Origin of the sequence: Acinetobacter sp. 8I-beige (assembly GCF_902505955.1) — a bacterium.
GTDB classification, from domain to species: domain Bacteria; phylum Pseudomonadota; class Gammaproteobacteria; order Pseudomonadales; family Moraxellaceae; genus Acinetobacter; species Acinetobacter johnsonii.
The window spans coordinates 492,752-550,422 of sequence record NZ_LR732792.1 but is presented as its reverse complement, the minus strand read 5'-3'; the positions used below and the strand labels follow the sequence as shown (position 1 = coordinate 550,422).

Sequence of the window (57,671 nt, the reverse complement as noted above, 5' to 3'; positions counted from 1 at the left end):
CGTGTTTGCGGCACCATACGTGTCAGTTTAAGCATGTTTTTAAACAGGCTCATGTCTGAGTCAATGGCTTCAGCAACGCCTGGATATTGAATTTTCAATACCATCTCTAAACCATCAGACTTACGCGTTGCACGGTGGACTTGTGCCAGTGATGCAGTGCCCAGTGGCTCATGATCGATTGTTAAATCATCTAGTTTAGAACCCAACTGGCTGTACAGTTGCTGTTTTATCGCAGGCCACGCTAAAGCGACTGTTTGGTTATTTAAAGTATTTAAGGCTTGTGTGATTTCTTCAGGTAGAAAGTGTTCACCATAAAGTGCCATCATTTGGCCAATTTTGACGATAGAACCTTTAAGTTTGCCTATTTCAGAAACAAGATAATCGGCCTGTTCTTTCATTGCTTTTTTGCGTTTCTTTTCTTTTTCTTCTTCGCTAGAAAACATAGTTGTCGCATTAGAAGCAGCCCAACGTGTTCCAGCAAGCAACGAAGCTTTGGCAATCGATAAACGACGATCCATAGAGGAGGTTTTCAGTTGTTTAAGCTTATCGTTGTGATCTGACATAATTCAGTAAAATCCTTTCATCAGCAAGGGCAGCATTTTAGATTGTAACGGATAATATCGTGTATTCACGTATTAAAAAAGTTCAACTTGCTGAATCTCGAGTTAAAAAAGGCCATAAGTGTTAAGCAACCATCTAAATAATGCCTAATCGGGATTGTTACATGCGAAATTTTACTTTAAGGGTATTTTTCTGAATCAATTCATCTTTATGCATTTGTATGTGTTGGAGGATCATTTCTTGTACCGGTTGGTGCATAAATCCATGTGCATAACCTTTAACAATGATGATGCTCGGTAGGCTAAAAAAGAAGTATCGAGCATCTTCAAGGGTTGCACATTCATAGATCCCTTGCTGTTGCAACAGCTTCTGGAAATAGGCTTTTTCAGTGTCGACATGATTGTTTTCGGTGTCATTCCAATAGCGTTCACGCATCGCCATTAAATTGTTGTGTTTATAACTCATAAGTTTGGGGAATATTGGCAGAAGAACTCACTTTATAATAAGGCTGTTTGATCAGGTTTCAATGCAAAGCCTGTGAGTTCATGTAAAAAGCTGTGCAGTGGAAATTTTATAGGGGGCTAGTATGTTCATACAAAATAGGATGTTATATTAAAGCGCTACAGCACGTAGATGTTGTGAATGACTAGATTAAAAAATGAATGAAGAAAATTTGCTTTGGGGAAAGGAATTGAAACAAATATTTAGTGCGTTGCTTGTTGTGGGATTGTTCAGTGGTTCAGCCTATGCAATGGGCCCAACTAAAAAATATGAAGCATGCATGAAGCAAACTGGCAATGTGTTGAGTGAAATTGATGCATGTATGAGTAAAGAATATAAAGCACAAAAGAAACGCTTAAAGAAAGTATTTAAGCCGTATTTAGCGAAGGCTCCTGCAGAAGAGCAAGGACTGGTTAAACAGTCTCATCAGCAATGGCTGGCGCAGCGTGATCAGATTTGTAATAACAAACCTATCGTGAAAAATGAAAAGACTGAATTACAGCGTATTTCGTGTCTGATGCAAATGACGCAAACCCGTGCAGATATGTATGAAGCACGTACAGGCCGTATAAGCAAATAAGAGCAAAGCGTATGAAAATGTGTTTGCTGTGCATCAAAACATTATAAATCATAGAAAAACAGGGTATCATAAGGCGTTTTTATTATGACCTTGGAGACGCCTTTAGTGGATCGCCCGACTATTAGCCCTGAACATATACAGGAAGCCGCTGAAAACTTAAGCACAATTCGTGATTTTATCCGTTTTGGAGTGACAGCATTACGTCAATACGATGCACATTTAGGTCAAGGTACAGAAGACTATTTTGCTGAAAGCTCAGCTTTGGTTTTACAAACTTTATCTTTAGATTGGAATGCGGATGCTGAAATCTTAGAGTCGAAGCTACTACCAAGTGAAAAAGCAGAAGTTTTAAGCTTATTAGAACGTCGTATTAATGAAAAAGTACCGACTTCATATTTGCTTAATTTGGCATATTTTGATGGCAAGCCATATTATGTCGACGAACGAGTACTGATTCCACGTTCACCGATTGCAGAATTGATTCAAAACCGTTTTGCGCCTTATTGCTTAGGTGAAAATGGCCAAATGGGTGAGGCAGTCAATAACTTGCCAGAAAACCCAAATCCCAAAATGCCACAACGTATTTTAGATATGTGCACGGGCTCAGGTTGTATCGCGATTGCTTTGGCTTATGCCTACCCAGATGCCGAAGTAGATGCAACGGATATTTCTAAAGAAGCATTAGAAGTGGCTCAAATTAACTCAGAACACCACGACAAACATTATCAAGTGGCTTTACTTGAGTCCGACTTGTTCTCCAAAATTCCTGCTGAAAATCAATATGATCTTATCGTGTCTAATCCACCTTATGTGGATGCTGAAGACATGGCAGATTTACCTGAAGAATTCCATCATGAACCAGAATTGGCTCTGGCAGCAGGTCAAGATGGCTTAGATTTGGTTCGTAAAATGTTAGCTCAAGCGCCAGATTACTTAACTGAAGATGGTCTCATCGTGATTGAAGTGGGTAATTCTGAATGGGCAATGCGCCAAAACTTTAATACCGTTGATTTTTACTGGTTACAGTTCCAAAAAGGCGGTACAGGAATCTTTGCATTGACTGCGGCTCAATGCCGTCAATTCCGTGATTTATTCATTCAATCTGTTCAAGCATAAAAGGAGTCGTTAGACATGGCAGGTAATAGTATAGGGCAACTCTTCCGTGTAACGACTTGTGGTGAATCTCATGGTGTAGGCTTAATGGCGATTGTGGATGGTGTTCCACCGGGTCTTGAGCTTACAGCAGACGATTTGCAAAAAGATTTAGACCGTCGTAAGCCGGGCACATCTAAATTTGCGACGCAGCGCAAAGAACCTGATGAAGTTGAAATCATTTCAGGTGTGTTTGAAGGTAAAACAACAGGCACACCAATTGGTTTATTGATCCGTAACACCGATCAAAAATCCAAAGATTACGGCAATATTGCACAAAGCTTTCGTCCGGGACATGCAGATTATACTTATACACAAAAGTATGGTTTCCGTGATTACCGTGGCGGTGGTCGTTCAAGTGCGCGTGAAACGGCTATGCGTGTGGCTGCGGGTGCAATTGCGAAAAAATACTTGGCTGAAAAGTTTGGTATTTTCATTCGTGGTCATGTGACCCAAATTGGGACTGAAATTGCGGAAAAATTGGATTGGAATGAAGTACCTAATAATCCATTTTTCTGTGGCGATGTCGATGCCGTACCGCGTTTTGAAGCACTTGTGACTTCATTGCGTGAACAAGGTACCAGTTGCGGTGCAAAGCTTGAAATTTTGGCTGAAAAAGTGCCTGTAGGTTGGGGTGAGCCTGTTTTTGACCGTCTAGATGCTGACATTGCCCATGCCATGATGTCTATTAACGCGGTCAAAGGGGTTGAGATTGGTGATGGTTTTGCCGTTGCTGGTCAGTTTGGACATGAGAGCCGTGATGAGTTAACCACTGATGGCTTCCTTGCGAACCATGCAGGGGGTATCTTGGGTGGTATTTCGAGTGGTCAAACTATTCGTGTTGCAATTGCGCTGAAACCGACGGCGTCTATTACCACGCCGGGTAAAACGATCAATATTAATCGTGAAGATACTGATGTATTAACCAAAGGTCGTCATGACCCTTGTGTGGGTGTGCGTGCGGCTCCGATTGCAGAAGCAATGCTTGCGATTGTTTTAATGGATCACTTTCTGCGTCATCGTGCTCAAAATGCAGACGTCGTTGCACCATTTGCACCGATTGAATACTAGAAAATTCTCTTTATATTTAAGAGAGTACACATTAAAGTCAGACTTCGGTCTGACTTTTTTTATTTGCGTATGAAAGCTAATCTTATTAGATACCAATGTAGGACAACCGTTGATGAATCTTCATTTGGTCCTAATGATTAAGCAAATTTACAATTCGAGTCTTTCCCGTTTCTGAAAGAAATCATCAATAACACAGAATAATTGGGTATGGGCCATAATGGTACAAGGAACATAAGGGTTAGAGTCGTAAGTTTAGTGTGGTCACACAGCGAATGGCTTTAGTTCCTCTCTTTTTCAAGTCAATTTCTTATCCGTGATTCGGGTTAAGTCATTTAGAGAGTTAATTTTTAAAAGAAAAAAGGAAGGGGGATATGAATAAAAAAATAAGCACAGTAAGACGAGGCACCATTTTATTTTTATCATTACTTACAGTTTTGGTTATTTCATTGTTGATATACGGCTATGACAGTATGCATGACCCTGAAAAAGTTAAAGCGCGCTTATATGCTTGTGGTAAATTTGGTGATCAGCATATGCTTATTAATAAGCAGTATTTACTTTTTGGCAGAGTGACTTATCAAGGTGTGAATTATTGGGGGAAAAATATTAAAAAAGAACACGAGGCTAAAGGTTGTGATGATCAAATTCAACATATTGCTTTGAAAGTGAGATGGCCTGAAATGACAACGTCGAGTGAAGGCTTTAGACTAGGTTCTGAGTATAAAAATGATATCAAAATAGCATTAAGCCAACGTTCCGTTTGGAAAGAGGAGTGGGGAAGTAAAGACTTTTTTGATGAGTTTTTGATTTTAAAACAATACTTAAGGAAAGGAATGTCTTCTGGTGGAGAAGAGGTGAGTGAAGTATGGATAGATGAAACAAAAACATTTAATTCAGATTTGGGACTCTACGAAATAGAGGTAAAAAGTGATGATGGTGTTGGAAAAAAGGTGTATTGGCAGGAGCGTAAAGGTAAAGGGGTAAGCCTAACTATTGTATGTCTTTATTTTAAGGATGGTGCAACAAGTTGTGAATTTAATACACATCAGCCCAATTATGGGTTTAATACGAGTTATATCACTATAAAATTTCATAGTGAGTTACTGCCGCATTGGCAAGAAATTTATCAAAATGCAGAACAACTCATTCATTCTTTTAATACAGGAGAGAAACAGAATGAAGCATCTTAAGATGTATAAATCATCACTATTAAAAATGTTTAGATGACCTCAGCATAGCTCAGATGTGCGCGATAGATATGTCCTATTTTAAAGCAGTAACAGCGCAATTTTGATCAGTATAGTGCAACGTTTGTCCTAAGCTGAGGTTGTGCTTTATAAAAATAAACGAAAGATAATACTTTAAGAGCAGTTTCCAATCGGATGATTACATGGTATATAAATTGCTCATAGAATAATAAGCATTATTGCAGGAGAGAAATGTTCTGCATTCGCCGAAGGAGCAACGACCCCGGAAACTCTCAGGCAAAAGGACTGTAATAATGAAAAAACTCTGGAGAGAAGTGTTCAATCACTCACCGAAGGGGATGGTTTAAAACGTCATGGGATGTTTTAGATCGAAGCTCTCAGGTACACATGACAGATGGGGTTGACATCAAACAATAAAAAGGAGGTGTCTATGTGTCATGTCGTTGTCATTGGTGCTGGAATTACAGGCGTCACAACTGCATATGAATTAAGCTTACTTGGTTATCAAGTGACCGTTGTTGATCGTCATTTATTTCCTGCGATGGAAACTTCTTTTGCAAATGGTGGACAACTGTCTGCATGTAATGCGGAAGTTTGGAACCAAAAATCGACAGTGCTGAAAGGCATGAAATGGATGTCTCAAAAATCTGCCCCTTTATTGCTCAATCCTGCATTTAGTGTGCATAAATATGCATGGCTAATGGAATTTCTGGGTAATATTAAACATTATGAGGCCAATACCCATGAAACAGTACGATTGGCTTTATTGGCTCGTCAACGCTTGTTCGAAATTGCGGATAAAGAGTCAATCGACTTCAATTTAGAAAAACGTGGTATTTTGCATTTTTATCATAATAAACAAGATTATGACGTTGCCATTCGAGTCAATGATTTACTCAATAAAGGTGGACTTGAACGTTGCGGCGTAAGCAATGAAGAAATTAAGCAAATTGAGCCGACATTGACCGGCGACTATTATGCTGGATTTTATTGTGAAGGCGATGCGACCGGTGATATTCATAAATACACCACAGGTTTGGCTGAAGTCACCAAAAAGTTAGGTGTGAAGTATCGTTTTGGTATGGATGTGACAGATATTCAGCATTTAGCCTCAGGCGTTGAAGTGAAGTTACAACCTAGTTCTGAGAATGTAGAGCTTGCACCAGCGGAAGTTGAAATGCTCGCTGCCGATGCTGTTGTGGTGTGTGCAGGGGTGGGTAGCTATCAACTGGCCGAATTGGTTCAAGAGCGCGTCAATGTTTATCCTGTAAAGGGATATTCGATTACTGTCATGCTGAATGATGAAGAGAGTCAGCAAAATGCGCCGTGGGTGAGTTTGCTGGATGAAAGTGCGAAAATTGTAACTTCACGTTTAGGTAAAGATCGTTTCCGTGTTGCGGGCACTGCTGAGTTTAATGGCTATAACCGTGATATCCGTGCAGATCGGATTCAACCTCTGGTTGACTGGACCAATCGCAACTTTAAAGTTTCGACAGAGCATGCGGTCCCTTGGGCAGGTCTTCGCCCTATGATGCCGAATATGATGCCTGTAGTTCGCCGTGGAAAGCTAGAACGTGTGTTCTTTAATACAGGGCATGGGCACTTAGGTTGGACGCTATCTGCGGCAACCGCAGCAATGATTAGTCAGGAAGTCGCGACAGCCTATCCTGTTTAATTCGAGTGCATCCTTGGAGGGATAAAAACAAGTTTGCTTCGAGCTTGTTTTATCATTTTTGTGCAATGATGTTATAATTCTGCCTTAATTTCAAAAGATTGCTCACAAACGAATACTTTAAACTTGAGCAAAAATAAGTAGTATTGTTTCAAGCAATTGATGACTAATGTGAAGGTGAATAATGATTAACATGAAAATGGCTTTGGTGGTTTTAGCTTCTGCAGCGATGTTGTCGCTTGCTGCGTGTAGTGACAAAAAACAAGAGACTGAACAAACGCCAGTGGAAAGTTCAGCAACTGATACACCAGTGACCAATATTGAAGTTAGTCCAGAGATGATTGATGCTGCACCTTTAGAGTCTGAAGAAGCAGGTGCATCAGCACCCGCGGCAGCTTCTGAAGTGAAATAAGTCCAAAGATGATAAAAGCCTCCCAATGTGGAGGCTTTTTTTATGGGTGAGAGTGATATCAGCGTTTAATCGTAAATATCTAGATTCAGGATATAAATCAAAAAATCATATTGAAACCATAACGAACAATCGATAGAGTTTATTTAGTAAATATTGTCAATCTGTGATGGTTTTCATCAATGCATCCTTTGCAAGCAAATGGACAGTAGAAAACATGATGTTTAATCATAACTCATGTAAAAATGAGGGAATATTTTGTACGCAGTTAAGCTCACAGAAGTATCGTTGAATTTTAAACAGCATGGCCGAGCATTTTTGATTGTTGCTGCGGTGATTTTTGTCTGCTGCTTGCTTGGGATATTCACTCGACCGATTGCATATTTCGCTTATTTTTGGCCTGCTAATGCAGTACTGATCGGCTTATTTTTAAGGTTTAAGCCACTCAGAAATGTTGGTGGTTGGTTGGGTGCATTTATTGGTTATATGTCGGCAGATTTAGTCACTGGGAATCATCTTGAACTGACTTTAGCTTTAACGATCGCCAATTTTATGACGGTAGGCGTGTCTTTATTCTTTATCCATTATTTACAAATTGACTATCGTGCATATAACAAAGGCTTAAATTTTCTTTATCTTTTCTTGGTTTGTGTTTTTCTTGGGTGTTTTTCCAGCGCGATATTTGCCGTTGCGGTCGTTCCGTATATGCCACACACTTTTATGAGCACGCAAGACCTTTGGGCTGAGTTTTATATTTGGTGGACGGGGGAAGTTCTCAATTGTATTTCACTTTTACCCCTCATGTTGACCTTTCCTGCAGCGAAGAAATTAAAGTATCTTTGGACTAACCGTAGACAGTGCGAAACCCAGTTTGTCGATGTTTTACCCTTACTGTCAGTTTTAATTTCTGTGGCGTGTACTCATCTTTTCTTTGGTCCAGGCGCCTTACTTTTCCCTCTAGCAGGGCTCATTTGGGCGGCTTTAAGTTACAACTTATTTTATGTGAGTATCATTAACAGTTTGGTTTGTTTTGTGACGTATCATAGTTTAACGACCTATTATATTTCACGTACAGCAGATAACTTCTTGGCCACTTCTATTTCGGTGCGTATAGGGCTGTGCATGTTGATGATTGCACCTTTGCTTTTATGTATTGTGAGTCGTAATCGTCATGATCTGTATAAAGAAGTACTTTATCTGGCCAACCATGATCCCTTAACTCATGTGGGAAATCGCCGTTTTTTCTTTACTCAAACTGAAAACTTATTGAAGGAAAATTTGGTTAAATCGATGAGTATCATTGTGCTAGATATTGATCACTTTAAGAAAATGAACGATCAATATGGTCATTATATTGGTGATGTATTGCTACAAAGCTTTGCCACGACGGTGAAAAGTAATTTGCGTGAACAGGATTTATTTGCGCGTATGGGCGGTGAAGAATTTGTGGTGGTGCTAAATAATACCACTGAAATTGAATCACAAATCATTGCAGAACGTATCTGCCGTGCTGTTGCTACTTCAAAAACCCAAGTGGCGCATGCTGTTTTGAGCATGACGGTGAGTCTTGGTGTGGTGCATCAAGTTTTACCAACGCAAAATAGTCTACAGAGCTTGTTAAATCGTGCTGATCGGGCGTTATATCAAGCCAAAACTTTAGGACGTAATCAAGTACAACTTGCCTCATAGGTTAAAATTTAGTAAAAGTATAAAACAATAAAAACTATAGATACTTGGATAAAAATGAATTTTTCTGAATACCTTCGTTATGATGGGCTGGGTTTGGCTGAGTTGGTTGCACAAAAACAAATCCATCCCGCCGAATTATTACAAATTGCAATTGATCGTAGTCAGCAAACCAATCCTGCTTTAAATGCGATTATTATTCCGATGCATGATTATGCCAAGAACAGAGCGCAAAATGCATTGTCTGGCCCATTTGCTGGGGTGCCTTTTTTAGTAAAGGATTTATTTCAAGAATATGCAGGTTATCCAACCTCTTATGGATGCCAAGCATTTAAACGCACGGGTCATATTGCAGAACATAATGCAGAAATTGTAAACCGTTGGGAAAACACAGGCATTTTAACCTTTGGGCGTACCAATACCCCTGAGTTTGGTATCAAGGGCATTACGGAATCAGATGCTTGGGGAGCCTGTCATAATCCTTGGAATTTAAAACATAACAGTGGTGGCTCATCGGGTGGCTCTGCTTCTGCAGTGGCCGCTGGGATTGTTCCTATTGCGGGTGCGGGTGACGGCGGCGGGTCGATTCGAATTCCTGCATCGTATTGCGGTTTATTTGGTTTAAAGCCAAGTCGTGGACGTACGCCGTGGGGCCCAGATATGAGTGAGGCAATGCATGGGGCTGCGATACAGCATGTATTGAGTAAAAGTGTAAGAGACAGTGCAGCGATGTTAGATGCAACGCAGGGTGCAGAGCATAGTTCATTGTTTAAAATTGAACTACCTAGCCAAAGCTATTTGGCCTGTCTACAGCAGCCTGTAAAAAAACTTAAAATTGCATTTAGTACTCAATCACCTATCGGAACCCCAGTGTCTAAAGATGCAATTGATGCTGTGCAGCATACTGCACGTTTGTTGGAGTCTTTAGGGCATACAGTGGTCGAAGCACAACCTGAGATAGATGGTATGTCTTTGGCCAGAGACTTTATCACGACGTGGTTTAGTCAATTTTCTTATATGTTAGAGCAGATCAAGCAACACGTTCCGACCACAGCAGGAGATTTTGAGCTGGATTCTTTAGCTTTGGCTGCCTTTGGTGCGAAAACGACTGCGTTAGAATATATTCATAATCTGAATAATTGGGGGGTGTATGTCACCCAAATGAACCAATTCTTTGATCATTATGATCTTTATCTGACTCCTGCTACAGCTTCAGTCGCACCCAAAAATGGGCAAATTTCTACTCCATCATGGCAAAAACCAATTTTAAAAAGTTTATTAAAAGTCGGCAAAGCGCATCTACTGGCACAAGGAAAACTGGTCGATAAAATTGTGAAAGATAATTTACGTTGGGTGCCTTTCACTCAGTTAGCCAACATCACAGGTTTACCCGCGATGTCTGTACCTTTGTATTGGAATGCTGACAATCTTCCGCTTGGTTCACAGTTCATTGCGCCTTTTGCCCGTGAAGATCGGCTCTTACAGTTGGCTAGTCAGCTTGAACAGGCCCAGCCATGGTTTCATAAATATAGTGAAATCAAAGTTTAGAAAGCTGATTAATTAAACTGCTGCAATTTATGACCACAGATCATAAGAGAGCTTTTAAGCTTGCACCTCTTTGGGTAAGTACCGAACCAAACCCAAACCGAGTAGAACCGCACAGCCTGCCAAAATAAAAATAAGTTCGCCTGACAGGCTGTGCCAATAATGTCCTGCAAGAATACTTCCAGACGCTACACCCAGTCCCCACATGGTGCTATATAAGGCTTGACCACGTCCTTGTTGTCCTAAACTAAAGTTTTGGAAAATGATACGCATGGCGATGAGATGAAATAAACCAAAGCTAAAAGCATGAATGGTTTGTGCGAAGAACTGGATCGCAAAGATTTGTGGAAAAGAACCGACCATAAACCAGCGTAGCGCTGTGAGGATCAGACAAATAGACACCATGAGTCGCCATGAAAAACGTTTGAAAAAAACGTGAGCAATGGCAAACATAATAATTTCGGCCATGACACCGATAGCCCACAAAAAACCAATTTCTGTGGTTGAGTAACCGGCTTGTTTTAAGAAGTTACTATAAAAACTATAAAACGGTGCATGCGAAAAAAGCAGAATAAACTCGATACCGAAAAATGCCGCTACAACGGGTTTTTTTAAAATAGGTAACAATGGCTCGAGATGCCCTTGTGAATTAGGGGCAGTGGTTGGTTCTTTGATGCTAAATGACCAAATAAAGGCCAAAAAAGAAATGCACAGCAATAAAACTGGCAGCATAGAGATGGGCAAAATTTCTAATAAGGCTCCGATACCAAAAACTCCGACAATAAAACCGACCGAGCCCCATTTTCGAACTTTTCCATATAAAGCACTGCGTTGTTCCGCGAGCCAAAATAGAGTTACGCCTTCAAACTGAGCCAGAATGGCGTTTTGGAAGAAGCTAAAGATCAGCATGAGCAGGGCGATCGCCTGAAAGGAGTTTGGAATGATAAAAGTCATGAACCAAATACAGGCTTCCATCCACGTTGCGACTCTGACCAAGAGCATCCGTTTCCCTGATTTATCAGCAATCCAGCCCCAAATAAAAGGAGCAAAAAAACGGGTAATGATCGCAATTGAGGAAAGGATACCGATTTCACTGTAGTTAAAGCCTTGATCTTCGAGATACAGGCTCCAAAACGGCATGAACGTGCCCACAATGGAATAATAAAAGAAGTAAAAACCAGCCAGTCGGTGCCGAATGGGAAAAGAAAGCATCGTACTGTATTCCTTGCTAGGGTGAGCAGATTCTGAAGAAGACTTGAACCTAAAACAAAGCTTCAAGTCGATGAAGCTTCGAGAATTTTAAAAATGGATTGTTTAATCATGCTTACTTAAAGTGTAAGGATTAAAGCCAATTAGCCTTTGACTAAACCACCATCTACAATCAAGTTTTGACCTGTCACAGCACAAGAATATGGCGATAAGAACATTAAAATGGCTGAAGCAAATTCCTCAGGCGTAACTACACGACGTAGTGGTGTTGCACTTGCGATGTAATCAAAAACTTCATTGGGCGTGCTTTTGCTAGCATCAGTGGTTTGCAGTAAACCGCCAGAAAGCATATTGATATTAATGCCATATTGGCCAAGTTCATGCGCTGAGGTACGGGTAAATGCCAACAGTGCTGCCTTCGCCGTGGTGTAGTCATGATAAGGCACCACAGGATTCTGCACCAGATTGGTTCCGATGTTTACAATGCGGCCAAACTGGTTTTGTTTCATACCTTCAAGCGCTGCTTGGGTTGTATTCAAAGCGGCTTTAACTGCACCTTCAAATTGTTGTTGCATGGTTTCCCAGCGTAGCTCATGAACTTTTGGACGGGCCTCAACATTAAACTCGAATTGAATGAGCGCATTATTAATCACGGCGTTGATATGCTGTCCAAAATGCTGAAAGCTTGCGTCAAACATACTTTTGACTTGAGCATTGTCTGTAACATCAGCTTGGTAGATAAAAACCTGCTTTGGATACTGCTGGACTAAGGTTTGCGCTGCTGCTTGGCTGTTCAAATAGTTCACGACTACTCGAGCACCTTCATTGATTAAGGCGTGTGTAATTGCAAGACCTAAACCACGTGCGCCACCTGTGACCAGTACAACTTGATTTTTAATGTGCATGATGTTTCCGAGCAGATAAATGCATATATTCTTAGATAAAACAAGTATATCAAAACCTTTCCGGACCTGAGGTTTTACAACTGCTACTTTTCAAGTTTTCGATGCTCATTTAGCTGGGTTAGAGTATTCGGATAAAAATCTCTAAGCACAGTAGAACAGTTTTAGTACTGTTGATCATTGAGCCTGAGTTTGCTCAAGGTGTAGCCTCAAAATACGACGCAATTCTAATAATGTTTCTGCTTCCTCATGCACCGAATGGTTGCCTTTAATGATTTTTTCAGAGACAGCCTGTTCTAAATGTGAACTGGAATAGGGCACAATACCATCGCTTATGTCATTGGTCTGACGGTGATTACCAATAATAGAATGATAAGGAACTGTGGATACCGGCATGATGTTACTGGTCAAAGCCATAAAGCGTGACTTTGGACTTAAGTCATCTGGGCCAGATTGCACCATGCCTTTGGTGCTAGAGCTACCATTGAGTTGTATATCCACTTGGTTAAAGAAAGTGATCGGTAACTTGACCATTTTCTTCACCAATTCTATGTACCAGCGGTCAGATAGTTCACTGCCACGGTGAGGCGCGGCAATAAAAATTGCACGTCCAATGGGTAAATCAGAATGAAATTGAAAACGTTCTTTGATTACAGGATATTGTTGTAATCGGGTGTATTGCTCATAGTTTAATAGTGGAATCACTTGTTCAGAAATATCGTGCTCACTAATCAGTAAGCGACTAATGACGCCCCCCATACTATGTCCAATCAGCACGGCGTCACTGGCTGAGCGAGAGTTAGGTTGAACTTGTGCAAAGGCTTGTTTAAGTAGTGCATGAATCTGATAGCTGCTTTCAACAATCGGCATATTGGTTGAATAAAACACCTGCCATACCTGAAAGTTTTCTCGTAAAACTTTATCCCCCAAAATGTTATTGGTCAGATTGACCCAGGTTTCAGGGCTACTGGCGAGACCATGAATAAGTACAATCACTTTTTTATTTGGTTGGTAGGGTTCAAGCATATAGACATGTGGCATACGCAATCGCTCAGTTTTATCGAGCAAGGTTAAGTAGCCTGTAGAGCCCAGTTTATTTTCTGCCAGCCAGTAGGCAAAAGGCACAGAATAATTCGCCGTGAGAATGTATTTTTGTTGATGTATGTCTACATACTTTTGCGTATAAGGATTAAACAGCTCAATCTCAAAAACAGCTTTGCCATTAAGCACATCTTCAATAGTGCTTTCCGGGTCTAATGGCTGCGCCGCTGCGGTTACGGACAAATAGCGTGCAGGATGGATATTGGGATTGGTTTGATTTTGATAAAACGATATCGGGTCAAGAATAAAATCATTTTTATGAATAGGGTCCGCTTCAGTCACAACCACAAACTCTGCGCCCAAACCATCTTGACGATTGACTTGATAAAAACCTGAAAAATTTAAGTTATAGCTGGATTGAACTCGGTTAATGGTTTTACTTTTCAGTTCAGGATAGTGTTCTAAATTTACAATATATTGACGTTGTTGGACGTTGAGTTGCGTGGGAACTTGATAAAAAGGTTGTGTACGGTACGCCGTGGTAATTAAACGTGACAAAGCGACATTGTAAAAAGTGCGGACATGCATTTGTCTTTGATCAAAAACACGGGTACTTGGGCTTTCTTGCATTTTAAATAAATACACATAGCTATAACGTAAACTCTGGTCGAAGGCCCCAAGGCTCTGTTCTAAGCAGTGATTATTTTTACTGTGAGGCTGTTCTTGGACACAGTTGCGTTGTTTTGAAAACTCGAAAGCTTGAGCCAAATACAGTTCACTTAAGGCGGCATAGCGCTCATCTGCTGCAATATCCGTCTGTGTGTTTAAGCGTTGCAAACATGTTTCAAATTCAGCGGTACATTGTTGTGGCGTCAGGCTGAGTAACTTGAGTAAACTGGTGGTTTCCGCACTCAATTGGTCGTGGGTTAAGATATTTTCAGACTTGCTACGAATAGCTTGATGGATATTATTTTCTTTGACTTTGACCAACTGGCAGGCCGGCAGTAAAACAATCGTTAGCCCTAAAATGATTGGTCGCGTGAAAGCATGATGTTTCGTTAAAAGCATATTTTTTAGCACGGACGTTATCTATATAGGCTCAAGATGTCTTTCATTTTAAGATAATTTTTACCGAGTTACATCCAGATTTGGTCCAATCTTTGGTGTCCCTAGACATAACTTAAGAACGCTTATATTCAGCTCAAGCGATTTGGCGAGCAAAGGCTTTGCCCAAAACATGTTTATGTATAAATCTTAATTTATCGAGGACTGGTCCTGATAGTGTAAAGGGATAAGCATCTTCTAAACCCATACTGCGATTTAACGCATTTAAGTTAAAAGTCAGTGTCATCCACTGTTTGAGTAGTACATCAAAATCTTGAGCGCCAATTGGATTTTCATAAAAGGTTAAGTCATGCGTATCTTTTCGATTATTGCGCACAATTAATCCTGCATAGTACGCGGTTTCCAACGTGTCCATCATGTGTAAATAGTGTGCCCATGTTTCTGCCCAGTCTTCCCAAGGATGTGTGCTGGCATAAGAGCTGACATAAAACTTGTCCCAGTTTTGTGGCGCGCCATCTTCGTAGTGGCGTTGTAGTGCTGCGTTATAATCTTGACGCTCATCTCCAAAATACTGACGGAACTCGTCGACCAGCTCAGGATGTAGCGATTTAATGAGGTCAAAATAATAATGCCCACTTTCATGACGGAAATGCCCCAAAAGCGTACGGTAGTTTTCACCCATTTTAATACGGGTTGTTTCTCTATAGATGACATCTGCTTCACTGGCATTGAGTGTGATGACGCCGTTAGCATGTCCTGTCAGCACAGGGTGCTCTGGTTCAGGCATGAGAAAATTAAAACGGAGTCCGTAGCGATCGTCGTCGTTATATTTGGGCCTTGGCATAATATTCAGGCGTTGCATTAAATACAGAAAGCGCCGTTTAGCATGTTCGAGCCGTGACCAATAGACGATATGATCAGGGTTGTCGAGAGTAGGAATGGTATATGTGAGTACACAAGACTCACAGTAGATGTGGTTACTCTCTGCGGGAATAACCCAATTACAGACTTGATGATGCTGATAGTTATAAGAAGGTTTATAGCGCTTCGTCTGGTATTTTTCATTTAGCGCTAACCAAAGAACAGGGCTATGCTGTTCAAAGCTCCCCATATCTTTTTCTGATGCAATATAACCGAGTGTAGTTTGGCAGCTCACACATTGTGAGTTGGCAAAAAAGACTTGGTTTTGACAGGATGCGCAACTAAAGAATTTCATCGGCGGTTATGTCTTTGGTGAGCTTTTAGAACCAGTATAAAGGATGTTGATTCCCTTCGTCATGTTCTGTCATCTGTTTTGATAGGCTTGCAAAGTTAAGTATTCATTGAGAGCATATTAGAAAGAATACATGTGCTTGGTTAGTAGCGAGCTTTTCAGCAGGTTCTTTTCTTTCATATTTGTATAAAGAGATATAAATTTTAAAATTTATAACGTGAATGAACGAAAAAGCTTGATTTAGGTGCAGATTCGTCAAAAATAGGGACTGGGAAAAATCAAAGCTTCATTTTAGAATTTCAAAGCCTTTTAAGTTTCTGGGAGTAAATATAATGATAACGAACGTATCGCCAAAAAAATGGCTACTCATGAGTTTGGGGGCGATGTTGCTTTCAGGTTGTGCGACAACCTCTACAGACCCAAGTCGTCAAAATGTGGGGACCACAGGGTTACTCATTTGTGCGCAGAATGAGCTTTGTCCAGTAGTCACTGTGAGCTGGAATGAATCGAACAAAGAGCTGCTTAAGTTAAAAATGCATTTGAGTAGTACTTACAATAAATACGACATTCAAAAGGTCGTGTTTACCAATGGACAAAAAAGCCAAACTTTTGCTGTCACTGGACCAACAGAGCATGATCATGTCTTAGGCACCAACCGTTCGACCAATTATATTTTAGCGCCTGTAAATTTGATGAGTAAGTTAAAAGGTACAGATTCGATAAAAATGAATATTTATACAGATCAAGGTATTATCTCTCGATATGTGTATAAAGATGGCGTCTCAGCTCCAATTTTGGGTGAGTTCCAAAAAGTTTATCAATAAAAGAAAAATCGCCATCTGGCGATTTTTTTTGCTTATAAGTGAGAGAAAACTAAAAGTTGTGAGGACATAAGACTTCACTTCCATAGGTGTTTTGCCTATAGGGATGTAAACATTGGGCCTTTGACGGATGAAAAGTCAAGCTGAATAGCCAGAAATGCACTTGGATGTATCAATTTTAAAAATATAAATATTTTTTGCACAAAAAATAAACTTTTTAATGCGCTGTTGCTGTCAGTCTAATCAAAAAAATTGGCATGTATTTTGCTTGGTTCTAGGTATTACAAAAACCTTTTTTGGTAATACCGAAAGGAGCAGCAAATGTCTAAACAATTCAAAGATGACTTAAATGCATTCTTCACCGTATTTAAACAATTCGTGGTCGCCATCTTAAGCGCTAGAGCGGGCATTTATATCAAACAAGATCCATCCGAAAAAGGATAAGCGCGTGCCGAAACATAAATTGGCGCGGATCAGCATCACTGTGCCTGAATTAACTGTCGATGCATTGGATCAGAAAATTGTTGATCAGCACTATGAAAGCCGTTCTCAAGCGATTGTCGACATGATCAATAAACATTTGATCGCGGATCAGGAGCAACGTAACGCCGTGATGGTGGGGACGTTTACCTTGCTCTATGACGCCAGTATTACGCCACTTAGAGTCCAATTGCTGGACTTGCAGCAACAATTTTTAGAGCAAGTGGTCAGTTCACTGCATATTCAGTTAGATGAGCAAAAAATTCTAGAAGTGATGATTTTGCAGGGCTTAACTACAGAGTTAAAAGCATTAAGCCAGCAATTCATTGCTTTGAAAGGTGTGATCAAAGGGCATTTGGAGCTGATGGATGCAGTGATGCCGCCGATTCCACAAAATGAAAACAGAGAGCGTTGAAATCGTGACCATGTTCACCACCCTCAATGACTCACTCCATACATAGCAAGTTTAAACATTTACAGCATCGGGAAAATTGCATCATGATTAAAAAAGCGTTTTTATCAGTCTCTATTGTTTCGACTATTTTATTGGCAGGTTGTGATAACACCGCCAAAATTCCTGAAACAAAAGACAGTGCATCTGAGAGCACAGCCACAAAAACCATCACGATAGGCTATAGTGATTGGCCGGGTTTTGTTGCATGGCAAGTGGCAATTGAAAAAGGTTGGCTCAAAGAAGCGGGGCTGAATGTTGAATTTAAATGGTTTGATTATTCATCATCGCTTTCAGCTTTCGCAGCCAATCAGCTAGATGCGGTACTGGTGACCAATGGAGATAATCTAGTCACAGCTTCTGGGGGGACTCAAGGTGTCATGATTATGGCGACGGACTATTCCGCAGGTAATGATGTGATCATTGCAAAAGATGGAGTTAACAGCATTGCTGATTTAAAAGGCAAAAGTATTGCCACTGAAAAAGGCTTGGTTGACCATTTATTGCTAAGTACAGCACTAACAGATGCAAAAATTAAGACCAGTGACATTAAATTGGTCAATTCTATGACCAATGAGCTTCCACAAGTTTTTGCAAGTCCAGACATTGCTGCAATTGCGGTCTGGCAACCTGTAGCCAATCAAGCTTTGAAGTCTGTTGCAGGGTCTAAAATTATTTATAGTTCTAAAGATAAGCCTGGTTTAATTTATGACACGCTGACCGTGAATATGAGCCATCTTTCTGCCAATAAAGAAGATTGGAAAAAGATGATCCAAGTGTGGGATAAAACAGTCAAATATATTAATGACCCTGCAACACATGACGACGCCGTGAAAATTATGTCTAACCGTGTTGGCGTCGATCCGAAACAATATGAACAATTTATTGGCGGGACGCACTTACTCGATTTGGCAGCCAATAAAACCGTCTTTAAGAAAGGTTTAGGTTTTGACTCGATTTATGGCTCAAGCTACCACGTAAACAAATTCAACGTTGAAAATGGCATTTATAAAAAAGAAATGGATGTTGATGGTGCAATTTATCCAGCTTTGGTTGAAGAGTTAAAGTAAGACTCCGTAGAAACTAAAAGCCCAAGTTAACTTGGGCTTTTTTGTATGAGTGTGTTTAAAAAGCAAAGAAAGATCTAATGTTAAATAAAGAGTAGATTTTAAGGCATGTATTTATAAATGCGTACTTTTAGAAAACACATGAATAATCACGATGCCGATAATCATAAAACTTAAACCAACAACCGCCGCAAAGTCGAGCTGCTGTTTAAAGTAAATCCAACCGACTGTAGAGATCAGGATAATGCCTGCACCTGACCACAGTGCGTAAGCTAGCCCCATAGGGATGGATTTAAACGTTAGACCTAAGAAAAAGAGCGCAATTGCATAACCAATAATAGTTAAAACAATAGGTAACGGTGCAGTGAAACCATTGGTCGCTTTTAATGCAGAAGTCGCGAGGACTTCTGCAATCACGGCGATCAATAAATAGAGAAAAGCCATAGCTTATTAAAGCTCCCTTACGCAACAACAGTTGCATGATGCATGAGGTGATGTTGTTCTTGTTTCAGCCAATGCTGACTGTCCGCCGTGGTAGGTGTTACATTTTGAAAAGTGTATTCAGGTTCATACACATCCACGACAAACACTAGCTGATATGCTTCGCCACCGATCAATTTACGCTGTACAAGGGTTTCAGCACCAACGACTTCAAAACCATCTAGAATGAGTTGTTGTTGAGTCATTTGGATGCAGCTTGAATATTGAATGAGCTGATTCTGAGTTGAAACCGATACTTCATAGCTTTCAATTTGATTTAAGTCAGAAGGACTTTGCTCCACATAAGAAAGAACCCCTAACGCGTCTATATTCTGTTGAATCTGGGGTAAACGTGACTGTGCATATGCCATATACTCACCGCAGATGATGAGACCGCCATCGAGTGAAATTTCTTGCTGCGTGGCAACATGTACGGCTTTGACTAAGCGTAGTCCTAAAAATAAACCTATACTGGCTTGTTGACGCCAGTCTTCAACATAGGCATTACTCGGTGAGAACTCCAAAATACAATTGCCAATGCTATGCAGGGTTGCAGGCTCAGGCCACTGGGTATGGTTCTGATAATTACTACTTAGCTCCCATGACAGTGATGCATTTTGTGCATCCCAATGCGTATAACCGACCCATGCTTGACGCTCTACGATAGGTGTATCTGTTGCTGATTTGAGACGTAGGTCAATGGTGAAGCTCTTGGACTGAAACCAATACACAATCGTATCTTCATCGGTTAAACCATTGTAAAAGCTAATACTTTTACGCCGAAATGCGCCCATTAAATAGGTTGGTACACTGCCTGAAGCAGCTGTGATGGGTTCTAGCTGACCTAAAGTTTCGAATAAATTCATGGGGTGTACTCCATGTGTGACTCGGTCAGACCAAAAGAATAAAGCGGAACGGCATTCTTTAAGACCAACTCACCACTGGCTACACGTTGTTTTAAATAATGAAAGGTTTGGGCCGTTTGATTAAACAAATGTTCTCCACCTGCCAGTGGCGCATATTTAGGTGGCTCATTTGTATTAATCGGTTGGATGACATAGTCATAGTCACAAGAAAAAAATAAAGGGAAGGAGTAGCGTTCTTGTTGGACTTTTTTAACCCGATGTTTGGTGGCTAAATATTTGCCATTGGACAATATTTCCATCATGTCACCAATATTCATCACCAAGGTATTTTCAAGTAGGGGAATATCAATCCACTCACCTTGCTTAGTGAGGACTTGTAAACCGGGTGCTGTCGGCAGTAATAAAGTAAAGCTCTCATAGTCGGTATGCGCCCCGATGCCTTCTGCATCTGTTGCTTGAGGGTTATATGGATAGTGAATGAGGCGTAACTGGCTGGGTGCATGTTGAATATGCACATCAAAAAAGTCTTCTTTTTGCTCTAAAGCCAGCGCAAAACAGCGAAACAGTTGATGACCAATGGCTTTTAAGTGCTGATAGTACTGTGAGACATGGCGTTTAAATGTGGGATCATCTGGCCATTGCGTCGGGCCAAGTAAGGGATAATTTAATGCAGACCCTTGATAGTCATAATTCACATCATAAGATTCTTTTAAATCGTAGCTGTTACTCGAAAACTGTTCTTCACCTATAGGCACATAGCCACTATGATTCAGCGATTTGCCAATATAATTTTGCATTTTGAGTGCGTCATCTTGGGCAAAATAGCGCTTCGCGATGTCACATAACTGTGCAAATAATGCAGGTTGAAATTGATCACCTTTGAGGTAGAGAAAACCAACTTCTTTGCAGGCCTGATCAAGCGCTTGAGCAACTTGCATATGGTCATCTAGATTTGGGCTATTTAAAAGGCTGATATCCACCAGTGGAAGGACATATTTATCTTGCATGGTAAAATCCTCGCGTTGGCCGTCCAACAGTGCATAAAACCTAAGGGTCGTCCCTCAGGCTAGATCAATGAGTTACTTGTGCGTACTAACTTGGGTCATACGTGGAATTTTGGGTAAATCTTCCAGTGCTGGATCAAGTTCTTCTTCTTGTGTATGTACTAAGAAATCGACTCGCTCTCGAAGTTGCTTAAAGGCAGGGCTGGACATCAGTTCAGTGTTTCGTGGACGGGGTAAATCTACTTCAATAATTTCTTTAATTTCCCCAGGATTGGCTTTAAGCGCTACGATACGATCAGCCAGTAAAATAGCCTCATCCATATCATGGGTTACAAAAATAATGGTGATATCAATGTTTTGCCATAGGTCCATTAGGTGTTTTTGCATTTTCTGACGGGTATGCGGGTCAAGCGCACCGAAAGGTTCATCCATCAGTAAAATTTTCGGTTCATTGACTAAAGCACGGGCAATCGCAACACGTTGCTTCATCCCGCCAGATAGTTGATGTGGATATTGGTTTTCATATTTCTCTAAGCCAATAATATTGATCCATTCTCTTGCAGCCGCTTCGGCTGAGGCATGACTTGCACCTTTCATCAGTGGACCAAACATCACATTTTCTTTAACCGATTTCCAAGGAAATAAGGTATAGCCTTGAAACACCATGCCTCGCTCTGGACTAGGGCCTGAAATGGGCTGTCCATCTACTAGCAATTCACCAGAGCTATATGGGTCTAGACCCGCAACAACCCGACTAAAGGTTGATTTTCCACAACCAGATGGCCCAATCACACAAATAAACTCCCGCTTATGAATTTTCAAATCGAGCTGATTTAAAATCGTACGAGAGCTTTTTCCATGCTGAAAAACTTGACTAAGTTGTTTGGCCTCTAAAATGACAGGACGTTGATAAATGTGATCAAAATACTGACGAGCATTGAACTCCGTCGCTTTTATATCTGTGGTTATCATTATTTTGCTCCCGTTTTCCATTTAAACAGATGTTGTCCGAGCTTCATTAAAATCACATCACAGACCAAGCCAATCACGCCAATAATCAAAATTGCAGCATAGACATTGTCAAAGTTCTGGTAGCGTGCTTGCTGGGTAATAAACCAAGTGATCCCTGTGGTGGTGCCAATTAGTTCAGAGACAATCAAGTAGGTCCAAGCCCAGCCCAGCAAAACACGTAAATCACGATAAATATCGGGTAACGCCGCTGGAATGACCACGTGAAACAGACTTTTTGCTTTATTCGTCCCTAGGGTATAACCCGCTTCAATCAGCCCGCGGTCCACCATACGCGTAGTATTGGCAATAATCAGAATTTGCTGAAACAGCGTTCCAATCACGATGATGGCAATTTTTGGTGCATCATTAATGCCTAAGATGGCAACAGCCAGTGCACCAAAGGCAGGCGCAGGTAGGTAGCGAAAGAATTCAACAAAAGGTTCAGTGAGCTGGGAAATTTTGTTGGAAAAACCACATAAAATCCCCAATGGAATACCAACGAGTGATGCAATAAAGAAAGCACTAAATACAATCTTGATACTGTGCCAAAGACTTTGATGAAACCATGGTGCATCGGCTTGAGCTGGTGGTGTAGTAAATGCTGTCACTAAGGCTGTCGCAACTTGATGAGGTGCTGGTAAATAAATGGGATTGACCAAATTACCTTGTGGCGGTTTAGTGCCTGTATTGACGGCATTTTGCGCTTCGGCATAGAACACACTTTTGTCTACACGGCTACCGACTTGTAAAAAAGAGACACTGCCAGAGTTGGTGATTTGTACTTGAGGGTGCCAAATAAAGGGCAAATAACTCACAGCACACCAAATGAGGATTGGTATTAGAAATGATCCAAAGCCCAGCAATATTTTGCTTTGAGGACTGAGTTCTCGTGCGACATAACCCATAGTTGCTTAGCCCCGATATTACTTTTTTTATAAAACGTAATACTGTTAAGCAAAATGAATGCCACATTTGTAGTGATATTGAGTGTTCACCTATGTGCTAATTGTTTAAATAAAAACAGCCTTTGACCTAAATATGTTTTAAAATGCGCTATCGATAGATTGACGCTCAAAAGGGGCAGCATCGCATGGCACAAAAGTCACAACAATCTGCATTGAATGAATTGATTGCAGAACAAAAACTACTGTGTGAAGAATTTGACTCGGCTTATGTTGAAGTAAAAGGTGATGATGTCGTTGCTGTTGCTGTGCATACTTTGAATCAAGAACCCATTGTCGGTTTACGTAAAAAGCCAGAAACTGAAGAGAATGTCGCTTGGTTTATTTATGGTGGTGAATTGGGTGAAGGACAAGACTTTTTTACAACCATGACTGTACGTGAATTACAAGATATCTTGCCTGATGTACTTCCATATTTGGCTTTAAGTGAAGGTTATCGTTTTATGATTGATGGCGATGACTATGAAGACGTATGGAAAGAAGGCGATGAGTCTTAATACATGAAAAAACAGACATGGACGTTGCTTAGCCTTTCATTATTTTTATCATCGTTTCTATCAACCCTGAGTTATGCAGAAATAACGAAGCTGACTCAGGCACAGTATGATCAGAAGATGGCTGAATATACAGCAACTGTGAATTCAACCAAAACCGTTTTAGATGCAAAAGATAATCCAGCGACAGCAACAGAAATGAAAACTGCATTTTGTCAGCGTATGGATGCATATCATCAAATTGCAGCGCTATCCAAGGCCAATATTGAATTAAGTACTGCTTCCGTGATGCTGATGGTGGCCAACCGTTATCTTGATCAGCAAGAAAAAAGTCTGACCGATGCAGGGATGAATGAAAGTGCCTTCTGCCCAACGGCGAAAGCTTTAAAAGTTGAAGATACGAAACGATTAAAAAGTAAAGTAACCGAATAAGACAGCATGGAATGAGTGTAGAGATTAAGATCTAATTTATTGTTTCAGGATGCTGTATAAATAGACAATGTCCTCGATTGTGTTAAGATAAATAAAAATCAACCATCGTTTGAGTAGGAGTTGGTGTATGGCAGCTTATACCGACATTAAAGTAGGCAAATATGAGGATGATATGATTCCTAAACTTGCCATTCATGCTTTTCATGATGCTTTTCAAAAAGCAACCACTCGTTCGTCTGTAGTTTATGCAAAAGCTGAGCAGTTGGTTGAACGCGATATTCATGGCAATGAAACTGTTTTACAAGACTTAAGTCATGCTTATGTCGATGTAGGCGTTTTACCGACACTGACACGTAAAAAGAAACACGCAACCGTATAGATTGATATGCCACCTCGACAACCTAGAATAAGAATGTTTGCAGGGCCGAATGGTTCTGGTAAAAGCACTGTTAAAGATTACCTCTTGCCCCAACATATTGGGGCATATTTAAATGCAGATGAACTGGAACAAAACTTAAGAAAGAGTCAACGCATTGATTTATTGCATTATCATCCTTCTTTAAAAGCTTCAGAGTTGGTCACTTTTCTAAAAAGTAAGAAGCGTCCTCAAGCGGGACAGTTCGTGGCCTTACTTGCGCATGAACCAATTGTGCTAGATGAATGGAAGATCGAGTTTAAAACTAATGAAATCGATTCTTATCTCTGTGCACGCATTATTGACTATATCCGGCTTGAATTTCTGCGCTTAAAAGTCAGTTTTACTTTTGAGACGGTAATGTCACATATCTCTAAAGTTGAATTTCTCCGAGAAGCGAAACGTCAGGGCTATAAAACCTATCTATATTATGTCTCAACGGTAGACCCACAAATCAATATTGCCCGAGTCAAGTATCGCGTCAGTGTGGGTGGCCATCCTGTTCCTGAGCAGAAAATTATTGAACGTTACTACCGTAGTATGGATCTGCTCATGCAAGCTATAGAGTGCTGCGATCGCGCCTACTTGTTTGATAACTCTTCTGACGGTATACAAGCGTCTTTTCTTGCTGAAATTGAAGCAGCTGAAACCCTAAAGATGAATGCCGCCGTGTCTAAGCTCCCAATATGGTTTGCAGAACGGGTATTATCAGAATTTCAATAAACTGCTCAGAAAAAGAGCCGATTATTTCATCACTTTTCATGTGTCTGCCCGCATAAAAAAATATTCAAAAGTTGCGAATGTGTTTTATAAACTCAGAATAATACTCATGATGTAGAGATGTACCCATAACTCTATTCAGTTTCTTTAAATGAAAACTATAATGAAATAAAACGAGATAAGTTAAGTATATCTAATCTAAAAAAGGGCTGAATACAAAATCTCTCGGGGATATATTCAAGATTTTTGCATGATTGTGAAGAATAACTATGTAAAAAATGCTTTAAGGTGTTATCTAAAAGATGAAAAGTTTCGAGAACGAACAGCTAGTACCCATTCAAATATCTAAATCCAGATGAAAGGGCCCCGTAGACAGTGGCCATAGACGTACATAGCATCGATAGATACAAAGGGTGCTTGATTATTTTTTAATTAAATATATTATAAAAACATATATTGTTTTAAGGTGCTTACCAATGCATGATTTTGCGTGGTCTTTTATAGGTGGAATATTACTCGGCATCTCCGCCGTCGGATACTTATATACCAATGGACGAATTGCAGGAATCAGTGGTCTGGTCTCACAAGTTGTAAACTTAAAAGGGATCATAAATACATCTGCACTGTGGTTTTTATTGGGCTTGTTCATTGTTCCTTTTATATATGCAGCTTTTATTCAGCCAGAAATCCACATTAAAGCTACACCTTTCATGTTAATCATTGCAGGCATATTGGTAGGCTTTGGAACTCGCTTAGGCTCTGGTTGTACTTGTGGTATCAGCCGCTTATCCAAACGTTCAATCATCGCTACGATTAGTTTTATGTTCGCAGGCTTTATCACTGTATATGTCATCCGTCATATGCTTGGAGCAATCTAAAATGAAAAATGTTTGGGCATTCATTTGGGGTGGATTATTTTCAATCGGTCTCATGCTTTCAGAAATGTCGAATCCTGCGAAGGTGATTGGTTTTTTAGATATTTTTGGGCAATGGGATGCCAGTCTAGCTTTTGTGATGATGGGGGCGATTGCGATTGCATTTATTCCTTTTCAAAAAGCTGTACGTCAGCCACATCCACAAACCTTTTATGGTGAAGCCATACAACTTCCTAAAAATACGAAAATCGACAGAAAACTGATCTTGGGAAGTTTGCTATTTGGTATAGGCTGGGGAATTGCGGGAATTTGTCCTGCGCCGAGTTTTACTTTGATTGGACTGGGTTATTATCAAGCGATCTATTTTATAATTGCGATGTTCGTCGGTGTGCTATTACATCGTAAAGTGATGGAGAAAATGCCATGAAGCAAACCGCGCAAGTAAAAGCATTTTTTGATACACAGACCAATACGTTTAGTTATGTAGTGAGCGATCCAGAAACTCGGCGCTGCGCCGTGATTGATAGTGTGTTGGACTATGATGCAGCATCGGCAACGACCAAAACAGAGCAGGCCGATTTAATCATTGCTTATATTCAGAAAAATAGCCTAAGCGTAGACTGGATTTTAGAAACACATGTTCATGCAGATCATTTAAGTGCTGCTCAGTACTTAAAGCAAAAGCTAGGTGGAAAAATTGCGATTAGTCGTAAGATCGAGATCGTACAACAAACTTTTGGTGAGATTTATCACTTAGATATTAAAAATTTAAACGCTACGCAGTCGTTTGATTACCTTTTTGCAGATCACGAGACATTTTTGATAGGCAATATAGAAGCTTATAATATTCCGACGCCTGGACATACGCCCGCGTGCCTCAGTTATGTCATTGGTGATGCTGTTTTTGTGGGAGACACGTTGTTTATGCCTGACTATGGAACAGCACGTTGTGATTTCCCAAAGGGGAGTGCGGCGGCTTTATTTGACTCGGTGAAGACTTTGTACACATTGCCAGATCAAATGCGGATGTTCTTATGCCATGACTATTTACCCGAAAGTCGTGATCAATACCAATATGAGACATCGGTTTATTCGCAAAAGCATAAAAACATCCATATCAATACTACAACGAGAAAAGTTGATTTTGTCGAGATGAGAAACCGCCGTGATACAACGTTAAGCATGCCCAAATTGATATTACCAGCAATTCAAATCAATATGTTTGCAGGCAAGTTCCCTCAACCAGAAGACAATGGTATTTCTTACTTAAAAATTCCGCTGAATTATTTTTAAAATAGAAAAGTAGCAAGACTTAAGGCATTCGGCATCTTTTCACTTGCTTAAAATCTGATTCAAAAATCTAATCTGATATTAAACAGACATGTAATGTACATCATGCCTTTAAATTTAGCCTAAGCAAATATCTTACACCAAATAGCCTAAGTAAAATTGAGCTTAATATAAAAAGTCATTTGATTTATTTCCATTAAGAATTCAATATCTATAGAAATCGAATAAAGTAAGTTTCATATGATCCTAAATCATCAATTTCATCAAAATGAACAGCCAGCTGCAAAAACACTAGTCTTTGTTCATGGTTTATTTGGCAGTTTGAGTAATTTAGGGATGTTAGCTCGGGAGTTTTATTCAAGCTACCATGTATTACAGGTAGATGTACGTAATCATGGATTATCGTCACATTCACATGTGATGAACTATGAGGCAATGGCAGCTGATCTAATTGAAACTTTAGATGAACTCAATATCGAGCACTTTTCTTTGATCGGGCATTCTATGGGTGGAAAGCTGGTGATGAAAGTGACAGAGCTCGCAAGAGATCGACTAAATCAATTGGTGGTGTTGGATATTACGCCTATTGCTTATAAAGAAAATCATCATGAGCAAATTTTTAAAGCGCTCTTTGCAGTACAAAAAGCAGATATTGAAACACGTCAACAAGCCATAGAAATCATGCGTGAATATCTCAAAGAAGAAATGGTGATTCAGTTTCTTCTGAAATCCTTTAGCAAAGGGAAGTGGTTGTTTAATGTAGACGCACTTTATGAGAACTATATCCAAATTCTGTCATGGGAAAATATAGAGACATGGCATAAGCCTGCATTATTTATACGTGGTGGAAACTCACCTTATGTAGAAAAGCCAGAATATATAGAAGCTATCCAATCGCAGTTTTCTCAAGCCCAGATTCAGACGGTGGCAGATGCTGGACATTGGTTACATGCAGAGAAAACTGCGCAAGTTCTGCAAATCATCACTCAATATTTGAGTCAGCCTTCAACCTGATTAACTCAAATTCGCAGCTGAAAGTTGTCCTTCAGAGGTCAGCTTTTCAGCCATTTCCGCAGTTTTCTTTAAATTAGGCATTCGATATTCAGTATGGCCATAGTCTTGGATCGACTTCCAACGCCCGCCCCAAGTTAAACCTACAGATTCTGCAACTTCACCATAGAGCTGATAGCCACGCATCGCCCATGGGTCTCGTTCAGAAATAACGACTTTTCCATCCCGCTTAAATGCGACATCCGCCGCCAATCCAAATTGGTGATAACTCTGATAACCACGAGCCAAAGTCGTATTTTTATTGCTGGCTAAAGAATTCTGACGCTGCGGGCTACGATAGCCTTCCAGTAAAACCAGTTCATATCCATGCTGCTCACGCATTATTTTAAATACCATCAGTAGACGTTGTTTATAGCGTGGGTTCATTTTGTGCCACTTACGATCAGCCGTTGCTAAATTGTCATGTGAATGAGTTGAATGAACATCCTGAATACTTGGGTCGTAATTCAAAGCACTGGCTTGAATAGAATTATTATTAAGATCCGTTTGCTCCAGCAGACTTGCTTCAACTATGGCCGCAGCAACTAAGGATTCTTCGATCTCTGGTGGCGGAGACAAAATTTGTCCATCAAGTAGGGCATAAATTTGTGGATCCGATTGTCTTAAATAATCCGCTTCAATTTTAGTGGGCGTGATTGGACTGGTAAAAGCAAACATTAAGATGCTGGCAAATAGAAGTAGACCCGCAACCAATATCCACCACTGTTGAATATGCCAATGCGATTGCAATTGCTCAGGGTCAGCAGCATGATTTATATGCTGTGCAAAATGACGAGCGGATTGAAATCTTTGTTTTCCTTGAGGAATTAACCCAACAAAAAAGCCTGCTAATTTTGCTCTAAGTTCATAGGACAGTGCTAAACCTAGCCCTAGTGCCAGGATTAGAAAAAGCAAAAAAAGAGCATAAATCATAGTCTGATAGTAGCTGGCATTGGGGCTTCGACGGTACGAGTTGTAATCTTGGTTTGTACACTACCTGTGGGAGATTCTTCGGATTTTTCCACTGCCTGTTCTGCTTTGGCTACTTTGTCGTGATTTTTATCTTTCGGTGCGGCCGAACTTTGCGTTGACGAGTTTTGTTTCTTATTTTCTTTTGGTAAGGGCTGCGGACTAGCACTCTTCCTCGATGGTGCAGCAACTGTTTCAGCTGGACGAAGAAAAGCTTTGCTTAATTCATCTTCTTTGGGTTGAGGAAAATCAGAAAGCGGCTCAGTTACATTTGAAGGTTGAAAACTTTTAGAAGGGACGACTTTAGTCACTTCAAAAATAGCTTCTGGTTCCTGAGATGGGGCTTCATTATTGACTGAGGGTTCAGTGACATCGACGCTAGAACTTTGATTAACGTGTATTGAATCATTTTTTTGTTGTGTAAAAAAGTAAGTAAAACCAAGGGTGGCCATCAATACGACACCACTCAAAAAACCACCAAACGCATAGAGCATAGGTGAAATATTTTTCTTTTTTGTAGACGTCAAAATTTTGACTGAAGTCCGTTTTTCATGAGCCATGGAATTAGTTCTTAGGGTAAATGAATAGTAATATGTGCCTGTTCTGTTGGCGTAGAAATGACATTTTCATATGTGGCTAAAGAATTCGTACTTTGCTTTGATAACATATAGCGTAAGCCCGCAAAGGATAAGAGAGCGAATACGATTAGAAAAAGTAAAATCCAGTAAAAAGGAAGTTCACGGTGAATCATGTGTTTAATTTGATCGGGGAGCGATGCAAAAGGAGAAAAGGCTGCCTTTTTTCCCTTCAAATAGTCAATTTCATCGCCCACACGTGCGACCAAATGGTTTAAATTTTCTATAGACTCAATACGATATCTACCATGAAAACCTAGAAGCATGCAGTAATGATAAACTTCAAGTGCGGCTAATCGACTATTTCCTTTACGGCGTAACTCTTCTAAAATTTCGAAAAAACGATAACCCGCAAGTTGCGAGCCGAATAAACTAAGCTGTAAGGGACTGATTAACCAACTATTTTGTAGCTCGAAAAATTGTGCATCTTGCTGAGTCACAATGGTTTCATCTAATAATGCACAGTAAGCATATTTAGCATCTTGAATGTCATCTGATGAAAATTGTAATTTTCGGGCTTGGTTTTCAAAACGGTTGAGTAGGGCAATGATTTTTTCGCGAAATTCTGTCGAACTACTTGGTATATATTTGTTTTTTAATAAAAATACAATATAAAAACCATCATGGAGTAAGTCGACCAAGTTGTTTGTACTGGTGACTTTGGCGGTCATGGGCTGAGTAATTGAACCAGTTCCAATTTGTCCATCATCAAAAAGTGAAGGGGCATTATTCATGATTCATTTCCTTAGCCATTCATCACAGCAATCAATTCAACAGCAATATCTTGGAAACCTGCCGGAATATAAATACAAATCGACTCGGCATCCAACATACGTTGGTATAAGTCATTATTTGGTTCAATTTCAAAGTAACTCACACCAGATCGCACTGGAATAGCGGTTGGAACCTGCATTAAATGATGCAAAGGAACTGCAGGTAGTGCGGCGATGACGCGTTGTTCAACATCTACGGTATTGCCCACTTTAAAGCGTAACGGAACCAATTGAATTAGTTCGTGACTTTGCATCATGCTGCTAGAAACAGCCAAGTAAAGTCTTGAATCTCGAGTAATTTTGTCTGACTCTAAACTGCCTAACCAGTAAGATGGTCGCGTTTCTTTCAATTGAATGCTGATATAGCGGTTTGAAATAATCGTATCTAATAACTCACGTAGAATGACATCGAGCTGACTAAAACTTTCTTGTAAATTATGATGTTGGTAGCGAGGTAAATGATCAACCTCATGAGCCGTTGAAAAGGTCAGTAATGAGCCTGTTAAACGTAATAATTCAAAAAACAGTCGCTCTGGATGGATATGTGGATATTGCAATAAATGATTCAACGTCGCGTGTGCTGTGTTGAGTGCATTGACCAACCAAAATGACACAATGTCGCCAGAGCGAAACTCAATCAGCTTTTGCTCATTTTCTCGATTATTACTTTGAATGGTCTTAATTTTCGCTTTGATGACATTTAAACTGCGTTTCAAACTCGAGATAAGATTTTCAGAAGATTCGATATGCAAGATAGGCGGAATAAAATGACGATCAAATTCAAATTGACCTGAGCTTTGACGTTTAATTTTTGCTAAAGCTAAATACAAAAAACCATCCAGCTCTTGATTCGGTTCTACGTTCGCCTCTAACAAGCGAAACTCTGCACGGCGGCGCAATAAGGTGATATCTGCTGCAGTTGCATCTGTAAATAAATCGTGGGTTGAGGTCAGGTAAGAGTGGTAGCGACCGAACTGCGCACTATTTTCAGCGCTCACATTTTTCTTATTGGCTTGTACAATCGGCAAGGCTAAATAAACTAGGATTTCGCCACGTAAATTCAGTTCATCTAATAACACTGGCTCAGGCAGTAAATCACGTGTCGGCGCTTGATAGATTTCACCATCTTGCCAAATCATACTAATACTTTCGAGTGCCAAGATATGTGTGTGTAACTGAGCCTCATCAAATTGAGTATTTTGAATGCCATAGGCAAATGGAATTGTGGAACGAATGGTATGATTCAGACGTTGTTCATGATACGCATCTTGTAATTGAAAATGTTGAGGACGTAAAAATAGACCTTCACCCCAAAGTATTTTTTCTGCTTTAAACATTTAGATTACCAATCGTTTGATTCATTTGCTTGTTGCACGCCCAGTAATTCTTGGACGTTATGCAGTGGATTTTCGTTTTTAATGACTTGATTTAACCACTCATGTAGTGGCATCTGACTCCACTTGATGGTTTTCTGTAACATATAGCTTACGGGGCTATGCGGTTCATTGGCTTGGAAATAGTCAGAAATTTCTTGTAATACCCGCATGGCTTGTTCACGGTTTGCCAAGTGATTTTGCGGTTGAACCTGAAAGCCTTTGGATGGATGGACGGTGTTCATGTCAATCTCTTGTTCTTTGTGCTGAGTAAATGAAAGTGCCTGTGTTGTTATCGTTGCGGCAGCAGAAGACTCAGATGTTTGTGTCGCCATTACAGGTTGGGTAAAAACATCGGTTTTATAGAGCTTTTTTAAACTGGTGTGGATGTTTTCAAGCTGAGTATCAATAGCAGCAAAGCTTGGTGCGTCTAAGCCCATTAAGGTATCTAACACATTTTTTAAAATTGACCATTCAGCCAGAATCGCCGAAAAATGTTGATAGTTCTGATATTGAAATGATTTTGATGTGTTGAACAAACTCTGCTCAAACTGTTCCAAAATCTGAGAGCTATTGGCATCATCCGTATAACTTTCTACTTGTTTCAACAAATGGTTTTTTTGTCTCAGTAAGGCTTCATAATCACTGAGTGAAAATGCAGGAACATTCACGATAGCGACTTGTTTAATCAGTGGAATCAAATGATTAATTGAACCTTGTAATAAGCCCAGACGTTGATCTAAATCGTCCTCTTCAATTTCAGGATGAAGTTGTGTCCAATACTCATTTAACGTCCGGTGCATAAGCTCTAGGGCTTTTGCAGTGCCTTCGAATCCGTATAAATTTGACCACGCTTCAAGTATCCAACCTAATAAGCGTAAATCTTTCGATTTTTCTGTCAGAAGCTCGATAGATTTTTGTTCAACGAACTGCCAGTCTGCTTGCTTAGGTTCAGCGACCCAATCGCCTTGATCGAGTAGTGGATCATCCTGAGTTTTTGCAATTTTGATAGCGTGGAATTCATTGGAAAAAGACAAGTCTTGTCCACATAGTTGATCGCTTGAGATAGGAGACAATAAAGGCTCGATTTCTAAGCTCATAATTTTACACTCTATATTCTATTAAATTTGATTCGCTTTCTTTTTAGCAGGATGTTGTTTCTTTTTAGCCGTGGTTTTTTCGACAGGATCTAAAATATAAGTAATTTCATCATCTTTGATATCAATCTGAATAACTTTAGGCAAATGATCTGCTGCCAAAGCCATCAATATTTCTGTGGCTAAAGCAGGCAATATACTGGCATTCAAAATGTGATCAACATTTCGTGCGCCGCTATCGACTTCCGTACAGCGACTTAATAACAGTTCTACCAGTTCCTCTGAATATTGAACTTTGGTTTGGTACTGCTTCTCAAGGCGAGAGGTTATTTTCTTGATTTTATGATGGATAATTTGAACCAGTAAATCATCATGCAGTGGGAAATAGGGAACGATACGCATGCGCCCTAAAAAAGCAGGTTTAAATTGTTTATATAAACTTGGTTTTAACTGCTCTGCTAAGCTTTCCGCGGTTGGCCATGTCTCAATCGGTTGATTCAAACAGGCCTGCATAATGGCATTCGAACCTACATTCGAGGTCAAAATAATGGTGGTATTCTTAAAGTCGATGATTCGGCCTTCACCATCTTCAAGCGTACCTTTGTCAAAAACTTGATAAAAGAGTTCTTGAACATCGTTGTGTGCTTTTTCAATTTCATCCAATAAAACCACACTATAAGGATTGCGGCGAACTGCTTCAGTCAGCACACCACCTTGACCATATCCAACATATCCAGGTGGAGCACCTTTTAAAGAAGAAACGGTATGTGCTTCTTGATATTCAGACATATTAATAGTGATCAGGTGGGATTCTCCACCATAAAGCTCACTCGCCAGCGCAAGTGCGGTTTCGGTTTTACCGACACCACTTGGCCCCACCAACATGAACACGCCTTGCGGTTTATTAGGATCATCCAATTTTGCTTTAGATGTTTTAATTCCCTGAACCAGTTGATGTAGGGCAGAGTCTTGTCCCATAACACGCTCAGCCAGTTTGCTTTCTAAGCTGAGAATTTGTTTTATTTCATCGTTCACCATATTACCCACAGGAATACCGGTCCAGTCTGAAATAATTTCATTAATGATTTGTGCATTAACACGCTCAAACACTAAGGGGTTCTGGCCTTGTACATTGCTTAATTCTTCACGAAGCGCAGCAATCTCTTTTTGATCGTTGTTAGCTGTTGTATCTTGTTGGAGTCGTTTTATCTGTTCAACAAGCGCTCTTTCTTTTTGCCACTGAGTTTGAGTGTGTTCAATTTCGCACTCAAGCTGCGCTAGTTTTTGCTTCAAATCGTGCAAGCGCTCATGATGAATCGGTAAATTTTTATGTTCATTTTCTAAAATCTCATATTCAAGTTTGAGATTATGTTGTTGAGCAAGTATCTGATCTAACTTTACAGGTTGTGCATTCTGAGTGAGTGCTACACGCGCTGCGGCTGTATCCAGTACACTAATTGCTTTGTCTGGGAGTTGACGACCACTAATATAACGATGTGAAGAGTGTACGGCTGTGACGATGGCTTCATCATCAATATTTAAATTAAAATGATTGGCCATGACTGGTAGCATGGCACGTAACATATCGATGGCGACATCTTCGCTTGGTTCTTCAACTTTAACGACTTGAAAGCGTCGACTGAGCGCTGCATCTTTTTCAAAATATTGTTTATATTCAGCCCATGTGGTTGCTGCAATGGTACGTAACTCACCACGAGCCAGTGCGGGTTTTAATAGATTGGCAGCATCATTTTGGCCTGCTTGACCTCCTGCGCCAATCAAAGTGTGAGCTTCATCAATAAATAAAATTATAGGATGGGTAGTTGACTGAACCTCTTGAATCACTTGTTTCAAGCGATTTTCAAATTCACCTTTTACACTGGCACCTGCTTGTAATAGTCCCATATCAAGCGTATGCAGTTGAACATTTTTTAAAGCATCAGGCACTTGGTTGTTCACAATTTTTAATGCCAAACCTTCAACGACAGCCGTTTTTCCTACACCCGGTTCACCAGTTAAGATGGGGTTATTTTGGCGTCGACGCATTAGGATATCGAGCATTAAACGTATTTCAAACTCACGACCGATAACAGGGTCGATAAGACCGCTTTGTGCCTTTTGGGTTAGGTTAATTGTATATTGATCAAGTGCTGGCGTTTTGTTTTTAGCCAAATGCTCTGAAGGCTCAATGCTCTCGCTTGGCGCTGTTTCCTGTAAAACGTCTTGTTCAATACTGTTTGAGCATAGGTCCAAAAATTTATGCTTCATTGTATCGATCGGAAACAGTTCAAATTGGCTCGAAGCGCGTAATGCCATTTGATGCAAATCTGGTGCTGTTAAAAGTGCTACCAAAATATGACCTGTTCGAATGACAGGATTTTGTTCGGCTGAAGCAAGTAGCCACGCTTGCTCCAATAAACGAATAATGGATTGAGCAAATATTGGGGTGCGAGTATTTCCCTTAGGTAACTGGGAAAGACTGAGTTGTAAATCCTTAACTAAAAAATCATGGGAAATTTTATATTTTTCAAATAATAAGTGGAGATCATTTGGTTCTTGTTGTTCTAATAATTCAAGAAAAAAATGCTCAATTTCGATTTCATAATTTTGTTGATTAATACAACTATTTGCAGACTTCTCTAGAGCAACACGCGCATGATTAGATAGCTTCTTAATTAATATTTTAAGGTTATTCATATGTAACTCAGTCATGCTTTATAGCAAAGTTTTTACAAGACAAATATGCCAATGGCTATCTGTGTTTTTAGTGTAAATATAAAATTATTTATAAATTAGCATTTTACAAGCCATTATAAATGCTATTTGGCGGGTATTTTATATATATGCCATCATAATACACCGTACCCCATTCGGACGTTATGCAGGTGGACTCGCTCCGATCCGTGCCGATGACTTGGGTGCAGTGCCAATTCAAGCCTTAATGCAACGTAATCCAAGTGTAGATTGGACCCAAGTCGATGACGTGATTTATGGTTGTGCCAACCAAGCGGGTGAAGATAACCGTAATGTGGGGCGTATGTCAGCACTCCTTGCAGGCTTACCCGTTGAAGTTCCTGCCACGACAGTGAATCGCTTATGTGGCTCATCACTCGATGCGATTGCCATGGCAGCGCGTGCGATTAAAGCAGGTGAAGCCGATCTGATCATTGCAGGTGGCGTCGAAAGTATGTCTCGTGCACCTTTTGTCATGGGCAAATCAGAAACCNCCAACCAAGCGGGTGAAGATAACCGTAATGTGGGGCGTATGTCAGCACTCCTTGCAGGCTTACCCGTTGAAGTTCCTGCCACGACAGTGAATCGCTTATGTGGCTCATCACTCGATGCGATTGCCATGGCAGCGCGTGCGATTAAAGCAGGTGAAGCCGATCTGATCATTGCAGGTGGCGTCGAAAGTATGTCTCGTGCACCTTTTGTCATGGGCAAATCAGAAACCGCTTATGGCCGTAGCCAGAAGATTGAAGACACTACCATGGGCTGGCGTTTTATCAATCCTAAGCTCAAAGCGATGTATGGTGTAGACACCATGCCGCAAACCGCGGAGAACGTGGCACAACAATTTAATATTGATCGCACAGATCAAGACCAGTTTGCCTTGGCGAGTCAACAGCGCACCGCAACCGCGCAAGCTCAAGGCTTTTTTACACATGAGATCATCTCTGTGAATATTCCACAGCGTAAGGGTGATCCGATTGTGGTCGACACGGATGAACATCCACGTGCATCGACCACCTTAGAAGGTTTGGCAAAACTGAAGCCAGTTGTGACAGCAGAAGGCACCGTCACTGCGGGGAATGCATCAGGCATCAATGACGGTGCAGCTGCTGTACTGATTGCTTCGGAACAAGCGATTCAGCAGTACCAACTTAAACCGCGTGCCAAAATCATTGCTTCAACAGCAGTGGGGGTTGAACCACGCATCATGGGCTTTGCCCCAGCACCTGCGATTAAGAAGCTTCTTAAACAAGCCAATCTGACATTAGAGCAGATGGATGTGATTGAGCTGAATGAAGCCTTTGCTGCACAAGCTTTAGCCGTAACCCGTGACCTTGGTCTGGTAGATGACACCACACAAGTGAATCCAAATGGTGGTGCAATTGCGATTGGTCATCCGTTGGGTGCATCGGGTGCGCGTTTGGTCACGACTGCACTGAACCAATTGGAGCAAACAGGTGGAACCTATGCGCTATGTTCGATGTGTATTGGTGTTGGTCAAGGCATTGCGCTGATTATTCAGCGCGTTTAATCCTCCTTCTAATCTGACGTGGTGTTTCTGCTCATAACACTTTTGCTGAGAATAACAGTGGAAACACTCAAAATTTTTAATGAATTAAGGAAAAGCATATGCCAAGTTTTACTTCAAATAATGCCGAAATTCACTATCAGACCTTTGGTGACCCCAAAAATCCCGCGATCGTTTTTTCAAACTCGCTAGGCACAAACTTCAACATGTGGAAACCACAAATTACTTTTTTCCAGAAAAACTATTTTGTGATTTGCTATGACACTCGCGGGCATGGCCAGTCTTCCACACCTCAAGGGCCATATGATATTGAACAACTTGGTCTAGACCTGATACATTTACTGGATCATTTAAACATTGAGAAAGCCATTTTCTGCGGCATTTCAATGGGCGGACTTACAGGTCAGTGGTTAGTCATTCATAAACCTGAACGTTTTCACCGCGCCATTGTATGTAATACCTCAGCCAAAATTGGCAATGAACAAGCATGGAATGATCGTGCATCGTTAGTACGTACCCAAGGTTTAGAACCCATTGCATCGACAGCTGCGAGCCGTTGGTTTACCGAACCCTTTATCCAAAGCAACGCAGCAACTGTAGCAGCGCTTTCAAACGACTTAGGTGCTGGCAGCCCAGAAGGTTATGCGAGTTGCTGTGAAGCTTTGGCTAAAGCGGATTTACGTGAAAAACTCGAAAGCATTCAAGTGCCTTTACTTGTTATTGCAGGGCGTAAAGACCCCGTAACAACAGTCTCAGATGCACAGTACATGGTGAATCACATCCGAAGTAGTGCCCTATTTGAAATCGATGCCTCTCATATTTCAAATATCGAACAGCCCAAAGCCTTCAATCAGGCCATCTTAGACTTTATTGCTTAATGATCTAGATCTGAACGCAAAACAGCCCAACATGGGCTGTTTTTTTTATCTATTTAAATAAAGAGGTAAGAATGCGTAAAACTCAGCATTAAAAAGATGATGGCTTTAGCTCATTCTGTTTTTCATCTTAAAATCATTAAAACTCAAAAATTGTATATAAAACAAACTAAAATTATTATGATTTCAAAATCATATCTTCGGAATTTCACTTATTGCCAATCCTAAACTCACTAGATCCCATCATGTAAAGCCGAATCTACACAGCTAAAATGAGCAAAATAGCCAATCGTTTTCTTTTATAAAATCTTCTCTCACAGCATAAGCCCTGACGCAATAGGAGGATATTTTTCCAATACAAACTGCTACTCAGTAATTTTTCTACAGTCTTTTGCTTATTTAACGGTAAAATCTCTCAACCAAGAGGATGCTGAAAAGCACCGTTAGAAACCTTAATTGTCCACTTACTGTTTCAAGTTTTTCAGTTTTTTCTAAAAGTTAATGACGTCAGCTAAATAGACTTTAACAACAGACAAAAACGTCCATATACATTTTAACGTAACAAGTTAATGTTTTAATTGATTAAAGTGATATTCTTTAAGTTCAATATTGATCCAATAAAGCTTAGCAACTGAATTGATCATGGTCGTCCAGCCAGCCAAAAGAGCTAGAATAAATTGATCAGATCATCTACATATACAAACCATATCAGACTTCAGTTTTATTTTGATATACAGTTTAGCCATATAAGAATTGATCTAGATCTGATGCAGAGAGAGCTACCGACTAAGAAGTCTGAATTGCCCTCTTTTCAAGACTTGAGTTGCACCTGTGGCACAAAACGAAAACAAATCTGCTGCTTTTGGTCAATTTGGCTTACAATGTAAAAAAGAGTAATAATCCGAAAATTTGTAATCTTTTAACATTGCCAATTCCTTGCAAAATTTACATTATATTGCCGAAGTTTGGCACTAAGCATCTACGTCAATTCAAACAAACTATAAAAAAAATGTAGAACTTTATGCCATAATACGCAAACTTTGCAGCCATCTTGCAAAGATTTATTGCAATTTATAAATGGAGCAAGCTAAATGAGTTCGACCATTTTGGTTATTCATGGACCGAATCTAAATTTGCTAGGAAAGCGCGAACCAGAGGTCTATGGTTCTCTAACGCTGAACGACATCAATCAGCAACTCATTGTACAAGCTGAAAATGCTTCAATTTCTCTCGACACTTTTCAAAGTAATTGGGAAGGTGCCATTGTCGACCGTATTCATCAAGCCCAAGCGGATGGTGTCCAATTTATTATTATTAACCCTGCTGCACTCACGCATACCTCTGTTGCTCTACGTGATGCCCTGCTTGGTGTAGCCATCCCATTTATTGAAGTTCATTTATCGAATGTTCATGCGCGCGAAGTGTTTAGACATCATTCATATTTATCAGATAAAGCCGTTGGCGTTATTTGTGGCTTAGGTGCTCAAGGTTATAGCGCTGCGCTCAATTACGCTCTCACTAAAATTCAACCCTCTACGCAATCATAATTAGGAATACTGTCACATGGATATTCGTAAAATCAAGAAACTCATCGACCTGATGATTGAATCTGACTTACAAGCGATTGAAGTTAAAGAAGGTGATCAATCGATTGCGCTGACTCGTCGCAGTCCAGTTGTTGCAGCTGGTGCTCCTGTTGCTATGGCAGCTCCTGTTGCTCAGGCTCCAGCGGCTAAAACACCACGTGGTGCTGTAGAAACTTCTCCAATGGTTGGTGTGTTTTATGCGGCTCCAAGCCCAGGTGAAGCGCCATTTGTTAAAGTCGGTCAAACCATCACTGCTGGTGAAACACTTGGTATTATCGAAGCAATGAAAATCATGAACCCGATTGAAGCAACGCAAAGCGGTGTGGTTGAAGAAATTTTAGTGAAAAACGGCGAAGTGATCCAATTCGGTCAACCATTATTCCGCTACCGCGCGTAATAGACGGGGACTTATAATGTTGCAAAAAGTTTTAATTGCAAACCGTGGTGAAATTGCCCTTCGCATCACCCGTGCCTGCAAAACTTTAGGGATTAAGACTGTAGGTATCTATTCAGATGCCGACAAAGACTTAATGCACCTACGTTTTGTAGATGAAGCAGTATGTATTGGACCGGGTGCAAGCAGCGAAAGCTACTTGAATATTCCTGCCATTATTACAGCAGCTGAAATTTCAGGTGCAGATGCCATTCACCCAGGTTATGGCTTCTTATCAGAAAATGCTGAATTTGCTGAAATTGTAGAAAACTCAGGTTTCATTTTTATTGGACCACGCCCTGAACACATCCGTTTGATGGGTAACAAAGTTTCTGCAATTACTGCAATGCGTAAAGCAGGTGTTCCAACCGTACCGGGTTCTGCAAATGCGGTTACACCGCAAAATGCGCTGGCTGAAGCTAAAGAAATTGGTTTCCCATTGATCGTGAAAGCTGCTTCTGGTGGTGGTGGTCGTGGTATGCGTATTGTAGAACGTGTCGATACCCTGCTCGAATCCGTTCAAGCCGCACAGCGTGATGCTGAAATGTGGTTTGGCGATGACACGGTGTATATGGAACGTTTCCTACAAACACCTCGTCACGTTGAAGTCCAAGTTCTTGCCGACGGTAATGGCCACGCAATTCACCTCTATGACCGCGACTGCTCTTTACAGCGTCGCCATCAGAAAGTGTTAGAAGAAGCGCCAGCGCCAAATTTACCTGAACAAGCACGTGCTGACATTTTAGAAGCTTGCGTAAATGCTTGTAAATTAATGCAGTACCGTGGTGCAGGTACATTCGAGTTCTTGTTTGAAGATGGTGAATTCTTCTTTATTGAGATGAATACACGTGTTCAAGTTGAGCACCCTGTAACTGAAATGGTGACAGGTATCGACATTATTGAACAACAGCTCCGCATTGCTGGTGGCTTAGGTCTTGAAATTGAACAAGATCAAGTTGAAGTCAAAGGACATGCGATTGAATGCCGTATCAATGCTGAAGATCCAACGACCTTCTTGCCTTCACCAGGTAAAATTGAGAATTTTTATGTGCCAGGTGGTGCAGGTATTCGTCTTGATTCGCATATCTATCAAGGCTATAGCATTCCGCCATACTATGACTCGATGATTGCAAAGCTGATCGCACACGGTAAGGATCGTAAAACATCACTTGCTCGAATGCGCCAAGCGCTTGATGAAATGATTCTGACCGGTATTAAAACCAATATTCCATTGCATAAAGATTTGATTCTTCAAGATGAAAAATTCTGTGAACAAGCGATGGATATTCACTACCTTGAAAAGCATTTGTTAAAGCAAATTGAAGGTAATCAAGACAAATAATAGTTTTCTTGATCCTTAAATAAAAAACCGCGATTTATCGCGGTTTTTTATTTATAAAACAATTAATTAAGGCAATACGCGACGTAGTGTTGCAAAGCATTGCTGTGCTTTATCATTGGCACAAAAATTAATAGTCGATGGACTTTGCCATTTCACAAAATACTGAGACATTTCACCAGTCTGATCTTCTTGAGACCCAGAACAATCCACTTGGTTATTGTCAAATTTGACTTGCAAAATCAAAGCAGGCAGTTGCACATTTTTATCGGTAGATGGCTGGTAATCATAAATTCCCGTAGACCATTCTTCCCCACTTTTAATCACAACATCACTATTACTTTTAAAATTATAGTATTCAACGCATTTACGGTTATTTGGAATTTCCATTCCCCATAAGCCCACAATTTCAGGGCGAGTCGTTACACGAATATTATTTTGATTTGATGCTTGAGTATCCTCAGCCTGACTTGGCGTATTTGCCATAAGCACTGATGAAGTTAACATGAATAACATGCCGAGTAATGTTTTTTTCATACAAGCCATAATGTTTTTAAGCGTCTCACTAAATTAGCATATTTTGATTCAAAACATCATTTTATAACCATTTCATAACAATCTATTTTTTGTTATGGGTTGCAATCTTAATTTAACAAAACGATTTATTGTCAGCACTAGATAAATTCACCTTTCAGATTCAAAAAAAGACCGCTTAAGCAGCCTTTTTTGTATTTCTTGATATTTGAGTTTAGGCTAAAGGTGCCAGTGTAAACAGCACCTGACCTGTTTTTACCGTTTGCCCTTTTTCAATGGTAATGGCTTCAACCTTCATCCGCTCAGGTGCAATAATGGGAATTTCAATTTTCATGGCTTCAATCACGGCCAAAGTTGCCCCTTCTTCCACAATGTCTCCAGAGGAACATTCAATTTTCCAAATAGAACCCGGCATGTGAGACTCTACTGCACAACCACCTTCAGGAATTTGAATTTCACTGTCATCTAAAACAGCATCTAGGCTTTCAGAAACATATTCAGCCAAACCAGCCTCATGCCAGCGACGGCGTTCCTCTTCAAAGTTCGCTTGCTGTACCGCTTTAAAACTTGAAATGGATGCCGCATTTTCAATGAGGAAGTCATTATATTCTTTTAGATTTAAAACCCCATCTTCTACACGAAGCTTTAAGCGTCCCGCTTTAAAGTCTTCCCGCATTTGCATCAGTTCTGTTTCAGACACTTCATAAAATTTAATTTGATCAAAGAAGCGCAGTAGCCATGGCTTATCCTGTTCAAAGTCGGGGTTTTTGCGGTAACGACTCCACATTTGGGTTGTACGTCCAACAAACTGATAACCGCCCGGGCCTTCCATACCATAGACACACATATATGCGCCACCAATACCGACTGCATTTTCAGGCGTCCATGTACGTGCAGGATTATATTTGGTAGTTACTAAACGATGACGTGGGTCCAGCGGCGTTGCCACAGGTGCACCCAAATACACATCTCCCAAACCCATCACCAAATAATTGGTGCTGAATACGATATCCTTCACTGCTTGCTTTGAGTCTAAACCATTGATACGACGAATAAACTCTACATTGTCAGGACACCACGGCGCATCTGGACGGACTGTTTGCATATAACGTTCAATCGCCAACTGAGTTTGTGAGTCCTCCCAAGCCAAAGGCAAATAGACTGTGCGCGAAGGCACTTCCATTGCTGTCACATCAGGCAATTCACTTTCTGCCTGTTGTAATAATGCTAACAAATGTTTCTGATCAAGTTTTAATGAGTCAAAGTGAATTTGTAGCGAACGAATCCCTGGTGTTAAATCAATAATTCCTTCGATACTTTGGTCTTTAGCCCATTGCATTAAAGCATGAATACGGAAGCGTAAATTGAGATCTAAAACCAACTCTCCATATTCAACCAACAGATAACTATTACCTGCAGGACGATAAGTCACATCAGGTCTAGCGTTCTCACCTTTTAATGTCGCTAAAACGGCATCTGATAAGGTCTCCATTTCAGCATGAAAGCTTGGAGCAAATTCTACATTTTCAATCGTATCCCCTGTTAACGCTGCGCTATATTTTTGATTTAATACTTGTGCTTGATCATAAGAAATTGGGATAAATTTAACTTTATCGCCCGCTTTAAGCTGACCAATTTTCCAAAGTTCCGAGCTGACAACCACTGCTGGGCAAACAAAACCGCCCAAGCTTGGACCATCGGGTCCTAAAATAATTGGCATATCTCCAGTGAAGTCAATCGCGCCAATGGCATAAGCATTATCATGAATATTCGAAGGATGTAGTCCTGCTTCACCACCATCGGTACGCGCCCATTCAGGTTTTTCACCGACTAAACGAATGCCTGTACGACTTGAGTTAAAGTGAATTTCAAATTCTTGCTCAAAGAAGCGCTCAATATCTCGTTTGGTGAAAAAGTCTGGCGCACCATGCGGTCCATACATCACTGCAATGTTCCAAGTCTGACTAAAGCTTGGCACTTGTGCTGCACTGAGTGCAACAGTTTCTACCGAGCTGTAAGCCGTAATCGGCAACATATCTCCAATGAGTAAATTGCGTCCTGCATGACCACCAAACTGACCTAAAGTAAAAGTCGCTTGTGAGCCTAGGTAGGCAGGTACATTGAATCCGCCTTTAATACCAATATAACTTCGACAACCTGTGGTGATTTTACCTGTTTTAAGAATTTGCCCTTTTTTAACATTAAGGGTCTGCCACATGGCAACATCAACACCATCCAATGTCGCAAGCATGTCGCCACCCGTAATCACGATTTGGCTATCACAGTGAAACTTTAAAGTTGGGCCTTGTAATGTACATTCTAACGCCGCGGTATTAAATGGATTCCCCAATAGTTGATTGGCTACATTTAACGATAGTGGATCAATCGCACCTGATGGTGGAACACCAACATCCCAGTACCCCAAACGACCATTGACGTCTTGTATTGACGTTTGAATACCAGACTGTAATACCTCAACTTTTTGGGTTTTCCACTCAAAAGTATTTAAGAAACGTGTAGTCTGTGTCCCTGCTTTAAACACTTCACAGTCAATAATATTTTGTAAATACTCAAGATTGGTTTCAATTCCTGCCACTGAGGTTTTTGCCAAAGTATCGCTCATGGCCTGAATTGCACTTTCACGGTTCTCGCGGGTCACAATGATTTTGGCAATCATTGGATCATAAAAGGAAGATACATTTGAACCTGTTTCGACCCATGTTTCATTGCGTGCATGTGGGTCAAAGTCGACATAGGTCAGTAAGCCAGCACTGGGTTGAAAGTTCTTAATTGGATCTTCGGCATATAAACGGACTTGGATCGAATGGCCTTTAGATCTAAGCACCTCTGTTGGTGCAGTCCAGTCACCACTACCTAAAGTGACCATCCATTCTACAAGGTCTACAGCAAATACTTGCTCGGTCACGCCATGTTCAACTTGCAACCGTGTATTCACTTCTAAAAAGTAGAATTTTTGGGTGTCTGTATCCATCACAAACTCAACCGTACCTGCCGAACGGTACTCCACTGACTGCATCAATTGAATCGCAATACCCTGAATATAATCACGTTGTCCATCATTTAAATGCGGTGCTGGGGTCTCCTCGATTACTTTCTGGTTACGGCGCTGTACTGAACAGTCCCGCTCTCCCAAAGCCAAAACCAAACCTTGGCCATCACCAAAAATTTGGACTTCAATATGACGCGCATTTTCCACAAACTTTTCTAAATACAAGCCTGCATCTTTAAAGTTCGCTTGTGCCAAATAAGATACCGTTGCATAAGCATCTTTAAGCTCTGTTTCGTTCCACACCAAACGCATACCAATACCACCGCCACCTGCGGTACTTTTCAGCATCACGGGATAACCGATACGCTTTGCTTCGATCAGTGCTTCCGCTTCGTCTGCTAAAAGTTGGCTACCCGGTAACAATGGCACATTCGCCTGAATGGCAAGTTCACGCGCAGTATGCTTTAAGCCAAAACTACGCATTTGTGCAGATTTCGGCCCTAGAAACACGATGCCCTGTGACTCACACAAATCACAAAACTCCGCATTTTCAGACAGGAAACCATAGCCTGGATGAATGGCTTCAGCACCTGCTTCTTTCGCGACCTGTAAAATTTTTTCAATATTTAAATAACTTTGACTGGCTGGGCTATCACCAATAAATACCGCTTCATCAGCCAAAGTCACATGTAAGGAATCACGATCTGCTTCTGAATACACCGCAACAGACTGAATGCCTAAATTCTTTAATGTACGAATTACTCGGCAGGCAATTGCACCACGGTTGGCAATGAGAACTTTTTTAAACATGCTGATTACTCCTTGCCGTCACGTACAATCAGTTGAATTTTAGTCGGGTTGTAGGCATTACAGGGGTTGTTCAGTTGTGGGCAGTTAGAAATCAGCACGATGAGATCCATCTCCGCTTGAATTTCAACATATTTACCGGGCGCCGATATTCCATCGTCAAACTTGAGATGCCCATCACTGCTCACAGGAACATTCATAAAGAAATTAATATTCGGCCCAATATGACGAACATTCAGTCCATGCTTTTTCGCAATTGGGTGCAAAGCTAAAGCTGTCATAAAGTTATTGCGACAGCTGTGCATCGGAAATGTGTCGTGTGCATAACGTACGGTGTTACTTTCACATGAACAAGCACCGCCTAAGGTGTCATGACGACCACAGTTATCATCATGGATCGTGGCAATTTTGTTGCCATAGTTGGTATATAAGGCTGTGCCTTTTTCGAGATAAATCTGCTGATTGATGGCTAAAGTATCAGTTGCACTGTAACGCTCTTCAGGGTTGCTCGCAGAAATAAATAAGGTATCGACCGCTTGATTGCCTTCGAGATCAATAATACGGAAATACTGCCCTTTCTTGACTTCACCCATCCATGCCTCACCCGCTGGACAGACTTCATTTAAAACAGCTTGATCAAATGCTTGTAAAATGGTCATGCGTACTCTCCTTGGGCTTAAACAACATCAAATGCGTAATAACGCGCGTTGTTTTGAAAACCGCGTTGGTTTTGCGGGCATGAATCACGACAGACATCGTGTACTGCTAAAGCGGAGGCTTTGAATAAGCGCATTTGAATATCGGCAGGCTGATACTTTGCTGCTTGGCTCAAACCATGTGGCGCAGCAGATAAGAACACCAGACAGTCCATCTCAAAACGCAGTTCAATAGTTTGATGGGTATTATCGACATCGATATAAGATAAGTTGCCTGCATCATCAGGGCGAACTTTAGAGAATAGGTTGACCGTAGCTGACAGGTCGGCTTGACCTAATGAGAACTTGGTCATTTCAAGCAACAGGCTGTCGCGTCCACTCCGATACATCTCATTTCGTGTATCTTGAAAAGTATGAGTGCCGAATTGTTTTTGGATCTGTTCTGTGCGGCTTGGACCACACAAGGCATCATTCCAACCATGATCATCATGAACAATTGAGGCCATAACCCGACCTAAGTCAGAATACAACACATGTCCTGTACTTAGAAATGCCGTATGCTGTGCCTTTAAGCTATCTGGCATATTAAAACGTTCGAGCTTATCTTCGCTGTTGACACAGAAAAGAGAAACGTTGGCTTGTGCCCCCAAGGCTTTAAACTGTAACACTGTGCCGCGTTGAATACGCCCAGACCAGTGATGCCCACCCGGTAAAAGTTCAGTCCATAGTGCGTTATCGTCGTGATAAGTTATTGTGCTCATGCGCCTCTGCCTAAATCGTAACTGTTTACCTCCCGGGCTTTTATCCCTCCGTGTAGCTCTTTCGAACCGTGAACTCTCGGTCGCAGACATACATAAAATAGATATGTATCGGAACCCTAGATCACTCTTTCAGATTAGACGATGCAAAGGCTGTGCCAATTTAGTATTACGATTTTTAAACTTCGTAATACTATTTATGAGCAATAAATGGGCACTTTAGAGTTCAAGCACGCATATTTTCGCTATGCGCACTAAAAAGCATCAAATTTCAAGAATTACTTCATTAAAATTTCATGGAACATGTGACGTAGCCACTGATGACTGGTTTTATGATGACAAGACATATGCCAATACTGTTTCACCCCATAACTTGGGAAGGCAATTGGCGCATTAAAGATCTTTAAATTGCCACGTGAAAGCAGCACTTCACTCAAATAATATGGCACTGTAGCAATCGCATCGGTTTCTTGTACCACCAAGCCGACCCCTAAATAGCTCGGTAAACGCATTAAAATGTCACGTTTTAGTTCTAAATTGAGCAGTTCATTTTCAATATGGTAATGCCCCATGCCCGCATCAATATCGATATGTGACTCAGCCAAGTACTGCGCTGCACTGATACTGTCACCTGTCAAACGCGGATGATCTTTGGCAGCAATCACCACATAATACTGCTCGAACAGTTGCTGTTGATAAAAGCCATTTTCCAGTTGAGGTAAAAAACCCAGCGCCAAATCAATCTCACCATTTGCCATTTGATAACTGGTTTCAGAGGTGATCGGACGGATATTCAAACGAATATGCGGCGCATGTTTCTTTAAGTATTGCGAAATTTTCGGCAACAACACCAAATGTGAAACATCGGTCATGGCCAAACTAAACTGTTGCTGTGAAGTGGCTTGGTCGAAATCAATCGTAAAGTTATTGATGATTTCAACCTTGTTTAACGCCTCACTGACCAATGGAAATAACTGTTTCGACAGCTCAGTTGGCACCATTTCATTGCCAATCCGCAAAAACAGCGGATCATTATAATGTTGGCGAATTTTATTCAGAATGTTACTCACCGTCGGTTGACTCATTTCTAGATGATCAGCCGCAAGTGACACACTTTTAAACTTATAAACGTAAAAAAAGATACTGAGTAATTTACAGTCCAGTTCAAACACGAAAAAAATGTTCCTTATATGTATGGTGATGGTAGACGATCCATCATCTACCCATTATAGCGATGATCCAATGCTCAAAACTTACTTTTACAGGCATCTAGGTCTAATATCAGACGTTCCAACAATAAAAGCACATTAATTATACCTTTAGCTGTACTGAACAATAGATGCTTTTCCTGAAAATTTATGTAGCATCATCTGTATATATTTTACAAAACAAAAAAGGCCCGAATCAATCGAACCTTTGATGAAATCGACCATGCCGAATTATAGCTATTTAAATCATTTTCTTCACAGGCATAGCTAAGAATATTTACAGTTTTAGTCCAGCAGCTCGACGGCAATAGCAGTCGCCTCACCGCCACCAATACATAAAGCAGCTACACCCTTTTTCCCACCAGTACGTTTCAAGGCATGCAGCAAAGTCACGATAATACGTGAACCAGATGAACCCAATGGATGACCAAGTGCACAAGCACCACCATTCACATTGACTTTAGCAGGGTCTAAATGAAAACCATCAATTGCAAGCATTGTGACCATCGCAAATGCTTCATTGACTTCCCACAGATCTACATCACTCGCAGACCAGCCTGCTTTAGCTAAAACTTTCTCAATGGCACCTACAGGGGCAATGGTGAACTCAGATGGATGCTGGGAATTACTTGCATAAGCCACAACTTTTGCCAATGGCTTAAGACCACGTGCGTCAGCAACTTCGGATGAAGTTACAACCAATGCCGAAGCACCATCCGAAATAGAACTCGAATTTGCCGCGGTAATCGTGCCATCTTTTTTAAATGCCGGACGTAAAGTTGGAATTTTATCCACTTTGGCATTGAGCGGTTGTTCATCCTGATCAACCACAACATCGCCTTTACGGCTACTCACCGTCACAGGCACGATTTCATCTTTAAAAAAACCACCTTGAATCGCAGCAACGGCTTTATTTAAAGAGCCAATGGCATACTGATCCTGCTGCTCACGGGTATAGCCTTTTTTATCTGCCATTTCTTGAGCAAGTACACCCATCGACAGACCTGTTTCCGCATCCTCTAAACCTTCTTGGAACATGTGATCGGTTGTTTTACCATGCCCTATACGGTAACCCGCGCGTGCTTTTTCAAGTAAGTACGGCGCATTTGACATCGACTCCATACCACCTGCCACTACAATCTCAGCTGAACCCGCTTTAATCGCATCAGCCGCTTGCATGACGGCTTTCATACCAGAGCCACAAATTTTATTGATGGTTGTTGCACCCGTTGAGTCAGGTAGACCTGCCATACGCATTGCTTGACGTGCAGGGCCTTGTTTTAAACCTGCTGGAAGTACACAACCAAAGATCACTTCATCCACATCGGTCGGCTGTAAGCCAGAACGGTTTAACACTTCTTTAATTGTCACCGCACCAAGTTCAGGTGCGGTACAGCTCGCCAGTGAACCTTGAAAACCACCCATCGCTGTACGTACACCGTCTACAATAACAATCATTTTCTATTTCATCCTTTTTTGCGGTTTATTTGCTTTAAGCCAAATAAGTGACTTAAAAACATTCCCTATCTATTTTTTCATATTACAAAGGGGTTAATCGTTTCAGATCTTATTTTAATGTTTTTCATAGTGCTACCGTCTCAAAGCGAGTCATCTATAAAGACATTAAAACAAACACACGTGAATAAGACATCGATCCATACGATAGATGATCCATTTATCAACCCACACTGCATTCGAGGCTTTAGCACTAAAGGTTCTCGTCTCTAAGAACACAGTGGCTATACTGACAATAGTGTAAAAATCACGAAAAAGGAATGCAATGGACCAAATTTGATCTCTAGAGATCAAATTTATTGACAACGAAATTCGAAAATGTTCCTGAATTTATTTCTATTGTTGAACAAGTGGATATTTTTAAAACGATTGTAGTAATATCCAAGACCTTAGTTGAATTTTCATTTTCAACCAAGTTCAATAGCCTCTCTATAGTTCTCATGGAATACACTGGAATAAGCCAATGACTTCAGTACGCCAACAAAATTTTCTATTACGCAAAGAGAAAATTTTAGCCATGGCTGAGACTTTATTATTAGACAATAATCAAGACATCACCTTAAGCGAATTAGCAACGGAACTCGATATTGCGAAGGGTACGATCTACAAGCATTTCAAAAGTAAAAATCAACTTTATTTAGAGCTGATTATCTTGAATGAAACTCGCCTGCTAGAAATTTCTCAAAAGCATAACAATGATATTAAAACGTATGTTTCCGAATACATGCTTTATAATATGTTGAACTCGAACCGTACGATTTTACTGCACGTTATTGAAGAACGTTTAACCAATAACGAACGTAAACTCAAAGAACTTTTTGAGAAGCTCTATCAAATACGTGAGCAACGTATTATCGAAATTAAAGACATGACTTCTGACTACTTAAAGTCTTTAGACAGCGCAATGTCCATTCGTGACTATTTATCTTATGTATGGACAGTGACCTACGGTGCGTCATTGTTACTCAATTCAACGCATTATCAAAAATCAATCGGTTCTCGTGAGCGTCTGATTAAACTGTACGTCAACCAAGCCCTCATGACACCTGATAAAATTTCACACGCAGACCTTTAAGCTTCTAAACGGTATAAAAAAAGCTAAACATTTTATGTTTAGCTTTTTTTCATATATTTAATTAGTCTGCGGAAATATCTTCAAACAAGACTGAAGATAAATAACGTTCACCACCATCAGGTAAAATCACTACAATGGTTTTACCTGCATTTTCAGGGCGTGCAGCAAGTTCAGCTGCTGCTGCCATCGCGGCACCACTTGAAATACCCACCAAAATACCTTCTTGGCTTGCTGTTTTACGCGCCCAATCAATTGCTGTAGCAGCATCAATTGGCATCACTTCATCGACCAAGTCGAGGTCTAAGTTTTTAGGAATAAAGTTAGCGCCAATGCCCTGAATTTTATGTGGTCCAGGCGTCAAAGCTTCGCCACGTTTGGTTTGACCAATAATCGGCGATTCAGCAGGTTCTACCGCAACTGAATACAGGGCTTGTTTTTTTACTTTTTCAAAATAACTTGAAATCCCTGAAATCGTACCGCCCGTCCCAACACCTGCAACTAAAATATCAACTTTACCACCTGTTGCGTCCCAAATTTCTGGGCCAGTGGTTGCTTCATGAATAGCTGGGTTTGCTGGGTTTTCAAACTGTTGTGGCAAAAAATAAGTGTCTGGATTTTCATCCAACAAACGCTGTGCTTCTTCTACCGCACCGCGCATCCCTTTTGCAGGGTCGGTGAGAACCAAGTTCGCGCCCAAAGCTTTCATCACTTTACGACGTTCGATACTCATGCTTGATGGCATAGTCAGGGTTAACGCATAACCTTTTGCAGCAGCAACAAATGCCAAAGCAATGCCTGTATTGCCACTGGTTGGTTCGACAATGTGCATTCCCGCTTTCAGCACACCGCGTGCTTCCCCATCCGCAATCAGCGCAGCCCCAATACGACATTTTACTGAAAATGCAGGGTTACGGCTTTCAACTTTGGCTAAAACGGTGGCTGGACTTTGTATAATTCGGTTAATACGAACCAATGGTGTGTTACCAATCGCTTCTGCATTATTACTATAAACCGCTATCCCTAAATTATTAGGCGTTGGAAAAGCTGAGTCAGTACTCATACCAATGTTTCCTATGTTGTTTTTAATGATCCACTCATTATCATACCCTGATTTTTAAATGCAAACTGACATTTGGTCGGGCTTATGTTTTTATTTGATAAATAAATCACTTAAACAGAAAAGCATGAGTTTTCCCATGCTTTTCTACCACGCGACCAGCTTAAACGAGCCTTACACTATTCCACTTTTCTAACTGTGTAACGGCCGCGCTAAAATCTACTTGTGCAGCCTGTTCTCGATCTGTTTTTAAGAACAGTTCTTGTGTCATTTGAAAAATAGGTGTTTTCATCTGTCCTTCTTTGGCCAGATCCATCGCAATACCAATGTCTTTTTGCAACAGGTTTAAAGCAAATGTTTTTTGAAAAGTGCGGCTCAAAACTTTTTGCGCCATCACCGTTTCAGACATGGTACTTTTACCACTGGAGTGATTGATACAACTCAATGCGCCAGCTAAGTCAACGCCTTGATGCTTCAAAATAGACATGCCTTCAGACAGTGCCCATAAATGCGTTGCCATGAGCGTATTGTTCACTGCCTTAACCGCAAAGCCTGCACCACTTTCCCCAACGTATTCAATCAGCCCTGCAAATGCCTGAATAATAGGTTTTGCCCTTTCAAATCCAGCGATATTACCACCCACCATAACCGTCAAAGTACCGCGTTCAGCACCAATGGTTTGACCCGAAACAGGTGCATCTAAGTAAGTTACACCACGTGCTGCCAAATCAGTGGAAATTCGCTGCGCAGACTCAGGCACTCCACTGGTACAATCCACCCATAAACTTCCAAATTTGGGTGGATGTAACGCAATTAACACTTCAACATCTGCACTGGTCGGTAAGCATGAAAATATCACATCGGCTTGCATCGCTTGTTGAAGTTCAACCTGCAAAGTACCAAAAGTTTCCGCATGTGCAGACGCTTTTTCCGCTGTGCGATTCCACACCCAAACAGGATGACCCAGTTTTGGCAAATGGGAGGCCATGTGCCAACCCATTGCCCCAAGTCCTATAAATGCAATATTCAGACTCAAAACGTACTCCTAACTGTGAGCAATAGTGCTATTGATTTGATCGTCCGACTTTTCTACGACTTGCTCTTTTTCACTGCCTCGGTTCAAGAAAAGATTAAGCAGAATGGCTGCTAGTGTTGCAGTGCCAATACCACCAAGGTCAAAACTTCCTATTTGTAAGCTGTAATTACCAGTTCCCATAATCAGACACACGGCCCCAATCATTAAAGTACTGTTCTTAGTGAAATCAATTTTGTTATCGACCCAAATTTTTGCGCCAGCAACGGTAATCAAACCAAAAACCACAATGGATGCACCACCCAAAAGTGCAACGGGAATTGTACTAATCACTGCGCCAAACTTAGGCGAAAGCCCCAGTAAAATCGCAAATACACCTGCAAAAACAAAGATTGTGGTTGAATAAACTTTAGTAACTGCCATCACCCCAATGTTTTCAGCATAGGTGGTCATCCCTGTGCCACCAACTGAAGCAGACAGTGTGGTACATACCCCATCTGCAAAGAAACCGCGTCCCATATAAGGAGACAAATTTTTCCCAGTCATCGCCGACACAGCTTTGAAATGTCCTAAGTTTTCAGCCACCAAAATAATCGCAACGGGTGCAATCAACATCATGGCGTTTATATCAAAGGTTGGGCTGTGGAAAGTTGGTAAACCAAACCATGCTGCTTGACCGACTTTTGCAAAGTCAATTGCAGTGCCAAAACCCATGACATTAGTGAGTAAAAAATAAATAAAATACGATGCAACTAAGCCTAAAAGTAGCAGTAAACGGCGCACCATACCTTTGGTAAATACAGCAATGACACTGATACAAATAATCGTGATTAATGCCATCCAAGAGTCAAACTGATTGGCTGACACACTTTTGATCGCAACTGGTGCAAGGTGTAGACCAATAATCATCACGATGGCACCTGTCACAATAGGTGGCATCAACTTTTCAATCCATGCCGTACCAGTACGTATCACAACTAAACCGATTAACGCGTACAGCACCCCACATGCAATGGTTCCACCCAGTGCTAAAGAAAGATTTGGGTTTGCTCCAACACCTGTATAACCCGTAACTGCAACCACTGCTCCAATGAAGGCAAAGCTGGACCCCAAATAACTTGGCATACGTCCACCGGTCATGAGGAAGAAGAGTATCGTACCAATGCCTGTAATGAAGATCGTTAGATTCGGATCAAAGCCCATCAACAATGGGGCGAGTACGGTTGCGCCGAACATGGCAAAAGCATGTTGCAACCCCAAAATAATGCTTTTTCCTGCGGGTAAGTATTCATCTGTTTGCACAGGCGTTGTATCTAAATCACCTTGATAAGGCTTAAATTTTGGAAACCACGATTCTTTTGTTTGCATGGGTTTCCCCTCCTTGTAAAAGTAGGATTTTTTGAATTAGCACATTGGTAATGGCTCACAATAACCACGGTTAAAATACATCAGCGCATTTAGTCCATAACTTTGCTTCATGGCTTTGACTTGACAAAACAACACATCGTGACTGCCTACAGACATAGTTTGTACCACTTCACAATCAAAGCTCACCAAGGCATCCTCCAATACAGGTGCATTGGTCAAAAGTGTGGACCATGTGCCCTGAGCAAAACGTTCAGGCATTGGAGTTTTCCCCCCAAACAAATTAGATAAATGTTGTTGCTGACTCGACAACGTGTTTACACATAACACTTGATTGCTTTTAAATGTCTCAAACACAGAGGCTGAACGGTTTAAACACACCAACAACGTTGGCGGTGTATCGGTCACACTGCATACTGCCGATGCAGTAAAGCCTGCCTGACCCGCACCCCCATCTGTTGTAATCACATTGACAGCAGCTCCTAGATTCGCCATACCTTGACGAAATGTGTGTTGATCCAACATTGCCTCACCCATTGCCTCTGGTGCTTTATGATTCAGCAAGGTTTCAACTTGATCTTGATTCATCAGTTTTGCATTCATCGTATTCTCCATGCCCTAAAAAAATCGTATATCAGGGCATTAAAATTTGATTATTCCACTTAAGCCACATGTGCAACCGAAGCGATTTCAACCAAAGCCTCTGGCTTGACCAGTCCAGTCTGTACGCAATAGCGTGCAGGTTTATCGTTTGGAAAATACTCGGCATATACAGCATTAATCGCGCCATAATCGGCCCAATCTTTCACAAAAACATGATTAAAAGTGACGTCATCCATTGTGCCACCTGCGGTTGCAAGGACTCGTTTAATGGTTTCTAAAATATGTCGAGTCTGTGCTGCTGCATCACCAACGTGAACAACGTTGTTGTGTTCATCAAAAGCCAAGGTGCCTGATACATAGACGATATTGTCAGCCTTAGTTGCAGGTACAAATGGTGCAAGTGGTTTCGCTGTGCCTTCAGGCACAATAATTTCTTTAGGCATGAGGTTTCCTCTATCTTTCGTATGTATGACTTATGCTGGTTTTGCCAGTGTTTGACTGCTTGAGGTTTCAATGGTGTCCACAAAACTTTGTGTATCAGACACCCAACCAAAAAAGGTTTTGATGTTATAGAGACTTGCTTCTTGCGCCTCGATAGGCCCAGCTTGATAGCACGCATCCTTAAGAGCGACCCCAAAATACTCCAAGAAAAAACCATCCCTTAAAGTCGACTCGACACAGACATTGGTCGCAATACCGACAAAAACTAAATTTCGAATTCCACGCACCCGCAACATACTGTCCAACGCAGTATTAAAGAATCCACTATAGCGAGGCTTTTCTATGACTAAATCTTGTGGCTCAGGCTTGAGTGCATCAATCAACTCAAAATCCCAACCACCTTTTGCCAGTAGCTTTCCCTGCAGCTCTGGATTTTTACGCATGGTTTTTAAAGCATTCGACTTATGGAAGTTTGGTGAATCACTCCCTCCTGCTTCACGGTACTGTTCATCCCAACCATTTTTAAAGAAAATCACCTGAATTCCAGCTGCATGTGCAGCAGTAATGGTTTTTTGAATGTTTTCAACCACAGGTTTGGTTTTAGATACATCAAACCCAGCCAAGTCCAAATAACCACCTTCAGAGGTATAGGCATTTTGCATATCAATCACAATCAATGCCGTGTGTTCAGGTGCTAAGGCAATCTGTTCAGGTTCTGCTTTTAATGTTTTTATGTGCAGACTTTGTTTAGTAAATTCTGCACAGACTATAGATTCATTCATGCGCTTTTCTCCAAAACAGCGCGTGGTGCATCCACTTCAACCACGATATGTTCTCGGCATTTCATCAAAGGTTGTATATGCTTACCAAAGTCTTCGACCCCTTGTACAAAGTCATCAAAGGTAAGCAAAATACCTTCAGTCCCCTGAATTTCACCAATTTCATCCAACATTTGCGCAACATGTTTAAACGAACCGACTAACGTTCCCATATTGATATTCACAGGCGAAACCGAAGATGTCATTTGGCGAATATTGGTATCTGTTCCAGATTTGGTATCTTTACCACCTTGGTTCATTAGCCAATTAATCGCCTCCATATCCGCACCAGCGTTATATGTTTGCCATTTCGCATGCGCCTCTTCATCAGTTTCCGCAGCAATCACCATAAACAACACATAGGTTTGTACATCACGACCTGTTTTATCGGTTTGCTGTTTTAAACGCTCATTGATTTCTGCATAGGCTGTCGGTGTATTCAGCCCTTTACCGAAAACAAAGTTGTAATCGGCATATTTGGCAGAAAACTCAAGCCCTGTATCAGACTGGCCCGCACAGATAATTTTCATGTTTGCTTGCGGACGTGGACTCACACGGCAGTCCTGCATAGTAAAATGCTCTCCTTTAAAATCTGAACGACCTGTCGCCCAGAGTTCACGCAAAATTTCTACATATTCAGAAAGATATTCATAGCGCTGTGCAAAATATTCATCTCCTGGCCACATCCCCATTTGTGTATATTCGGGTGCTTGCCAGCCTGTCACGACATTTAAACCAAAACGACCATTTGAAATGGAATCAATGGTTGATGCCATACGTGCCACAATTGCAGGCGGCATCACCAACGTCGCTGCTGTTGCATAGATTTGTATTTTACTGGTCACCGCAGCGAGCCCAGCCATCAAGGTAAATGTTTCTAGGTTATGATCCCAAAACTCTGTTTTCCCGCCAAAGCCACGCAGTTTGATCATCGACAAAGCAAAGTCAAAACCATAATGCTCAGCACGTTGAACAATTTTTTTATTTAGTTCAAATGAAGGCATGTACTGTGGCGCGGTTTCCGAAAGCAGCCAGCCATTATTTCCAATCGGGCAAAATACACCTATTTTCATCTCGTTTATCCTCTACACTTATTTCATTATTTGCAGAACATCAAAGGCTAAATACAGCAAGACTTTTGACCTTTAGTTTGATAAAAATATATTTGCACAAGCCATGCCAACTATTATTTATTATTATTTTTCAATATATTAAAT

The 57,671-nt window shown here is 40.9% G+C and carries 56 protein-coding genes, 1 pseudogene and 2 riboswitches (1 of these 59 cut by a window edge); of the genes and pseudogenes, 27 read left to right on the top strand and 30 right to left on the bottom strand.

Annotated elements, in window-relative coordinates; translation table 11 throughout:
* Positions 1–563 carry the 5' end (the start) of an AarF/ABC1/UbiB kinase family protein gene (locus GVX98_RS13010; RefSeq protein WP_159128327.1) on the bottom strand. It extends 811 nt beyond the left edge of the window, so only the first 563 of its 1,374 coding nucleotides appear in the window; its start codon is at positions 561–563; its stop codon lies off the left edge, out of view.
* A 157-nt stretch (positions 564–720) separates the two neighbouring features.
* Positions 721–1,026: a hypothetical protein gene (locus GVX98_RS13005; RefSeq protein WP_004693014.1), complete on the bottom strand. Its 306-nt coding sequence runs from the start codon at positions 1,024–1,026 to the stop codon at positions 721–723.
* 193 nt (positions 1,027–1,219) lie between these two features.
* Here GVX98_RS13005 and GVX98_RS13000 point away from each other — a divergent pair, with 193 nt between their 5' ends.
* The 8 genes from GVX98_RS13000 (at position 1,220) to GVX98_RS12965 (ending at position 10,388) form a co-directional block, all read left to right on the top strand.
* Complete coding sequence (locus GVX98_RS13000) at positions 1,220–1,642, top strand: lysozyme inhibitor LprI family protein (protein ID WP_004693016.1); 423 nt, start codon at positions 1,220–1,222, stop codon at positions 1,640–1,642.
* Between the two features lie 105 nt (positions 1,643–1,747).
* Positions 1,748–2,758 (top strand): 50S ribosomal protein L3 N(5)-glutamine methyltransferase, encoded by a 1,011-nt coding sequence (gene prmB / locus GVX98_RS12995; RefSeq protein ID WP_159128719.1) that lies wholly within the window; start codon positions 1,748–1,750, stop codon positions 2,756–2,758.
* Positions 2,759–2,773: 15 nt separating this feature from the next.
* The gene (gene aroC / locus GVX98_RS12990; protein ID WP_159128326.1) at positions 2,774–3,865 is read left to right on the top strand and encodes a chorismate synthase; all 1,092 of its coding nucleotides are present in this window, start codon (positions 2,774–2,776) and stop codon (positions 3,863–3,865) included.
* Between the two features lie 371 nt (positions 3,866–4,236).
* Complete coding sequence (locus tag GVX98_RS12985; RefSeq protein ID WP_228716298.1) at positions 4,237–5,055, top strand: hypothetical protein; 819 nt, start codon at positions 4,237–4,239, stop codon at positions 5,053–5,055.
* A 229-nt stretch (positions 5,056–5,284) separates the two neighbouring features.
* Positions 5,285–5,371, top strand: a riboswitch (glycine riboswitch).
* Between the two features lie 132 nt (positions 5,372–5,503).
* Complete coding sequence (locus GVX98_RS12980) at positions 5,504–6,748, top strand: D-amino acid dehydrogenase (RefSeq protein ID WP_159128325.1); 1,245 nt, start codon at positions 5,504–5,506, stop codon at positions 6,746–6,748.
* A gap of 181 nt (positions 6,749–6,929) precedes the next feature.
* Positions 6,930–7,157, top strand: a complete 228-nt coding sequence (locus GVX98_RS12975) for a hypothetical protein (protein ID WP_159128324.1) — start codon at positions 6,930–6,932, stop codon at positions 7,155–7,157.
* 255 nt (positions 7,158–7,412) lie between these two features.
* Positions 7,413–8,843: a diguanylate cyclase gene (locus tag GVX98_RS12970; RefSeq protein WP_159128323.1), complete on the top strand. Its 1,431-nt coding sequence runs from the start codon at positions 7,413–7,415 to the stop codon at positions 8,841–8,843.
* Positions 8,844–8,897: 54 nt separating this feature from the next.
* On the top strand, positions 8,898–10,388 hold the full coding sequence (locus GVX98_RS12965) for an amidase (protein WP_159128322.1): 1,491 nt from the start codon (positions 8,898–8,900) through the stop codon (positions 10,386–10,388).
* Between the two features lie 54 nt (positions 10,389–10,442).
* Here the strand turns inward: GVX98_RS12965 and GVX98_RS12960 are convergent, their stop codons facing one another.
* The 4 genes from GVX98_RS12960 to GVX98_RS12945 form a co-directional block, all read right to left on the bottom strand.
* Positions 10,443–11,597, bottom strand: coding sequence for an MFS transporter (locus tag GVX98_RS12960; protein WP_159128321.1), 1,155 nt, complete (start codon positions 11,595–11,597; stop codon positions 10,443–10,445).
* A 140-nt stretch (positions 11,598–11,737) separates the two neighbouring features.
* Positions 11,738–12,499, bottom strand: coding sequence for a 3-oxoacyl-ACP reductase (locus GVX98_RS12955; protein ID WP_159128320.1), 762 nt, complete (start codon positions 12,497–12,499; stop codon positions 11,738–11,740).
* 174 nt (positions 12,500–12,673) lie between these two features.
* On the bottom strand, positions 12,674–14,605 hold the full coding sequence (locus tag GVX98_RS12950; protein WP_159128319.1) for a triacylglycerol lipase: 1,932 nt from the start codon (positions 14,603–14,605) through the stop codon (positions 12,674–12,676).
* Between the two features lie 133 nt (positions 14,606–14,738).
* On the bottom strand, positions 14,739–15,818 hold the full coding sequence (locus GVX98_RS12945; protein ID WP_159128318.1) for a putative zinc-binding metallopeptidase: 1,080 nt from the start codon (positions 15,816–15,818) through the stop codon (positions 14,739–14,741).
* Between the two features lie 329 nt (positions 15,819–16,147).
* On the opposite strand from GVX98_RS12945, the gene GVX98_RS12940 reads away from it, so the two are divergent.
* The 4 genes from GVX98_RS12940 to GVX98_RS12930 all read left to right on the top strand — a co-directional run bounded on the left by GVX98_RS12940 (position 16,148) and on the right by GVX98_RS12930 (position 18,637).
* Complete coding sequence (locus tag GVX98_RS12940; protein WP_087012819.1) at positions 16,148–16,639, top strand: hypothetical protein; 492 nt, start codon at positions 16,148–16,150, stop codon at positions 16,637–16,639.
* Positions 16,640–16,957: 318 nt separating this feature from the next.
* Positions 16,958–17,080: a hypothetical protein gene (locus GVX98_RS17010; protein ID WP_256350806.1), complete on the top strand. Its 123-nt coding sequence runs from the start codon at positions 16,958–16,960 to the stop codon at positions 17,078–17,080.
* A 4-nt stretch (positions 17,081–17,084) separates the two neighbouring features.
* The gene (locus GVX98_RS12935; protein WP_159128317.1) at positions 17,085–17,531 is read left to right on the top strand and encodes a CopG family ribbon-helix-helix protein; all 447 of its coding nucleotides are present in this window, start codon (positions 17,085–17,087) and stop codon (positions 17,529–17,531) included.
* An 83-nt stretch (positions 17,532–17,614) separates the two neighbouring features.
* Positions 17,615–18,637, top strand: a complete 1,023-nt coding sequence (locus GVX98_RS12930; RefSeq protein ID WP_159128316.1) for an ABC transporter substrate-binding protein — start codon at positions 17,615–17,617, stop codon at positions 18,635–18,637.
* 111 nt (positions 18,638–18,748) lie between these two features.
* On the opposite strand, the gene GVX98_RS12925 is transcribed toward GVX98_RS12930, so the two are convergent.
* The 5 genes from GVX98_RS12925 to GVX98_RS12905 form a co-directional block, all read right to left on the bottom strand.
* Entirely contained in the window at positions 18,749–19,078 is a 330-nt protein-coding gene (locus GVX98_RS12925; protein WP_159128315.1) for a multidrug efflux SMR transporter, read from the bottom strand.
* A 17-nt stretch (positions 19,079–19,095) separates the two neighbouring features.
* Positions 19,096–19,980, bottom strand: a complete 885-nt coding sequence (locus GVX98_RS12920) for a hypothetical protein (RefSeq protein ID WP_159128314.1) — start codon at positions 19,978–19,980, stop codon at positions 19,096–19,098.
* Complete coding sequence (locus tag GVX98_RS12915) at positions 19,977–20,987, bottom strand: isopenicillin N synthase family oxygenase (protein ID WP_159128313.1); 1,011 nt, start codon at positions 20,985–20,987, stop codon at positions 19,977–19,979. The genes GVX98_RS12920 and GVX98_RS12915 overlap by 4 nt, the downstream gene beginning before the upstream one ends.
* Before the next feature lie 72 nt (positions 20,988–21,059).
* Complete coding sequence (locus GVX98_RS12910; protein WP_171503365.1) at positions 21,060–21,941, bottom strand: ABC transporter ATP-binding protein; 882 nt, start codon at positions 21,939–21,941, stop codon at positions 21,060–21,062.
* A gap of 14 nt (positions 21,942–21,955) precedes the next feature.
* Positions 21,956–22,900, bottom strand: coding sequence for an ABC transporter permease (locus GVX98_RS12905; protein WP_159128311.1), 945 nt, complete (start codon positions 22,898–22,900; stop codon positions 21,956–21,958).
* 185 nt (positions 22,901–23,085) lie between these two features.
* Between GVX98_RS12905 and GVX98_RS12900 the strand changes: the two genes are divergently transcribed.
* From GVX98_RS12900 to GVX98_RS12865, 8 genes are all read left to right on the top strand, one after another.
* Positions 23,086–23,454 (top strand): hypothetical protein, encoded by a 369-nt coding sequence (locus tag GVX98_RS12900; RefSeq protein ID WP_004693046.1) that lies wholly within the window; start codon positions 23,086–23,088, stop codon positions 23,452–23,454.
* Positions 23,455–23,571: 117 nt separating this feature from the next.
* Positions 23,572–23,883 carry a hypothetical protein gene (locus tag GVX98_RS12895; RefSeq protein ID WP_228716297.1) on the top strand — a complete coding sequence of 104 codons (312 nt, stop codon included), beginning with the start codon at positions 23,572–23,574 and terminating at the stop codon, positions 23,881–23,883.
* A gap of 127 nt (positions 23,884–24,010) precedes the next feature.
* Entirely contained in the window at positions 24,011–24,262 is a 252-nt protein-coding gene (locus tag GVX98_RS12890) for a hypothetical protein (RefSeq protein WP_004693049.1), read from the top strand.
* A 33-nt stretch (positions 24,263–24,295) separates the two neighbouring features.
* A complete protein-coding gene (locus GVX98_RS12885; protein ID WP_159128310.1) occupies positions 24,296–25,021 on the top strand; it encodes a zeta toxin in 726 nt (241 codons plus the stop codon).
* A gap of 473 nt (positions 25,022–25,494) precedes the next feature.
* Positions 25,495–25,896 carry a YeeE/YedE family protein gene (locus GVX98_RS12880; protein ID WP_159128309.1) on the top strand — a complete coding sequence of 134 codons (402 nt, stop codon included), beginning with the start codon at positions 25,495–25,497 and terminating at the stop codon, positions 25,894–25,896.
* Position 25,897: 1 nt separating this feature from the next.
* On the top strand, positions 25,898–26,320 hold the full coding sequence (locus tag GVX98_RS12875; RefSeq protein WP_159128308.1) for a DUF6691 family protein: 423 nt from the start codon (positions 25,898–25,900) through the stop codon (positions 26,318–26,320).
* Positions 26,317–27,186 (top strand): MBL fold metallo-hydrolase, encoded by an 870-nt coding sequence (locus GVX98_RS12870; protein WP_159128307.1) that lies wholly within the window; start codon positions 26,317–26,319, stop codon positions 27,184–27,186. The genes GVX98_RS12875 and GVX98_RS12870 overlap by 4 nt, the downstream gene beginning before the upstream one ends.
* Positions 27,187–27,423: 237 nt before the next feature.
* A complete protein-coding gene (locus tag GVX98_RS12865) occupies positions 27,424–28,197 on the top strand; it encodes an alpha/beta fold hydrolase (RefSeq protein WP_159128306.1) in 774 nt (257 codons plus the stop codon).
* Here GVX98_RS12865 and GVX98_RS12860 read toward each other — a convergent pair whose 3' ends face one another.
* From GVX98_RS12860 to tssH, 6 genes are read right to left on the bottom strand one after another with little or no spacing between them, the layout of a single operon-like run.
* Positions 28,198–29,166: a M15 family metallopeptidase gene (locus GVX98_RS12860; RefSeq protein WP_159128305.1), complete on the bottom strand. Its 969-nt coding sequence runs from the start codon at positions 29,164–29,166 to the stop codon at positions 28,198–28,200.
* Positions 29,163–29,762, bottom strand: a complete 600-nt coding sequence (locus GVX98_RS12855; protein ID WP_159128304.1) for a hypothetical protein — start codon at positions 29,760–29,762, stop codon at positions 29,163–29,165. Before GVX98_RS12855 ends, GVX98_RS12860 begins: the two co-directional genes overlap by 4 nt.
* Positions 29,763–29,773: 11 nt before the next feature.
* Positions 29,774–30,571, bottom strand: a complete 798-nt coding sequence (icmH, locus tag GVX98_RS12850; protein WP_159128303.1) for a type IVB secretion system protein IcmH/DotU — start codon at positions 30,569–30,571, stop codon at positions 29,774–29,776.
* An 11-nt stretch (positions 30,572–30,582) separates the two neighbouring features.
* Positions 30,583–31,947 carry a type VI secretion system baseplate subunit TssK gene (gene tssK / locus GVX98_RS12845; RefSeq protein WP_159128302.1) on the bottom strand — a complete coding sequence of 455 codons (1,365 nt, stop codon included), beginning with the start codon at positions 31,945–31,947 and terminating at the stop codon, positions 30,583–30,585.
* 5 nt (positions 31,948–31,952) lie between these two features.
* Positions 31,953–33,083 (bottom strand): type VI secretion system protein TssA, encoded by a 1,131-nt coding sequence (tssA, locus tag GVX98_RS12840; protein ID WP_159128301.1) that lies wholly within the window; start codon positions 33,081–33,083, stop codon positions 31,953–31,955.
* A 21-nt stretch (positions 33,084–33,104) separates the two neighbouring features.
* Positions 33,105–35,777: a type VI secretion system ATPase TssH gene (gene tssH, locus GVX98_RS12835; RefSeq protein ID WP_159128300.1), complete on the bottom strand. Its 2,673-nt coding sequence runs from the start codon at positions 35,775–35,777 to the stop codon at positions 33,105–33,107.
* A gap of 142 nt (positions 35,778–35,919) precedes the next feature.
* Between tssH and GVX98_RS16810 the strand changes: the two are divergent.
* The 6 genes and pseudogenes from GVX98_RS16810 to accC all read left to right on the top strand — a co-directional run.
* Positions 35,920–36,306, top strand: a pseudogene (locus GVX98_RS16810) (beta-ketoacyl synthase N-terminal-like domain-containing protein); the annotation flags it as partial.
* Between the two features lies 1 nt (position 36,307).
* On the top strand, positions 36,308–37,344 hold a 1,037-nt coding region (gene pcaF / locus GVX98_RS12825), incomplete at its 5' end, for a 3-oxoadipyl-CoA thiolase (RefSeq protein WP_159128717.1).
* A gap of 98 nt (positions 37,345–37,442) precedes the next feature.
* Positions 37,443–38,219, top strand: a complete 777-nt coding sequence (pcaD, locus tag GVX98_RS12820; RefSeq protein WP_159128299.1) for a 3-oxoadipate enol-lactonase — start codon at positions 37,443–37,445, stop codon at positions 38,217–38,219.
* A 1,088-nt stretch (positions 38,220–39,307) separates the two neighbouring features.
* Positions 39,308–39,763, top strand: a complete 456-nt coding sequence (gene aroQ, locus GVX98_RS12815) for a type II 3-dehydroquinate dehydratase (RefSeq protein ID WP_159128298.1) — start codon at positions 39,308–39,310, stop codon at positions 39,761–39,763.
* A 16-nt stretch (positions 39,764–39,779) separates the two neighbouring features.
* On the top strand, positions 39,780–40,199 hold the full coding sequence (gene accB, locus GVX98_RS12810; protein WP_004979753.1) for an acetyl-CoA carboxylase biotin carboxyl carrier protein: 420 nt from the start codon (positions 39,780–39,782) through the stop codon (positions 40,197–40,199).
* Between the two features lie 16 nt (positions 40,200–40,215).
* Entirely contained in the window at positions 40,216–41,577 is a 1,362-nt protein-coding gene (gene accC, locus GVX98_RS12805; protein ID WP_005399493.1) for an acetyl-CoA carboxylase biotin carboxylase subunit, read from the top strand.
* Between the two features lie 66 nt (positions 41,578–41,643).
* Here the strand turns inward: accC and GVX98_RS12800 are convergent, their stop codons facing one another.
* The 6 genes from GVX98_RS12800 to GVX98_RS12775 form a co-directional block, all read right to left on the bottom strand.
* On the bottom strand, positions 41,644–42,081 hold the full coding sequence (locus GVX98_RS12800; protein WP_224469288.1) for a hypothetical protein: 438 nt from the start codon (positions 42,079–42,081) through the stop codon (positions 41,644–41,646).
* 241 nt (positions 42,082–42,322) lie between these two features.
* A complete protein-coding gene (gene uca, locus GVX98_RS12795; protein ID WP_159128297.1) occupies positions 42,323–45,928 on the bottom strand; it encodes an urea carboxylase in 3,606 nt (1,201 codons plus the stop codon).
* 5 nt (positions 45,929–45,933) lie between these two features.
* The gene (locus GVX98_RS12790) at positions 45,934–46,584 is read right to left on the bottom strand and encodes an urea amidolyase associated protein UAAP2 (protein ID WP_159128296.1); all 651 of its coding nucleotides are present in this window, start codon (positions 46,582–46,584) and stop codon (positions 45,934–45,936) included.
* A gap of 17 nt (positions 46,585–46,601) precedes the next feature.
* Entirely contained in the window at positions 46,602–47,342 is a 741-nt protein-coding gene (locus tag GVX98_RS12785) for an urea amidolyase associated protein UAAP1 (RefSeq protein ID WP_159128295.1), read from the bottom strand.
* A gap of 27 nt (positions 47,343–47,369) precedes the next feature.
* A riboswitch (guanidine-I (ykkC/yxkD leader) is annotated at positions 47,370–47,473 on the bottom strand.
* A gap of 144 nt (positions 47,474–47,617) precedes the next feature.
* A complete protein-coding gene (locus tag GVX98_RS12780; protein ID WP_159128294.1) occupies positions 47,618–48,511 on the bottom strand; it encodes a LysR substrate-binding domain-containing protein in 894 nt (297 codons plus the stop codon).
* A 321-nt stretch (positions 48,512–48,832) separates the two neighbouring features.
* Complete coding sequence (locus GVX98_RS12775) at positions 48,833–50,005, bottom strand: thiolase family protein (RefSeq protein WP_004979766.1); 1,173 nt, start codon at positions 50,003–50,005, stop codon at positions 48,833–48,835.
* 520 nt (positions 50,006–50,525) lie between these two features.
* Between GVX98_RS12775 and GVX98_RS12770 the strand changes: the two genes are divergently transcribed.
* Positions 50,526–51,137, top strand: a complete 612-nt coding sequence (locus GVX98_RS12770) for a TetR/AcrR family transcriptional regulator (RefSeq protein ID WP_004979767.1) — start codon at positions 50,526–50,528, stop codon at positions 51,135–51,137.
* 61 nt (positions 51,138–51,198) lie between these two features.
* Here the strand turns inward: GVX98_RS12770 and cysK are convergent, their stop codons facing one another.
* From cysK to rutA, 7 genes are all read right to left on the bottom strand, one after another.
* Complete coding sequence (gene cysK / locus GVX98_RS12765) at positions 51,199–52,197, bottom strand: cysteine synthase A (protein ID WP_004979769.1); 999 nt, start codon at positions 52,195–52,197, stop codon at positions 51,199–51,201.
* Positions 52,198–52,357: 160 nt separating this feature from the next.
* The gene (locus tag GVX98_RS12760; protein ID WP_171503349.1) at positions 52,358–53,230 is read right to left on the bottom strand and encodes an NAD(P)-dependent oxidoreductase; all 873 of its coding nucleotides are present in this window, start codon (positions 53,228–53,230) and stop codon (positions 52,358–52,360) included.
* Positions 53,231–53,239: 9 nt separating this feature from the next.
* Positions 53,240–54,595, bottom strand: a complete 1,356-nt coding sequence (rutG, locus tag GVX98_RS12755) for a pyrimidine utilization transport protein G (protein WP_004979776.1) — start codon at positions 54,593–54,595, stop codon at positions 53,240–53,242.
* A 36-nt stretch (positions 54,596–54,631) separates the two neighbouring features.
* Positions 54,632–55,129 carry an NADH-dependent FMN reductase RutF gene (rutF, locus tag GVX98_RS12750; RefSeq protein ID WP_228128112.1) on the bottom strand — a complete coding sequence of 166 codons (498 nt, stop codon included), beginning with the start codon at positions 55,127–55,129 and terminating at the stop codon, positions 54,632–54,634.
* Positions 55,130–55,254: 125 nt separating this feature from the next.
* On the bottom strand, positions 55,255–55,638 hold the full coding sequence (gene rutC, locus GVX98_RS12745; RefSeq protein WP_004979782.1) for a pyrimidine utilization protein C: 384 nt from the start codon (positions 55,636–55,638) through the stop codon (positions 55,255–55,257).
* A gap of 30 nt (positions 55,639–55,668) precedes the next feature.
* On the bottom strand, positions 55,669–56,418 hold the full coding sequence (gene rutB, locus GVX98_RS12740) for a pyrimidine utilization protein B (protein WP_159128293.1): 750 nt from the start codon (positions 56,416–56,418) through the stop codon (positions 55,669–55,671).
* A complete protein-coding gene (gene rutA / locus GVX98_RS12735; RefSeq protein WP_159128292.1) occupies positions 56,415–57,527 on the bottom strand; it encodes a pyrimidine utilization protein A in 1,113 nt (370 codons plus the stop codon). The genes rutB and rutA overlap by 4 nt, the downstream gene beginning before the upstream one ends.
* Positions 57,528–57,671 lie beyond the last annotated feature (144 nt).

Coding starts and splice junctions, on each gene's coding strand:
- GVX98_RS12860 (WP_159128305.1), bottom strand. CDS start 29,166: ATGATTTATGCTCTTTTTTTGCTTTTTCTAATCCTGGCACTAGGGCTA.
- GVX98_RS12920 (WP_159128314.1), bottom strand. CDS start 19,980: ATGAATTTATTCGAAACTTTAGGTCAGCTAGAACCCATCACAGCTGCT.
- GVX98_RS12800 (WP_224469288.1), bottom strand. CDS start 42,081: ATGTTAACTTCATCAGTGCTTATGGCAAATACGCCAAGTCAGGCTGAG.
- rutG (WP_004979776.1), bottom strand. CDS start 54,595: ATGCAAACAAAAGAATCGTGGTTTCCAAAATTTAAGCCTTATCAAGGT.
- tssA (WP_159128301.1), bottom strand. CDS start 33,083: ATGAGCTTAGAAATCGAGCCTTTATTGTCTCCTATCTCAAGCGATCAA.
- GVX98_RS13000 (WP_004693016.1), top strand. CDS start 1,220: ATGAATGAAGAAAATTTGCTTTGGGGAAAGGAATTGAAACAAATATTT.
- GVX98_RS13005 (WP_004693014.1), bottom strand. CDS start 1,026: ATGAGTTATAAACACAACAATTTAATGGCGATGCGTGAACGCTATTGG.
- GVX98_RS12885 (WP_159128310.1), top strand. CDS start 24,296: ATGTTTGCAGGGCCGAATGGTTCTGGTAAAAGCACTGTTAAAGATTAC.
- GVX98_RS12925 (WP_159128315.1), bottom strand. CDS start 19,078: ATGGCTTTTCTCTATTTATTGATCGCCGTGATTGCAGAAGTCCTCGCG.
- GVX98_RS12890 (WP_004693049.1), top strand. CDS start 24,011: ATGGCAGCTTATACCGACATTAAAGTAGGCAAATATGAGGATGATATG.
- rutA (WP_159128292.1), bottom strand. CDS start 57,527: ATGAAAATAGGTGTATTTTGCCCGATTGGAAATAATGGCTGGCTGCTT.
- GVX98_RS12960 (WP_159128321.1), bottom strand. CDS start 11,597: ATGCTTTCTTTTCCCATTCGGCACCGACTGGCTGGTTTTTACTTCTTT.
- GVX98_RS12950 (WP_159128319.1), bottom strand. CDS start 14,605: ATGCTTTTAACGAAACATCATGCTTTCACGCGACCAATCATTTTAGGG.
- GVX98_RS12785 (WP_159128295.1), bottom strand. CDS start 47,342: ATGAGCACAATAACTTATCACGACGATAACGCACTATGGACTGAACTT.
- GVX98_RS12915 (WP_159128313.1), bottom strand. CDS start 20,987: ATGCAAGATAAATATGTCCTTCCACTGGTGGATATCAGCCTTTTAAAT.
- accC (WP_005399493.1), top strand. CDS start 40,216: ATGTTGCAAAAAGTTTTAATTGCAAACCGTGGTGAAATTGCCCTTCGC.
- uca (WP_159128297.1), bottom strand. CDS start 45,928: ATGTTTAAAAAAGTTCTCATTGCCAACCGTGGTGCAATTGCCTGCCGA.
- GVX98_RS12930 (WP_159128316.1), top strand. CDS start 17,615: ATGATTAAAAAAGCGTTTTTATCAGTCTCTATTGTTTCGACTATTTTA.
- GVX98_RS12775 (WP_004979766.1), bottom strand. CDS start 50,005: ATGATTGTTATTGTAGACGGTGTACGTACAGCGATGGGTGGTTTTCAA.
- GVX98_RS12870 (WP_159128307.1), top strand. CDS start 26,317: ATGAAGCAAACCGCGCAAGTAAAAGCATTTTTTGATACACAGACCAAT.
- GVX98_RS12880 (WP_159128309.1), top strand. CDS start 25,495: ATGCATGATTTTGCGTGGTCTTTTATAGGTGGAATATTACTCGGCATC.
- cysK (WP_004979769.1), bottom strand. CDS start 52,197: ATGAGTACTGACTCAGCTTTTCCAACGCCTAATAATTTAGGGATAGCG.
- aroC (WP_159128326.1), top strand. CDS start 2,774: ATGGCAGGTAATAGTATAGGGCAACTCTTCCGTGTAACGACTTGTGGT.
- tssK (WP_159128302.1), bottom strand. CDS start 31,947: ATGTTTAAAGCAGAAAAAATACTTTGGGGTGAAGGTCTATTTTTACGT.
- GVX98_RS12875 (WP_159128308.1), top strand. CDS start 25,898: ATGAAAAATGTTTGGGCATTCATTTGGGGTGGATTATTTTCAATCGGT.
- icmH (WP_159128303.1), bottom strand. CDS start 30,571: ATGAATAATGCCCCTTCACTTTTTGATGATGGACAAATTGGAACTGGT.
- GVX98_RS17010 (WP_256350806.1), top strand. CDS start 16,958: ATGTCTAAACAATTCAAAGATGACTTAAATGCATTCTTCACCGTATTT.
- GVX98_RS12965 (WP_159128322.1), top strand. CDS start 8,898: ATGAATTTTTCTGAATACCTTCGTTATGATGGGCTGGGTTTGGCTGAG.
- GVX98_RS12955 (WP_159128320.1), bottom strand. CDS start 12,499: ATGCACATTAAAAATCAAGTTGTACTGGTCACAGGTGGCGCACGTGGT.
- rutB (WP_159128293.1), bottom strand. CDS start 56,418: ATGAATGAATCTATAGTCTGTGCAGAATTTACTAAACAAAGTCTGCAC.
- GVX98_RS12985 (WP_228716298.1), top strand. CDS start 4,237: ATGAATAAAAAAATAAGCACAGTAAGACGAGGCACCATTTTATTTTTA.
- GVX98_RS12940 (WP_087012819.1), top strand. CDS start 16,148: ATGATAACGAACGTATCGCCAAAAAAATGGCTACTCATGAGTTTGGGG.
- pcaD (WP_159128299.1), top strand. CDS start 37,443: ATGCCAAGTTTTACTTCAAATAATGCCGAAATTCACTATCAGACCTTT.
- GVX98_RS12865 (WP_159128306.1), top strand. CDS start 27,424: ATGATCCTAAATCATCAATTTCATCAAAATGAACAGCCAGCTGCAAAA.
- GVX98_RS12790 (WP_159128296.1), bottom strand. CDS start 46,584: ATGACCATTTTACAAGCATTTGATCAAGCTGTTTTAAATGAAGTCTGT.
- GVX98_RS12980 (WP_159128325.1), top strand. CDS start 5,504: ATGTGTCATGTCGTTGTCATTGGTGCTGGAATTACAGGCGTCACAACT.
- rutF (WP_228128112.1), bottom strand. CDS start 55,129: ATGGGTGAGGCAATGTTGGATCAACACACATTTCGTCAAGGTATGGCG.
- GVX98_RS12905 (WP_159128311.1), bottom strand. CDS start 22,900: ATGGGTTATGTCGCACGAGAACTCAGTCCTCAAAGCAAAATATTGCTG.
- GVX98_RS12975 (WP_159128324.1), top strand. CDS start 6,930: ATGATTAACATGAAAATGGCTTTGGTGGTTTTAGCTTCTGCAGCGATG.
- aroQ (WP_159128298.1), top strand. CDS start 39,308: ATGAGTTCGACCATTTTGGTTATTCATGGACCGAATCTAAATTTGCTA.
- rutC (WP_004979782.1), bottom strand. CDS start 55,638: ATGCCTAAAGAAATTATTGTGCCTGAAGGCACAGCGAAACCACTTGCA.
- GVX98_RS12895 (WP_228716297.1), top strand. CDS start 23,572: ATGGCTGAATATACAGCAACTGTGAATTCAACCAAAACCGTTTTAGAT.
- accB (WP_004979753.1), top strand. CDS start 39,780: ATGGATATTCGTAAAATCAAGAAACTCATCGACCTGATGATTGAATCT.
- tssH (WP_159128300.1), bottom strand. CDS start 35,777: ATGAATAACCTTAAAATATTAATTAAGAAGCTATCTAATCATGCGCGT.
- GVX98_RS12855 (WP_159128304.1), bottom strand. CDS start 29,762: ATGGCTCATGAAAAACGGACTTCAGTCAAAATTTTGACGTCTACAAAA.
- GVX98_RS12770 (WP_004979767.1), top strand. CDS start 50,526: ATGACTTCAGTACGCCAACAAAATTTTCTATTACGCAAAGAGAAAATT.
- GVX98_RS12945 (WP_159128318.1), bottom strand. CDS start 15,818: ATGAAATTCTTTAGTTGCGCATCCTGTCAAAACCAAGTCTTTTTTGCC.
- GVX98_RS12900 (WP_004693046.1), top strand. CDS start 23,086: ATGGCACAAAAGTCACAACAATCTGCATTGAATGAATTGATTGCAGAA.